Source organism: Bradyrhizobium sp. 33ap4, assembly GCF_032654765.1.
GTDB classification, from domain to species: domain Bacteria; phylum Pseudomonadota; class Alphaproteobacteria; order Rhizobiales; family Xanthobacteraceae; genus Bradyrhizobium; species Bradyrhizobium australafricanum.
Genome location: NZ_JAUMTJ010000009.1, coordinates 111103 through 166988, shown reverse-complemented (window position 1 = coordinate 166988; position 55886 = coordinate 111103). Strand labels below are relative to the sequence as shown.

General features: G+C 65.3%; 53 protein-coding genes, 3 tRNA genes and 1 pseudogene (2 of these 57 only partly in view). 28 read left to right on the top strand and 29 right to left on the bottom strand.

Features of this window, described 5'->3' with window-relative positions; genetic code table 11:
• Positions 1-747 carry the end of an alpha/beta fold hydrolase gene (locus Q2M23_RS09745; protein ID WP_316395422.1) on the top strand. It extends 1059 nt beyond the left edge of the window, so 747 of the gene's 1806 nt are visible here — the last part of the coding sequence; its start codon lies beyond the left edge, outside the window; the stop codon is at positions 745-747.
• A gap of 28 nt (positions 748-775) precedes the next feature.
• Here Q2M23_RS09745 and Q2M23_RS09740 read toward each other — a convergent pair whose 3' ends face one another.
• The 5 genes from Q2M23_RS09740 to Q2M23_RS09720 all read right to left on the bottom strand — a co-directional run bounded on the left by Q2M23_RS09740 (position 776) and on the right by Q2M23_RS09720 (position 4106).
• Positions 776-1402: an ATP-dependent Clp protease proteolytic subunit gene (locus tag Q2M23_RS09740; RefSeq protein WP_316395421.1), complete on the bottom strand. Its 627-nt coding sequence runs from the start codon at positions 1400-1402 to the stop codon at positions 776-778.
• A 52-nt stretch (positions 1403-1454) separates the two neighbouring features.
• Entirely contained in the window at positions 1455-1811 is a 357-nt protein-coding gene (locus tag Q2M23_RS09735; protein ID WP_316395420.1) for a hypothetical protein, read from the bottom strand.
• Positions 1808-2122 (bottom strand): ArsR/SmtB family transcription factor, encoded by a 315-nt coding sequence (locus Q2M23_RS09730; RefSeq protein ID WP_016841428.1) that lies wholly within the window; start codon positions 2120-2122, stop codon positions 1808-1810. Before Q2M23_RS09730 ends, Q2M23_RS09735 begins: the two co-directional genes overlap by 4 nt.
• A gap of 178 nt (positions 2123-2300) precedes the next feature.
• Positions 2301-3620: an ammonium transporter gene (locus tag Q2M23_RS09725; RefSeq protein WP_253626097.1), complete on the bottom strand. Its 1320-nt coding sequence runs from the start codon at positions 3618-3620 to the stop codon at positions 2301-2303.
• Between the two features lie 147 nt (positions 3621-3767).
• The gene (locus Q2M23_RS09720; RefSeq protein WP_028335836.1) at positions 3768-4106 is read right to left on the bottom strand and encodes a P-II family nitrogen regulator; all 339 of its coding nucleotides are present in this window, start codon (positions 4104-4106) and stop codon (positions 3768-3770) included.
• Positions 4107-4436: 330 nt separating this feature from the next.
• Here Q2M23_RS09720 and Q2M23_RS09715 point away from each other — a divergent pair, with 330 nt between their 5' ends.
• Positions 4437-5327 (top strand): DUF4339 domain-containing protein, encoded by an 891-nt coding sequence (locus tag Q2M23_RS09715; protein ID WP_316395419.1) that lies wholly within the window; start codon positions 4437-4439, stop codon positions 5325-5327.
• 87 nt (positions 5328-5414) lie between these two features.
• Here Q2M23_RS09715 and tesB read toward each other — a convergent pair whose 3' ends face one another.
• Entirely contained in the window at positions 5415-6278 is an 864-nt protein-coding gene (gene tesB, locus Q2M23_RS09710) for an acyl-CoA thioesterase II (RefSeq protein ID WP_016841424.1), read from the bottom strand.
• Between the two features lie 206 nt (positions 6279-6484).
• On the opposite strand from tesB, the gene Q2M23_RS09705 reads away from it, so the two are divergent.
• A complete protein-coding gene (locus Q2M23_RS09705) occupies positions 6485-7705 on the top strand; it encodes a ubiquinone biosynthesis hydroxylase (protein ID WP_076833641.1) in 1221 nt (406 codons plus the stop codon).
• Between the two features lie 101 nt (positions 7706-7806).
• On the opposite strand, the gene Q2M23_RS09700 is transcribed toward Q2M23_RS09705, so the two are convergent.
• Together Q2M23_RS09700 and Q2M23_RS09695 are read right to left on the bottom strand one after the other, a co-directional pair.
• Positions 7807-8004 (bottom strand): Trm112 family protein, encoded by a 198-nt coding sequence (locus Q2M23_RS09700; RefSeq protein WP_018269337.1) that lies wholly within the window; start codon positions 8002-8004, stop codon positions 7807-7809.
• A 46-nt stretch (positions 8005-8050) separates the two neighbouring features.
• Positions 8051-8587: a TetR/AcrR family transcriptional regulator gene (locus tag Q2M23_RS09695; protein WP_253588407.1), complete on the bottom strand. Its 537-nt coding sequence runs from the start codon at positions 8585-8587 to the stop codon at positions 8051-8053.
• Between the two features lie 95 nt (positions 8588-8682).
• Between Q2M23_RS09695 and Q2M23_RS09690 the strand changes: the two genes are divergently transcribed.
• From Q2M23_RS09690 to Q2M23_RS09665, 6 genes are all read left to right on the top strand, one after another.
• Complete coding sequence (locus tag Q2M23_RS09690; protein WP_253588408.1) at positions 8683-9033, top strand: hypothetical protein; 351 nt, start codon at positions 8683-8685, stop codon at positions 9031-9033.
• An 11-nt stretch (positions 9034-9044) separates the two neighbouring features.
• Complete coding sequence (locus Q2M23_RS09685; protein WP_057021350.1) at positions 9045-9851, top strand: crotonase/enoyl-CoA hydratase family protein; 807 nt, start codon at positions 9045-9047, stop codon at positions 9849-9851.
• Positions 9848-10270: a PaaI family thioesterase gene (locus Q2M23_RS09680; protein WP_253638239.1), complete on the top strand. Its 423-nt coding sequence runs from the start codon at positions 9848-9850 to the stop codon at positions 10268-10270. The genes Q2M23_RS09685 and Q2M23_RS09680 overlap by 4 nt, the downstream gene beginning before the upstream one ends.
• Before the next feature lie 161 nt (positions 10271-10431).
• The gene (locus Q2M23_RS09675; protein WP_316395418.1) at positions 10432-12966 is read left to right on the top strand and encodes an EAL domain-containing protein; all 2535 of its coding nucleotides are present in this window, start codon (positions 10432-10434) and stop codon (positions 12964-12966) included.
• A gap of 221 nt (positions 12967-13187) precedes the next feature.
• Positions 13188-13484: a PepSY domain-containing protein gene (locus Q2M23_RS09670; protein ID WP_092081268.1), complete on the top strand. Its 297-nt coding sequence runs from the start codon at positions 13188-13190 to the stop codon at positions 13482-13484.
• Between the two features lie 10 nt (positions 13485-13494).
• Positions 13495-14052 carry a cytochrome b/b6 domain-containing protein gene (locus Q2M23_RS09665; RefSeq protein WP_253588415.1) on the top strand — a complete coding sequence of 186 codons (558 nt, stop codon included), beginning with the start codon at positions 13495-13497 and terminating at the stop codon, positions 14050-14052.
• Between the two features lie 99 nt (positions 14053-14151).
• Here Q2M23_RS09665 and Q2M23_RS09660 read toward each other — a convergent pair whose 3' ends face one another.
• Together Q2M23_RS09660 and trxA are read right to left on the bottom strand one after the other, a co-directional pair.
• Entirely contained in the window at positions 14152-14826 is a 675-nt protein-coding gene (locus Q2M23_RS09660; protein WP_028335846.1) for an LON peptidase substrate-binding domain-containing protein, read from the bottom strand.
• Positions 14827-14856: 30 nt separating this feature from the next.
• Entirely contained in the window at positions 14857-15777 is a 921-nt protein-coding gene (gene trxA, locus Q2M23_RS09655) for a thioredoxin (RefSeq protein ID WP_026192069.1), read from the bottom strand.
• Positions 15778-15999: 222 nt separating this feature from the next.
• Here trxA and Q2M23_RS09650 point away from each other — a divergent pair, with 222 nt between their 5' ends.
• The 6 genes from Q2M23_RS09650 to Q2M23_RS09625 all read left to right on the top strand — a co-directional run bounded on the left by Q2M23_RS09650 (position 16000) and on the right by Q2M23_RS09625 (position 19982).
• The gene (locus Q2M23_RS09650; RefSeq protein WP_316395417.1) at positions 16000-16491 is read left to right on the top strand and encodes an SRPBCC family protein; all 492 of its coding nucleotides are present in this window, start codon (positions 16000-16002) and stop codon (positions 16489-16491) included.
• 160 nt (positions 16492-16651) lie between these two features.
• Positions 16652-16726: transfer RNA gene (locus Q2M23_RS09645), tRNA-Gly, on the top strand.
• Positions 16727-16930: 204 nt separating this feature from the next.
• Positions 16931-17173 (top strand): hypothetical protein, encoded by a 243-nt coding sequence (locus Q2M23_RS09640; protein WP_253588420.1) that lies wholly within the window; start codon positions 16931-16933, stop codon positions 17171-17173.
• Positions 17148-17660 (top strand): DUF2865 domain-containing protein, encoded by a 513-nt coding sequence (locus Q2M23_RS09635; protein WP_253588422.1) that lies wholly within the window; start codon positions 17148-17150, stop codon positions 17658-17660. The genes Q2M23_RS09640 and Q2M23_RS09635 overlap by 26 nt, the downstream gene beginning before the upstream one ends.
• Positions 17661-17928: 268 nt before the next feature.
• Positions 17929-19206, top strand: coding sequence for a PQQ-dependent sugar dehydrogenase (locus Q2M23_RS09630; protein WP_168856117.1), 1278 nt, complete (start codon positions 17929-17931; stop codon positions 19204-19206).
• A gap of 194 nt (positions 19207-19400) precedes the next feature.
• Complete coding sequence (locus tag Q2M23_RS09625) at positions 19401-19982, top strand: c-type cytochrome (protein ID WP_316395415.1); 582 nt, start codon at positions 19401-19403, stop codon at positions 19980-19982.
• A 106-nt stretch (positions 19983-20088) separates the two neighbouring features.
• Here the strand turns inward: Q2M23_RS09625 and panE are convergent, their stop codons facing one another.
• The 4 genes and pseudogenes from panE to Q2M23_RS09605 all read right to left on the bottom strand — a co-directional run bounded on the left by panE (position 20089) and on the right by Q2M23_RS09605 (position 23887).
• Complete coding sequence (panE, locus tag Q2M23_RS09620) at positions 20089-21009, bottom strand: 2-dehydropantoate 2-reductase (protein ID WP_057021343.1); 921 nt, start codon at positions 21007-21009, stop codon at positions 20089-20091.
• 111 nt (positions 21010-21120) lie between these two features.
• Positions 21121-21726 (bottom strand): 2-hydroxychromene-2-carboxylate isomerase, encoded by a 606-nt coding sequence (locus Q2M23_RS09615; RefSeq protein ID WP_057021342.1) that lies wholly within the window; start codon positions 21724-21726, stop codon positions 21121-21123.
• Positions 21727-21836: 110 nt separating this feature from the next.
• Positions 21837-23134, bottom strand: a pseudogene (locus Q2M23_RS09610) (MATE family efflux transporter).
• Positions 23135-23302: 168 nt separating this feature from the next.
• Positions 23303-23887 carry a DUF2239 family protein gene (locus Q2M23_RS09605; RefSeq protein ID WP_168856115.1) on the bottom strand — a complete coding sequence of 195 codons (585 nt, stop codon included), beginning with the start codon at positions 23885-23887 and terminating at the stop codon, positions 23303-23305.
• Positions 23888-24018: 131 nt separating this feature from the next.
• Between Q2M23_RS09605 and Q2M23_RS09600 the strand changes: the two genes are divergently transcribed.
• Positions 24019-24684, top strand: a complete 666-nt coding sequence (locus tag Q2M23_RS09600; RefSeq protein ID WP_316395414.1) for a glutathione S-transferase — start codon at positions 24019-24021, stop codon at positions 24682-24684.
• An 8-nt stretch (positions 24685-24692) separates the two neighbouring features.
• Here Q2M23_RS09600 and Q2M23_RS09595 read toward each other — a convergent pair whose 3' ends face one another.
• Positions 24693-25121, bottom strand: coding sequence for a DUF1330 domain-containing protein (locus Q2M23_RS09595; protein WP_316395413.1), 429 nt, complete (start codon positions 25119-25121; stop codon positions 24693-24695).
• 102 nt (positions 25122-25223) lie between these two features.
• On the opposite strand from Q2M23_RS09595, the gene Q2M23_RS09590 reads away from it, so the two are divergent.
• Positions 25224-25559 carry a GIY-YIG nuclease family protein gene (locus tag Q2M23_RS09590; protein ID WP_057021339.1) on the top strand — a complete coding sequence of 112 codons (336 nt, stop codon included), beginning with the start codon at positions 25224-25226 and terminating at the stop codon, positions 25557-25559.
• 1 nt (position 25560) lies between these two features.
• On the opposite strand, the gene Q2M23_RS09585 is transcribed toward Q2M23_RS09590, so the two are convergent.
• From Q2M23_RS09585 to ggt, 3 genes are all read right to left on the bottom strand, one after another.
• The gene (locus Q2M23_RS09585; RefSeq protein WP_316395412.1) at positions 25561-26436 is read right to left on the bottom strand and encodes an NAD(P)-dependent oxidoreductase; all 876 of its coding nucleotides are present in this window, start codon (positions 26434-26436) and stop codon (positions 25561-25563) included.
• A gap of 201 nt (positions 26437-26637) precedes the next feature.
• Positions 26638-27936: an MFS transporter gene (locus tag Q2M23_RS09580; protein WP_225161876.1), complete on the bottom strand. Its 1299-nt coding sequence runs from the start codon at positions 27934-27936 to the stop codon at positions 26638-26640.
• Between the two features lie 130 nt (positions 27937-28066).
• A complete protein-coding gene (gene ggt / locus Q2M23_RS09575) occupies positions 28067-29812 on the bottom strand; it encodes a gamma-glutamyltransferase (protein WP_316395411.1) in 1746 nt (581 codons plus the stop codon).
• 126 nt (positions 29813-29938) lie between these two features.
• Between ggt and Q2M23_RS09570 the strand changes: the two genes are divergently transcribed.
• A complete protein-coding gene (locus Q2M23_RS09570; RefSeq protein ID WP_316395410.1) occupies positions 29939-31318 on the top strand; it encodes an MFS transporter in 1380 nt (459 codons plus the stop codon).
• A 233-nt stretch (positions 31319-31551) separates the two neighbouring features.
• Here the strand turns inward: Q2M23_RS09570 and purH are convergent, their stop codons facing one another.
• The 3 genes from purH to Q2M23_RS09555 form a co-directional block, all read right to left on the bottom strand.
• On the bottom strand, positions 31552-33144 hold the full coding sequence (gene purH / locus Q2M23_RS09565) for a bifunctional phosphoribosylaminoimidazolecarboxamide formyltransferase/IMP cyclohydrolase (protein WP_316395409.1): 1593 nt from the start codon (positions 33142-33144) through the stop codon (positions 31552-31554).
• Between the two features lie 232 nt (positions 33145-33376).
• The gene (locus Q2M23_RS09560; RefSeq protein ID WP_316395408.1) at positions 33377-35128 is read right to left on the bottom strand and encodes a heparinase II/III family protein; all 1752 of its coding nucleotides are present in this window, start codon (positions 35126-35128) and stop codon (positions 33377-33379) included.
• A 153-nt stretch (positions 35129-35281) separates the two neighbouring features.
• Complete coding sequence (locus tag Q2M23_RS09555; RefSeq protein ID WP_316395407.1) at positions 35282-36628, bottom strand: RsmB/NOP family class I SAM-dependent RNA methyltransferase; 1347 nt, start codon at positions 36626-36628, stop codon at positions 35282-35284.
• A 175-nt stretch (positions 36629-36803) separates the two neighbouring features.
• Here Q2M23_RS09555 and Q2M23_RS09550 point away from each other — a divergent pair, with 175 nt between their 5' ends.
• Entirely contained in the window at positions 36804-37031 is a 228-nt protein-coding gene (locus tag Q2M23_RS09550) for a DUF1674 domain-containing protein (protein ID WP_057021331.1), read from the top strand.
• 329 nt (positions 37032-37360) lie between these two features.
• On the opposite strand, the gene Q2M23_RS09545 is transcribed toward Q2M23_RS09550, so the two are convergent.
• Positions 37361-37437: transfer RNA gene (locus tag Q2M23_RS09545), tRNA-Ser, on the bottom strand.
• 425 nt (positions 37438-37862) lie between these two features.
• Between Q2M23_RS09545 and Q2M23_RS09540 the strand changes: the two genes are divergently transcribed.
• On the top strand, positions 37863-38360 hold the full coding sequence (locus tag Q2M23_RS09540; protein WP_316395406.1) for a thermonuclease family protein: 498 nt from the start codon (positions 37863-37865) through the stop codon (positions 38358-38360).
• A 79-nt stretch (positions 38361-38439) separates the two neighbouring features.
• On the opposite strand, the gene Q2M23_RS09535 is transcribed toward Q2M23_RS09540, so the two are convergent.
• Entirely contained in the window at positions 38440-38955 is a 516-nt protein-coding gene (locus Q2M23_RS09535) for a L,D-transpeptidase (protein ID WP_168858081.1), read from the bottom strand.
• Between the two features lie 339 nt (positions 38956-39294).
• Positions 39295-41247: an acetate--CoA ligase gene (acs, locus tag Q2M23_RS09530; RefSeq protein ID WP_057021358.1), complete on the bottom strand. Its 1953-nt coding sequence runs from the start codon at positions 41245-41247 to the stop codon at positions 39295-39297.
• Between the two features lie 771 nt (positions 41248-42018).
• On the opposite strand from acs, the gene Q2M23_RS09525 reads away from it, so the two are divergent.
• Entirely contained in the window at positions 42019-43197 is a 1179-nt protein-coding gene (locus Q2M23_RS09525; protein WP_076835000.1) for a DNA topoisomerase IB, read from the top strand.
• 157 nt (positions 43198-43354) lie between these two features.
• On the opposite strand, the gene Q2M23_RS09520 is transcribed toward Q2M23_RS09525, so the two are convergent.
• From Q2M23_RS09520 to tsaD, 4 genes are all read right to left on the bottom strand, one after another.
• On the bottom strand, positions 43355-43768 hold the full coding sequence (locus tag Q2M23_RS09520; RefSeq protein ID WP_057021328.1) for an EVE domain-containing protein: 414 nt from the start codon (positions 43766-43768) through the stop codon (positions 43355-43357).
• Between the two features lie 167 nt (positions 43769-43935).
• Positions 43936-45048: an alpha/beta hydrolase gene (locus tag Q2M23_RS09515; RefSeq protein WP_316395405.1), complete on the bottom strand. Its 1113-nt coding sequence runs from the start codon at positions 45046-45048 to the stop codon at positions 43936-43938.
• Positions 45049-45165: 117 nt separating this feature from the next.
• Entirely contained in the window at positions 45166-46143 is a 978-nt protein-coding gene (locus tag Q2M23_RS09510; protein WP_316395404.1) for an NAD(P)H-dependent glycerol-3-phosphate dehydrogenase, read from the bottom strand.
• A gap of 188 nt (positions 46144-46331) precedes the next feature.
• Positions 46332-47405, bottom strand: a complete 1074-nt coding sequence (tsaD, locus tag Q2M23_RS09505) for a tRNA (adenosine(37)-N6)-threonylcarbamoyltransferase complex transferase subunit TsaD (RefSeq protein WP_316395427.1) — start codon at positions 47403-47405, stop codon at positions 46332-46334.
• Positions 47406-47579: 174 nt separating this feature from the next.
• Between tsaD and Q2M23_RS09500 the strand changes: the two genes are divergently transcribed.
• The 5 genes from Q2M23_RS09500 to Q2M23_RS09480 all read left to right on the top strand — a co-directional run bounded on the left by Q2M23_RS09500 (position 47580) and on the right by Q2M23_RS09480 (position 52310).
• Complete coding sequence (locus Q2M23_RS09500; protein WP_316395426.1) at positions 47580-48320, top strand: uroporphyrinogen-III synthase; 741 nt, start codon at positions 47580-47582, stop codon at positions 48318-48320.
• A 212-nt stretch (positions 48321-48532) separates the two neighbouring features.
• Complete coding sequence (locus Q2M23_RS09495) at positions 48533-49804, top strand: hypothetical protein (RefSeq protein ID WP_316395403.1); 1272 nt, start codon at positions 48533-48535, stop codon at positions 49802-49804.
• 20 nt (positions 49805-49824) lie between these two features.
• On the top strand, positions 49825-51606 hold the full coding sequence (locus Q2M23_RS09490) for a heme biosynthesis protein HemY (protein ID WP_316395402.1): 1782 nt from the start codon (positions 49825-49827) through the stop codon (positions 51604-51606).
• A gap of 109 nt (positions 51607-51715) precedes the next feature.
• A tRNA-Thr gene (locus Q2M23_RS09485) sits at positions 51716-51791 on the top strand.
• Between the two features lie 132 nt (positions 51792-51923).
• Positions 51924-52310 carry a hypothetical protein gene (locus Q2M23_RS09480; RefSeq protein WP_316395401.1) on the top strand — a complete coding sequence of 129 codons (387 nt, stop codon included), beginning with the start codon at positions 51924-51926 and terminating at the stop codon, positions 52308-52310.
• A 50-nt stretch (positions 52311-52360) separates the two neighbouring features.
• Here Q2M23_RS09480 and Q2M23_RS09475 read toward each other — a convergent pair whose 3' ends face one another.
• On the bottom strand, positions 52361-53431 hold the full coding sequence (locus Q2M23_RS09475) for a hypothetical protein (protein WP_316395400.1): 1071 nt from the start codon (positions 53429-53431) through the stop codon (positions 52361-52363).
• A 306-nt stretch (positions 53432-53737) separates the two neighbouring features.
• Between Q2M23_RS09475 and Q2M23_RS09470 the strand changes: the two genes are divergently transcribed.
• Complete coding sequence (locus tag Q2M23_RS09470; protein ID WP_076834991.1) at positions 53738-54757, top strand: helix-turn-helix transcriptional regulator; 1020 nt, start codon at positions 53738-53740, stop codon at positions 54755-54757.
• Between the two features lie 491 nt (positions 54758-55248).
• On the top strand, positions 55249-55886 hold the 5' portion of the coding sequence (locus Q2M23_RS09465; RefSeq protein WP_076834990.1) for an NADP-dependent oxidoreductase. The gene runs 280 nt beyond the window's last position; only the first 638 of its 918 coding nucleotides appear in the window; it begins with the start codon at positions 55249-55251; the stop codon falls past the right edge of the window.

Here is a 55886-nt window from a genome sequence, read left to right as displayed (position 1 = left end):
AGCAATCGTCTGTTCCTCTATGATTCCCGCACCCCCTTCGACGTCGGCGCGGCGATTGACTGGATGCAGCGGGCGGGCTTTGCCAAAGTCGAGCTTGTGGGCACATGCTCGGGCGCCTTCCAGGCCTTTCACACTGCGCGCGCGGACCGCCGCGTCCGCGCCCTCACCATGATCAACCCGCTCTGCTTTGCCTGGAACAGTTCCTACGCGCTGGAGCTTACGGCCTGGAAAGCATACGAAACCTCCAAGGCGAATCGCGGAAGCCAGCAGCAGATCGGTCCGGCGGACGGGCCTGCGATGACGACCAGGTCCGCCTGGAAGCTGTCAGTGTCAGATAGCGCCAGGCGGCTGGTGCGGCGCGGATTGGAAGCCGTCAAGTCGACGCTGTCGGCAATTCATCCGTCCGCCTTGCTTGGTCGTAACCGCGTCGAGCGCTGGATGCGCGAGCTTTGTAGCCGCGGCGTGCGCGTCCTCATGGTCACCTCGGACGGCGATCTCAGCCTGCAGGAGATCGCACGGCATTTCGGTCAGGACGGCAAACGGCTCACAAGTATACCTGGAGTGACGCGGTTGACGCTGCCGAACGCCGACCATTCGCTGACGCCTCGTCATGCGCGGCGCGCTGTCGTCGCGCGCCTGATCGACCACCGCGGCGGCGGCAGGCGCGGAGGATCGAGCCGTCCCGATGCCGTGCGGGTCACGGTGCAGCATGCCGAGGTGAAGCCTAAATCGATGGCGCTGTCATGAAACGGTTTGGCCGCTCCAGCGACGAAGATCAACGCGGCACCGGATCATGTTTTTCGGCGGCGTCGCGTGCCGCAAAGACCTTGTCGATCAATCCCCATTCGAGCGCCTGCTGCGCGGACATGAAGTGATCCCGATCCAGGGTCCGTTCCACGTCGGCTTCGGTGCGCCCGCAGTGCTGGGCATAGAGTCGGATGATGCGCCGCTTGGTCTCCTGCATCTCGGTGGCATGGATCAGGATGTCGGACGCCTGGCCCTGGAAGCCGCCGAGCGGCTGATGCACGTGGAGGCTCGCATTCGGCAGCGCGGCGCGATGACCGGGCTCGCCGGCCATCAAAAGGAACGACCCCATCGAGCGCGCCGTGCCCATGCACAGCGTGTGCACCGGCGCCTTGATGAACTGCATGGTGTCGTACATCGCAAGCCCGCTGGTGATCACGCCGCCATAGGAGTTGATGTAGAGGTTGATCGGCTTGTTGGGGTTGTCGGCTTCGAGGAACAGCAGCTGCGCGCAGACCAGGCCGGACATCGCATCATTGACCTCGCCGTTCAGGAAGATGATGCGCTCGCGCAGCAGCCTGGAATAGATGTCGAAGGAACGTTCGCCGCGGCTCGACTGTTCGACGACCATAGGGACGAGTTGCATCATGTCGCGCATCGGCGACCTCCATTGCTGCAGGTGATGAAGTCTCGGTAGGTGAGGTTGGGGATCAGGCCGCGCGCATCATTGTGCGGTTGTTGCTGTTGGCCGGTTGCGGCTGTTTTGCCCTGATGTCGCAGGCTTGCTGGATGATGCGAAACCTTGTGCCGCCGGCCTCGTTCGGCTCGATCCGGAAGGTGACATGGCTTTCGCGAAACGGCGGCTCGGACTCGCGCAGCCGGAAGCGCACCTCTTCGCCAGCGATCGATGACAGGGGTTCAGCGTCCGCGAGATCGCAATCCGGGAGCCAGCGTTCGCGCAGAGCCGGAATGGTCACCGCACGCCACACTTTTTCAGGCGGTGCATCGAGCTCGTATTCGAGCACCAGGTCGGCGTCGGCATGATCAGGCTCTACTGTGTCGCTCATTGATCCATGTCCTTCAGCAGATCGGACAGAGCTTCGATGCGCTTCGGCCAATAGGCGCGGTAGCGGGCGAGCCAGGTCCCGATGCTGGCGATGCCGTCCGGGTCGACCTCATAGTTCACGAAGCGGCCCTGTCGCTGCTCGCGCACCAGCCCTGCCGCGCGCAGCACCGCCAGATGCTGCGACATCGCCGGCTGGCTGATCTCAAGTCCGTCGCGCAAGGCGCTGGCGTTCAGGCTGCCGCCGGCCAGCTTCTCAAAGACCTTGCGGCGGGTCGGATCGGCCAGCGCCTTGAAGATGTCGGTGTCGACCATGACGACACATAAGCATACACTTATGTGTCGTGCAAGCCCGAACCTTGCTCGCGCCGTACTTCGTGACGTCGCGGCGCTCGGGTCCTTTGCATGGGGTTGTTTTACAAATTCGCCCTCGCGGTGGCCGGTGTCGTCGTCCTGGCCCCGTGAGTCCGGCTGCCACCGCCGCCTCGGCTACTTACTGCAGCGCCTCGCCATGCTGGGAGATGTCGAGACCTTCGAGCTCCTGCTGCATCGAGACGCGCAGCGGGACGAAGGCGCTGACCAGCTTGAGCAGCACGAAGGTGACGCCGCCGCACCAGACAAAGGTCACCGCGACGCCGTAGAGCTGGATCAGCAGCTGCTTCGGATTGCCCTCGAGCAGGCCGGACGTGCCGCCGATTGCGGAGGCCGCGAACACGCCGGCAAGCAGCGTGCCGGTCAGGCCGCCGATGCCGTGCACGCCGAACACGTCGAGCGAGTCGTCATACTTGAAGCGATGCTTCAGCCAGGTGCAGGCCCAGAAGCAGACCAGGCCGGCAATGATGCCGATGACGACGCCGTGCCACGGCGCGACGAAGCCGGATGCCGGGGTGATGGTGCCGAGTCCCGCGACCGCACCCGAGATCATGCCGAGCACCGACGGCTTGCGGCGCGTCGCCCATTCGATCGCGCCCCAGGTCAGCGCGCCGGCGCAGGCCGCAAGATGGGTGGCGGTGATCGCCATCACCGCGCGCGAATTGGCCGCGAGCGCCGAACCGCCGTTGAAGCCGAACCAGCCGACCCAGAGCAGGCCGGTGCCGACCACCGCGAGCGACAGATCGAACGGTGAAAGATTGTCATGGCCATAGCCGTGGCGGTTGCCCATCACCTTGGCCGCGACCAGGCCGCTGATGCCGGCGGAGAGATGCACCACAAGACCGCCGGCGAAATCCAGCACGCCCACTGATGCGAGGAAGCCGCCGCCCCACACCCAATGCGCCAGCGGCACATAGGCGAAGATGAACCAGCCGATCGAGAACAGCACATAGGCGGAGAACCGCATGCGGTCGGCGACCGAGCCTGCGACCAGCGCCACCGTGATGATCGCGAACGTCATCTGGTACAGCATGAACAGCGCTTCGGGGATGGTCTTCGCCGCCGGATTGATGCTGTCCATGGTGATGCCGGCCAGGAACCAGCGATCGAGCGAGCCGAGCCAAGGACCGTCACCGACGAAGCTCAGCGAATAGCCGAAGGTGACCCAGAGGATCGAGACGAGCGCAACGGCGGTGAGGCTCTGCGCCATCGTCGCCAGCACGTTCTTCTTGCGCACCATGCCGGAGTAGAACAGCGCCAGTCCGGGGATCGTCATCATCAGCACCAGCGCGGTGGCGACGATCATCCAGGCGGTGTCGGCGGCGTTGACGCCGGCGCTGGATGCCGAGTCTTGCGCGAAGGCCGGCGTGGCTTGCGCGAACAGGATTGCAGCAGTGATCGGCGCAGCTGATATCGCTGCACGAAGAGCTCGTGCCCCCATCATCATTCCCCGACGGTCGTCGTTTCTTGGTGTGCGGTTGTGGCGTGCGCCGGCGTCGTTGCCGGCGATGATCTCGATCGTTTTGTTTGGGCATGATCTCCGCGCAAACGCTTTCCGCGTTTGTCGCGAGGGATCAGGCTCCAGGGTTCAGAGCGCGTCGTTGTCGGTCTCGCCGGTGCGGATGCGCAGCGCATGATCGATCGGCGTCACGAAGATCTTGCCGTCGCCGATCTGGCCGGTGCGGGCGTGCTCGGTGATGACGCTGACCGCCTTGTCGGCGAGCTCGGTATCGACGGCGATCTCGATCCGAAGCTTGGGCAGGAAGTTCACGACATATTCGGCGCCGCGATAGATCTCGGTGTGGCCCTTCTGGCGGCCATAGCCCTTCACCTCGGTCACAGTCATGCCGTGGACGCCGATCGCGGTCAGCGCTTGGCGCACCTCATCGAGCTTGAACGGTTTGATGATCGCGACGACGAGTTTCATGGTTCAGGCCTTCATTCCCTTGAGGTTTTCCGTGTGCGCCCGTCCCGGAGCGGCACTTGCCGTCCCGCGAGCCGGCACCTGCTGCCTCCCGGAGCGGCAATTTGCCATCCCCGAGCGGCACTTCGCGTCCGCCAAATCTGGCAGCTTTCTGGGCAAATGGCATAAAAAACTTGCAGGTTGAAGCGGAAAACATGCGCAGCGCGTGTGCTCCCTCACTGTACGGAATGGAAACGCTCGGCCACAATGTGGCTTTCCCGCCCCGGCCAGCGCTTTTGCTGGTTCGTTTCGCCTATCGCGTGTCCCTGTGCGCGCGCCCCGAGGAAACAAGAAATGTCGAACCGAAACTGGTTTTATGCATCCGAAGGCCAGCAAAAGGGCCCCCTGCCTGAAACCCAGCTCCGCGACCTGATCACCCGGGGCACGGTGGGGGCCGACACCCTGGTGTGGACCGAGGGCATGGCCGGCTGGCAGAAGGCCGGGGAGATTCCGGGCCTCGTCCCGAGCGCCGGCGCGCCGCCGGTATTTCCGCAAGCCGGCGGACCGCCGCCGGTGGTGGCGTCCGGAAGCTATAGCGGCGGCACGCTGTCCGCCGACTTCCCGATCTGGGGCCTGTTCGGCCGCAGCCTCCTGATGTTCATCGGCCAGATTCTCGTCATCCCGGCGCCGTGGACCGCGACCGGCCTGTACCGCTTTGCGATCCCCTATATCCGCGTGCCGGGTCGCCCGCATTTCGCCTTCACCGGGCAGCCGCTCGACATCTGGTGGGTCTTCATCGTGCTCGGCCTTCTGACCTATGCCGGCGTGGCCGACAGCAACATCGTGACGCTGCTCTCGCTGCTGTTGCAGGGCTTCCTGAGCTGGATGATCGTGCGCTGGATCATCGGCCATCTCAGCTCGAGCGGCCAGGACCTGCCGATCTCGTTCAAGGGCAGCCCGGTCGCCTATGTCGGCTGGTACGTGGCGATGGTGGTCTCGGCCATCACCATCATCGGCTGGGCCTGGGTGCTGACCGCCTGGATGCGCTGGATCTGCCGCAACATCGACGGCACGCGCCGCGAGGTCAGCTTCAATGCGTCCGGCATCGAGGTGCTGTGGCGAACCATCGTGTTCACCATCGCCTGCGGCTTCCTGATCCCGATTCCGTGGGTGCTGCGCTGGTACGGCAACTGGTTCGTCTCCCAATTCGCGCTGACCGAGCGCGGCGCCTACGCCGGCCAGTAAGCGCGATCTCATCGTGCCGACCGGCTTTGTTCGAGCGTGAGGCCTCCGGAAACCGCTCCGCGCTTTTTCCGGATCGCGCTGTGAGCGCTACGCCTTTCGCTCGCGCACCGATCCTTCCTGCGCGACGGACGCCACCAGCGTGCCGTCGGGCTTGAAGATCAGGCCGCGTGTCAGGCCGCGGCCCGACTGCGCGCTCGGCGAATCCTGCGCGTAGAGCAGCCATTCGTCGGCGCGGAACGGGCGGTGAAACCACATCGCGTGATCGAGGCTCGCAGGCATCATGCGCTTGTCGAACAGCGTGCGGCCGTAGCGCGCCATCACGGCATCGAGCAGCGAGAAATCCGATGCATAGGCGAGCGCGCACAGATGCAGCGCGGGATCGTCGGGCAGCTTGGCGGCGGTGCGGATCCAGACATGGATGCGGCCGTCGTCGATCTTCTGGCCGAAATAACGGCCGAGCTCGACCGGGCGCAGCTCGATCGGCCGGTCGCTCTCGTAATAGCGGCGGATGAACTCCGGCATCTCCTTGAACATCGGCTGCTTCGACACTTCCTCCGCGGTCAGCTTCTCCGGCGGCGGCACGTCGGGCATCTTCTCCTGATGATTGAAGTTGCTCTCCTCCTCGGCATGGAACGACACCATGATGGAGAAGATCGCGTTGCCGTGCTGGATCGCGGTGACGCGGCGGGTGGTGTAGCTCTTGCCGTCGCGCAGCCGCTCGACCTGGTAGATGATCGGGATCTGCGGATCGCCGGGCAGAATGAAGTAGCAATGGATCGAGTGCGGCAGCCGGCCCTCGACGGTGCGGCAGGCCGCCACCATCGCCTGGCCGATCACCTGGCCGCCGAACACGCGCTGCCAGCTCGTTTTCGGGCTGTTGCCGCGAAACAAATTCACTTCGAGCTGCTCGAGATCGAGGATGGACAGCAGGTCGATCAGGCTCTTGGACATCGGCGGCTTTCGGTTTGACTTGAACGGTCATTCCGGGGCACGGGCAAGCGTGAACCCGGAATCTCGAGATTCCGGGTTCGATGCTGACGCATCGCCCCGGAATGACGTCCGTTAGGTTCGTGACCTTGTTTCTGGCCCCTGTTTCGCCCAGCTATTATCAGGTAGCAAGCATAGTCTGAGAGCGTGAGGCGCGTAAGGGAAGGGCAATGCCGGCACAGCGAAGTATTGTCATCTGCGGGGGCGCATTTGCAGGGTTGGCGCTGGCCGTGGCGCTGCGCCAGGGGCTTGGGCCCGACATCCCGGTCATCGTGGCCGATCCGGCGCTGAGCCAGCGCCCGAGCCGCGATCCGCGCGCGACCGCGATCGTGGCGGCCTGCCGGCGGCTGTTCGAGACCCTCGGCGTCTGGGGCCAGGTGGCGCCGACGGCGCAGCCGATCACGGATATGGTCGTGACCGACTCCAAGCTGGAGGACGCGACGCGCCCGGTATTCCTGACCTTCGCCGGCAATGTCGCGCCCGGCGAGCCGTTCGCCCATATGGTCGAGAACCGCTATTTGATCGATGCGCTCGCGAGCCGTGCCGAAGCCGAGGGCGTCGAGCTGCGCGCCGCCGCGGTGTCGAGCTTCGCGTCGCGGCCCGACGGCGTCAGCGTTACGCTGGCCGACGGCACCGTGATCGATGCGAGCCTGCTGGTTGCCGCCGACGGCGCCCGCTCGAAGCTGCGCGAGCGCGCCGGGATTGCGACCCATGGCTGGGACTACGACCAGTCCGGCATCGTGGTCACGGTCGGGCACGAGCGCGAACATCACGGCCGCGCCGAGGAGCATTTCCTGCCCGCCGGGCCGTTCGCGATCCTGCCGCTGACCGGTAATCGCTCGTCGCTGGTGTGGACCGAGACGCGCAACGATGCCGCGCGCATTGTCGCCTTGAACGAAGAGCAATTCCACGCCGAGCTCGAGCAGCGCTTCGGTCTGCATCTCGGCGAGATCAAGCCGCTCGACAAGCCGCGCGCCTTCCCGCTCGGCTATTTCGTCGCGCGCTCGTTCATCGCCGAACGGCTGGCGCTGATCGGCGACGCCGCGCATGTGATCCATCCGATCGCGGGGCAGGGGCTCAACATGGGCCTGAAGGATGTCGCTGCGCTCGCCGAGGTCGTGGTCGATGCGGCGCGGCTCGGCATGGACCTCGGCCAGGCCGACGTGCTCGAGCGCTACCAGCGCTGGCGCCGCTTCGATACGATGGCGATGGGCGTCGCCACCAACTCGCTGAACTTCCTGTTCTCCAACGAATCGACGCTGCTGCGCACCGTGCGCGACATTGGCCTCGGGCTCGTCGATCGCGCGCCGCCGCTGAAGGAGATGTTCATCCGCCAGGCGGCGGGACTGTCAGGCGAGGTGCCGCGGCTGCTGAAGGGCGAGGCGCTTTAGCCCTCGTAGCCCGGATGAAGCGAAGCGAAATCCGGGGCCGGCCTTTCAGCGGTGCGACTTCCCCGGATTTCGCTGCGCTCCATCCGGGCTACGCGCTGACATCAATCGATCTTCCTCGCCTCTTCCGGCAGCATGATCGGAATGCCGTCGCGGATCGGATAGGCGAGCTTGGCGGAGCGCGAGATCAGCTCCTGCCGCGCGGCGTCGAACTCCAGCGGCCCCTTGGTGATCGGGCACACCAGGATTTCCAGCAGTTTTGGGTCGGCGGTGCTCTCGAGATGGTCGGTCGTGGAATTCATGGGAGTCTCCGGCTCGCCGTGATGTAGCACATCCAAATAAGCGCTGTCAGCGTTTGGCAATCCGCAGCAATTCGTCGATCGCGGCCTGCTGACGCGGCTTCGGCAGCGCCTGCTCGAACAGCGCGTAGCCGATGAACGCCCAGTAGAAGATCTGCGCGCGGCCGCGCGCCACGTCGTCCGGGAATCCGGCCTGCCGCAGCAGGGTTTCGATATAGCCGATCCGGCGCTCGTCGACCTCGAGCACGGCGGCGCGCGCCACGGCATCGGCGGTGGCCCAGCTGCGCACCGCGCGTTCCAGCGCCAGCCGCGCCGAGAAGGCACGGCGCAGCAACAGCGCCAGCGCGTCGCCGCCTTCCGGAATGGTCTCGAGCTCGGCGATCACCTGCTCGGCCGCGACCTCGCGCCAATGGGTCAGGACCGCGGCGCGGTAGGCGCCGATGTCGGCGAAATGCCAGTAGAAGCTGCCGCGCGAGACGCCCATGGCCTTGGCCAGCGGCTCGGCCTTGAGCGCCGTGAAGCCGCGCCGCGCCAGCGTCTTCAGGCCCTGATCGAGCCAGTCCTTGACCGAGAGCTGTTCCGTCATGGTTCCCCGTCCGCGTCGCCCACCATACACAAGTGTATTGACAGACGCCAGCGGCCGGTATCATATCCCATACAGTAGTGTATGGAGGCATCGCGATGCGTGATCTTCTGCTGCAGGGCGCCGGCGTCGTCGCCATTCTGGTCAGCCTGATCCATGGCGTGCTCGGCGAGACCAGGATATTCGCGCGCGCCACCGTCGAGCCGCCGCGGCTGCGGCTCTTGCTTCGCCTGGTCTATCAGGCCGGCACCATTGCCTGGATCGGCGGCGGTGTGCTGCTGATCGCCGCGCCTGCGATGGCCTCCGATGCCGCGCGGCACTGGATCGTGGCGACGCTCGGCGTCGTGTTCGGCATCGCGGCGCTCGCCAACGCGGTGGCGACCCGCGGCCGCCACTTCGGCTGGATGGCGATGAGCGCCGTGGTGGCGCTCGCCGCCGCCGGCTATTAGCGAGGACGACCATGACGACTGATCGCATCAGCCTCAGCATCGCCAATGGCGTCGCGGACGTCAGGCTCAACCGCCCGGACAAGCTCAATGCGCTCGATCCGGCGATGTTCGCCGCGATCGCCGAGATCGGTGCGCAGCTTGCGGACAACCGCAAGCTCCGCGCCGTGGTGCTCTCGGGCGAAGGGCAGGCCTTCTGCGCAGGCCTCGACATGGAGCGGCTGGTCGCAACGACGGAGGGCGAGTCCATCCTGCCCTTTGCCGATCTCGGCCAGCGGACCCACGGCATTGCCAACTTTGCGCAGCATCTGGTGTGGCTCTGGCGCGAGTTGCCGGTGCCGGTCATCGCTGCCGTCCACGGCATCGCCTTCGGCGGCGGCTTTCAGCTGATGCTTGGTGCCGACATCAGATATCTCGCACCCGGCACGCGCCTTGCGATCATCGAAGCCAAATGGGGGTTGGTGCCCGACATGGCCGGCACGCAGCTGATGCGTCATCTCGCGCGCGAGGATGTGGTCCGTGAACTCACCTACACCGCGCGCATCTTCTCCGCGGAGGATGCGCTTGGTCATGGCTTCGCCACCCGCATCGTCGAACAGCCGCGCGAGGCCGCGCTGGAGACGGCGCGCGCGATCGCGGACCGCAGCCCGGATGCGATCCGCGCGGCCAAGCGGCTGCTCAATCTTGCAGCCGATCGCGATGCGGCGACCGGACTCGCGGCCGAAACGGCCGAACAGGCGCTTCTGCTCGGCTCGCCCAATCACATCGAGGCCGTCAGAGCGAATCTCGAACGGCGACCCCCGCAATGGAGTTTTACATGACGACTGGCCCGGGCTTCGATCTCGAACGTCTCGTTGCGACCAATGCGTCGGCGGCCTTCAATCGGCTTGCCGGCTTTGAGATCGTCTCCACCGGCACCGGCACGGTGGAACTGCGGATGCCCTGGCGCGACGATCTCACCCAATATGCGGGTCACCTCCATGCCGGCGTGATCGCGGCGCTACTCGACACCGCCTGCGGCTTTGCCGCGGCGTCGATCGCAGGTTCCGTCACCGCATCGCATTTCTCGATGAACTGCTTGAAGCCCGCGCTGGGCCGCTGCTTCATCGCCAAAGGAACCACATTGCGTGCCGGACGCAGGCAGGTCTTCGCGCGCGCGGAACTTTTTACGGAGAACGAGCAGGGTGAAGCCTCGTTGGTTGCAACCGGTGAAACCGTGCTCGTTCCGCTGGCAGGCTAAGCCGCGCGGATCGCGCATGACTGTGAAATTTATGGAGCCATCAATTTCGGTGCGGAATCGGCTTACGCGCGGATAACCATGCCACTGAAAGTTGCAGAATATTATCGAGAAGACAATTCAATCAGCCTAGCCTGTGCGTACGGACAACCATGGACCGACGCATGTTTCGTGTTCTTACGTGCCTTTCAGGTGAGCATGACTGGCGGCTCGTTCTGCTCGCCGGACTGGTCTGCTTCGTTGCCAGTATTGTGGCCGTCAATATTTTTCATCGTGCAATTGCATCGCAGGCGAGGACGCGGCTGATCTGGATTGCGATCGCGGGAGCCGCGATCGGCTACGGCATCTGGGCAACGCATTTCATCGCCATGCTGGCCTATGAGCCGGGAGTCCCCACCGGCTACGGCATCGTCCTCACCGCGCTGTCGCTCGCCGCGGCGATGATGCTGACATCCGGCGGCCTCGGCCTTGCCGCCAGCGACTCCAGCCGCTGGCGCGCGCCGGTCGGCGGCGCCGTGATCGGAGCCGGCATCGCCAGCATGCACTATCTCGGGATGTGGGCGCTGGAGGTGCCGGGCCACGTGGTCTGGTCGCTCGATCTCGTGGCGGCCTCCATCGTGCTCGGCATGCTGTTCGGCTACGCCGCGCTGGCGATCGCGGTCCGCCGTCAGGACCGCTGGATGTCGCTCGTCGCAGCGCTGCTGCTGACGCTTGCGATCGTGTCGCATCATTTCACCGCGATGGGCGCGGTCGAGATCGTTCCGGATCCGTTGCAGGCTCCGGCGGCCCTGTCGCTCTCGCCTGCCTTCCTCGCCATCGTGATCGCCGGTGTGGCGCTATCGGTGCTCGGGATGAGCCTGGTCGGCGTGCTCGCGGATCGCCGGCTGGCGCTTCGCACCCGCCGCTTCGAGGAGATCATCAGCCAGCTTTCGTCGGCGCGACAGCAGGTCGAGGCGTCGCAGAAGGCGCTGGAGGAGCAGAGGTTCCGGCTGGATACCGCGATCAACCATATGGGCGAGGGCCTCTGCATGTTCGATGCGGAGAAGCGCCTCGTCGTCTGCAACGATCGCTACGCCAAGATGTACCGGCTGCCGCCGGAACTGCTGCTGCCCGGCACGGCCCATCGCGAGATCATCAGGCATCGCATCGCCAACGGCATTCTCAAGGGCGAGACCAGCGACAGTGCCGCGACGCAGGTGCTCGCGACACTGAACGCGCTCCCGGCCGGCGAGATCAACAGCCGGGTCGACGAGCTCGCCGACGGCCGGCTGATCTGCGTGACGCGGCAGCCGATGCCCGGCGGCGGCTGGGTGGCGACGCATCGCGACGTCACCGAGCAGCGGCGCTCCGAGGCCAAGATCACCTATATGGCGCAGCACGACGCGCTGACCGATCTGCCGAATCGCGTGCTGCTCAAGGAATGGATGGAGCGCGCGCTCTCCGGTGCCCGGTGCGGCGGACCGAGTCTTGCGGTGCTGATGCTCGATCTCGACCGCTTCAAGGACGTCAACGACACGCTCGGGCATCCGGCGGGCGATGCGTTGCTGAAGTCGGTGGCCGCGCGCTTGCGCAGATCCGTCAGTGATACGACGCTGGTTGCGCGGCTCGGTGGCGACGAGTTCGCGGTGATCGACTATGTCAGCGATCCGGTCACGGAAGCGGGCCTGCTCGCCGAGAAGATCAGGAAGGCGCTCAGCGAGCCGATCGATCTCGGCGACCATCGGGTGACCACCACGACCAGCATCGGCATTGCGATCGCACCGCGCGACGGCACCGATTCGGACGAGGTGCTGCGCAGCGCCGATCTCGCGCTTTACTCGGCCAAGAGCGGCGGGCGCGGCTCGTTCCGCTTCTTCGAGCCGGAGCTCGATCGGCTGCTGCAGGCCCGCCGCAGCCTCGAGCGCGACATGCGCAGTGCGCTCGCCAATGGCGAGTTCGAGCTGCACTATCAGCCGTTCATCCACGTCGCGAGCGGGGAGACCTGCGGCTTCGAGGCGCTGCTCCGCTGGCACCATCCGCACCGCGGCATGGTATCGCCGGCGCAGTTCATTCCGCTGGCGGAAGAGACCGGCCTGATCGTGCCGCTCGGGGAATGGGTGCTGCGCACCGCGTGTGCGGAAGCCGCCAAATGGCCGGGCGACCTCAAGATCGCGATCAACCTGTCGCCTGTGCAGTTCAGGAGTCCGGAATTGGTCCCGGTGATCGTGCACGCGCTGGCGAGTGCCGGAATTTCGCCGGAGCGCCTCGAGCTCGAGGTTACCGAAACGGCCATCATTCAGGACAGCGAAGCGGTGTTTACCGCGCTTAGCCAATTGCACGATCTCGGGGTGCGGATCGCGCTCGACGACTTCGGCACCGGCTACTCGTCGCTGAGCTTTCTGCAGAAGTTTCCGTTCGACAAGGTCAAGATCGACCGCAGCTTCGTGTCCGAGCTCTCGGGCGCGACCGACGAGTCGCGCCGGATCGCGCGCGCGATCGTGCGCTTTGCCGTCAGCCTCGGCAAGACCACGACGGCCGAAGGCGTTGAAACCAGGGAGCAGCTCGACATTCTCCGCGCCGATGCTTGCGTGGAAGTGCAGGGCTTCCACTTCAGCCCGCCGGTGCAGAGCGAGAAGGTCGCACAGATGATCGGCGGGCGAACCCCGGCAGCGGCCGAACGGCCTACGGTCCGTCTTGCAATGGCGGGTGCTGCGTCCTGATCGATGGGCTGCGCCGGGCGGCCCGATACGCATGAGGCTTAAGGCCGCAGCACGCGGTCAAAACCGATCTGCGCGTGGAGCGCAAAGCGGTTTTGGCGACCGTTAGAATTCCTCTAAAGCCAGCCGTCGCGGCGCTTCCTTGACTTGGCAATCGCGTCAGCATTCGTCACGCATGTGCCCTGCGCGAAGGCGTTGTGGGTATGATTGTCAACGGAGGGGATATGCGCGTGAGAGTGATTTCGAGTGCTGCGCTTGCAGCATGCGTCCTTGGGAGCGTTCTTGGGCTGACCGGATCGGCGGCGTTCGCCGACGGCTACAAGAATTGCACCAAACTCGACAAGGCGTCGTGGAAGCCGGCAAGCGAGGCCGAAGCCAAGGCCAAGGCGCTCGGCTACGAGGTGCGCCGGTCGAAAATCGAGGGCTCCTGCTACGAGGTGTACGGCGTCAAGGAAGGCAAGCTCTACGAGCTGTTCTACAGCCCGGAAGACCTCAGCCTGAAGCACACGATCGCGAAGTGAAGCAGGCGCGATGACGGAGGCGGCGCGGGGCGCCCGCGGCGCGACCAGCGTGCAGGTCTGGGACCTGCCGCTGCGGCTGTGGCACTGGGCGCTCGCCATCCTCGTCCTGGTCGCCTGGGTGACGCCCAGCACCTATGACCGGCTGCACCGGCTGGCGGGTTATTCGGTGATCGCCCTGCTGGCGTTCCGGCTGATCTGGGGCTTTGCCGGCACGCGCTACGCGCGTTTCGGCAGGCTCGGCGTCCGCCTGCGCGCCGCGCCGCGCTACATCTGGAATCTCCGGCGCGGCATCACCGGGCGCTACATCGGACTCAATCCGGCGGGCACCGTGATGCTGGTGGCGCTGCTGTTCCTGCTTGCGATCTCGACAATCACGGGCGTGATGGAGGTCACCGTGACCTTCTTCGGAGTCTGGTGGGTCGAGGACACCCACGCCTATGCCTCGGATGCGGTCATGGTGCTGGTCGGGCTGCATGTGCTCGGCGTCGTCGTGGTCGGTTTGCTGCAGCGTCAGAACCTGGTGCGCGCGATGTTCACCGGTCGCAAGCAGCTGCGCAATCGTTCTTAAGCTGAAGCCGCAACGGAAGTTTACCTCTCCCCGACGGGGAGAGGTGGACGATCGCGGGCCGAGCGATCCAAACAACAAACGTCTGATCCCGGTCGGTAGCTACTGCACCGGCGGGTCGCCCGAGGTGCGCTTCTTGGCGAGGTCCATCTCGGTGACCGCGATCAGGATCTCGGCGCGGGTCTTCAGGTCCGGCGCCTCGAGCATCGCCTGCTTCTCGGCGGGACCATAGGGCGACATCATCGCCAGCGCATTGACCAGCGCCTCGTTGGGCGCAGACTCGATACCTTCCCAGTCGACCTTCAGATTGTTGGCTTCCAGGAAATCGGCCAGCACTTCGAGCAGCGCCTTGCGGTCGACGGCCTCCTCACCCTTGCGCGCGGTGAAGTCGCCGGCGAAGGAGAAGAAGTCGACCTTGCACTGCCGGTACGGCGTCTGCACGGTCAGCTCCTCGACCACCTTGAAGCGCGCGACGCCGGTCAGTTCGAGGATGTAGCGGCCGTCGCCGGATTCGGCGAGCTGGGTGATGCGGCCGACGCAGCCGATCCGGAACAGGACCGGCTTCGCCTCTTTCTGCGAATGCGTCACGTCGGGCTGGATCATGCCGATCAGGCGATGGCCGTCGCGCAACGCGTCGTCGATCATCGCGAGATATCGCGGCTCGAAGATGTTGAGCGGCATCTGGCCGCGCGGCAGCAGCAACGCGCCGGGCAGCGGGAACACCGGGATCACCTCCGGGAGCTCGCCGGGCCCGCGATATTCGGCATTGATCGGCATCTGCGGTCCCGCTGCTGTGACGGGCGTGCTTTACGAGAACAGGATGGTCGACAACCGCTTGCGCCCCTCGACGGTTGCCTCATCGGTGCCGCCCCACGCCTCGAAGAACTGCACCAGCTGCTTGCGCGCGCCGTCGTCGTTCCACTTGCGGTCACGCCTGACGATGGCGAGCAATTGCTCGGTCGCTTCCGTGCGCTTGCCCATCGCATTGAGCGCGGTGGCGAGATCGAATCGGGCCTGATGATCGAGCGGGTTTGCGGCGACTTTCTGTTCCAGCTCCGCGACCGGGCCGACCGCTTCCGCCTGTTCGGCGAGATCGATCGCCGCCTGCACCGCCTTCACCGCGGCGTCGTTGCGCTTGGATTCCGGAACCATCGCGAGCGTCTGCTTGGCCTGCTCCATTGCACCCGACGTAACGTAGCACTTGGCGAGGCCGGCGAGCGCCGCGATGTTGGTGGCGTCGTGCGCCAGCACCTCGGCATAGATCTGCGCGGCCTGGGCGGCGTCGCCCTCGGCAAGCACGGCGTCGGCCTCGGCCAGGATCTCGGTGAGATTGGGCTCGCCGGCGGCCGGCACGCCCTTGGTGATCTTCTCGATGAAGGCGTTGACCTGGCTCTCCGGCACCGCGCCCATGAAGCCGTCGGCGGGCTGGCCGCCCACGAAGGCGATCACGGCCGGGATCGACTGGATGCCCATCTGGCCGGGGATCTGCGGATGCTCGTCGATGTTCATCTTGACCAGCTTGACCCGGCCCTTGGCGTTACGAACCGCCTTTTCCAGGATCGGCGTGAGCTGGCGGCAGGGACCGCACCACGGCGCCCAGAAGTCGATCATGACCGGCTGACGGCGCGATTCCTCGATGACGTCCTTGACGAAGGTCTGGGTCGTCGTCTCCTTGATCAGATCGGGCGCTGCCTCGGGCGTGGGGCCGCCCTGCTCCATTATCGTCACGTTGTCCTCGCCTGCTTCTGAGGTCGGAAATCCGGTGGGCGTTCTAGCACGCCCGGAACGGCACGTTCAGCCGTTCTGTCAGCTAGAGCATGATCCCGGAAAAGTGGGAACCGGTTTCCGGGATCATGCTCCGTAAATGGCAGTCAGCCAGCAAAATTCAATCGCTTGGCCGCCCGTCCCGTTCCATCGGAGATCGGGTGGGTTGGTGCCGCGGAACGGCCGATGATAGCGATCATTCATGACAGCAGGGGAGCGCCCGTGGCAAAGGCCTATTACAGCACGGTGTTCGAGCAGCCGGCCGGCGAGGTCTGGAAAATCATCCGCGATTTCAACAATTACCCGGTCTGGGTCCATGGCCCGCGGACGAGCGAGATCGAGGACGGCAAATCCGGCGATACCGTCGGGGCCGTGCGCAATGTGCTGTACCGGGAGCGGCGGATCCGGCAGCGGCTGCTCGCGCAGTCCGACGTCGAGCGCTTCCAGACCTACGAATTCGTCGACACCCCGACCCTGCCGATGACGGATTTCAGTGCGACCCTGCGGGTAACCCCGGTGATCGACGGCGACCGGGCCTTTATCGAATGGTGGGCCGTGTTCGATTGCGACCCGACCCGCCGCGTCGAGCTGGCGCAGACGCTGGCCGGCTGGTTCGAGACCTGGCTCGAATCGCTCCGGGACGAGATGGCCCTGAGGCCGGTTCCGGCGGAAATCTAAAGAGAAATCGGCGGCGCAGCCGGTTTCGGCCGATTCGGGGTCAATTTTTAGAGAAACCGTGCGATTTCGTGAGGTTCGGACCGCGCTCTTGTGTTGCATTCACAGACAGCTTTTGGCATAGGTCTGCCGTTGCCGGCGAGCGATCGCCGCCATTTCGGATGCGGGTGTAGCTCAGTGGTAGAGCACGACCTTGCCAAGGTCGGGGTCGAGGGTTCGAGCCCCTTCGCCCGCTCCAAAACTTCTCGCTGACCGAGCTGACAGTCTGATGAAGGCCCGCTGATGAGGCCAGCCCACTGGCGCGGGCTTTTTGCTGTCCGGCCCAAGGTCGCATCTCCAGGCCGCGATCGCGAGGTCAAGATGCCGCGGCCCGCCGTGGCGGTTTCCGGCTTTTGTTAACCGGCAAACGTTGCATTCTCAAAACTGATAGAAATCTGTGGTTGTGTTGGAGCTGGACTGGTTGCCGCCGGTTTTGCCGGGCGGCAAGCGCGTGAACGATGTCGATCTGTTGGAAGCCGGCTCCCGGGTTAAATCGCCGCTTGGCTCGCGCAAACGTCGCTGCGCTGGTCGTGCTCGTCGGCGTCTGGACATGTTCGGGCGCATCAGCGCAGCAATTGCCGAGCGACTCGGCGTATGCCCCGGCGCCCAGCTTCTCTCCCATGCCTGGCTTTGGGCCGGCGCCTGACTTCGAGCCGGCCGAACGGCCGCGAGCGCGGGTCTACATCACGACGCGGTCGCACCGGGGCGGCCAGCAAAACTTCTGCGTCAGGACCTGCGACGGCCGCTTCTTTCCGTTGCCGCGCGTCAGCGAGACGGCGGACGTCAAGGCATGCGAGGCGGCCTGTCCCGCCGCCGAGGTGAAGCTGTACTCCAGCTCCGATATCGACAGCGCCAGAACCGAAGCCGGCGAGACCTACAAGGCGCTCGCCAATGCATTCCGCTTCCAGCGCGAGATGGTGCCGCAATGCTCGTGCAGCGCCGGCGCGTCCACCGGCCTTTCGCCGATTGCGATCGAGGACGACATGACGCTTCGGACCGGCGACATCATCGCCGCCGATGACGGCTTCAAGATCGCGGCGATCACGAGCGGGCAGCGGCGCAGCGTGTTGTTCAGGCCGCTGTCGAAGGCCAAGGCGCAAGCGCTCGGTCTGGCGCGCCTGTCGTCGCGATAGAGGCGATCACGAGCGTTAGCTTCATTCGAATATCACGCTGCGGTGCAGAATGCCTTGTTATCAGGCAGGCTGCTCAGGAAAACTTCGTCTCAAATATCGTCTCAACTAGTTTTGACGCAGCGCACACCGGCGGACGCGCTTTTCAGCGTCGATGGATGTGCTACCATTTTGCCGTCTGACCTACCTCACGGACCGCCACCATCATCTCTCAGGGCGTTCAAAATCAATAACAGGCAAGCTGCAACGGCTTGCGTAGGGGAGTGACGCGATGAAATCCGCTTTCAATCGATCAATACTTGCGTTCGCGGCGATCGCGCTGCTGGCGGGGACGACCTTCGCCAGTGCGCAGCAACAGACAGACAAGAATCGTGCGCTGAAGAAGTACGAATCGGGCACCAAGGAATTCTGGACCCATCCGCCGGATGACTGGTTCCTCGGCGACGAGACCGAAGCGCAGAAGGGCCTTGCCCCGCCGTCCGGTCCGCCGACCGGCGCGTCCGATTCCGAGCTCGCGACGATGATGAAGAAGATCAAGCTGCCACCGGGCTTCAAGATCGAGGTCTATGCCTCGAACGTGCTCGCGGCGCGGCAGATGGCCTGGGGTGACAAGGGCACGCTGTTCGTCGGCTCGTTCGGGCTCGGCAACGTCTATGCGATCAAGGACAACAACGGCAAGAAAGAGGTCAAGACCATCCTCAAGGGCCTCAACATGCCGACCGGCCTCGCCTTCCGCGACGGCGCGCTCTACGTTATCGCGGTCGACAAGCTGATCAAGTACGACAATGCCGAAGCCAATCTCGACAATCTCGGCAGCGGCAAGGTGGTGTATGACGACATGCCGTCCTACGCGGCGCATGGCTGGAAATACATCGCCGTCGACAAGGAAGGCTGGTTCTACATTCCGTTCGGACCGCCCTTCAACATCGGCATTCCGCCGACCTCGGTGTCGCAGATCCGCCGCGTCGATCCGAAGACCGGCAACGCGGAAATCTGGGCGCTCGGCGTGCGCAACTCGGTCGGCGGCGACGTCGATCCGCGCACCGGCAAGTACTGGTTCACCGAGAATGCCCGCGACTGGATCAGCGACGATCTGCCGAGCGACAAGCTCAACATGATCTCGAAGATCGGCGAGCACTTCGGCTATCCCTATTGCCACCAGGGCAACCTGCCGGACACCAAGTTCGCGATGGGTCACAAGTGCTCGGAGTTCACTCCGCCGGTGTACAATCTCGGTGCGCACGTCGCGCCGCTCGGCATGAAGTTCTATACCGGCAGCCAATTCCCGGCCGAGTACAAGAACAGCATCCTGATCGCCGAGCACGGCTCCTGGAACCGGCATAAGTACCAGGGCGGCCGCATCGTGAAGATCACCGCGAGCCCTGACGGCAAGAACGCCAAGCAGGAGATCTTCGCCGACGGCTGGATCGAGGGTGACCAGGGCTATCTCGGCCGTCCCGCCGACATCCTGCTCGACAAGGATGGCTCGATTCTCGTCGCCGACGACTGGGCCGGTGCGATCTATCGCATCAGCTACAGCAAGAAGTAACGGTTGAAACAATGCGGGGCTGCGGTGGCCGATCAGGCAGCCGCAGCCCCGTTTACGTGGTTCGGCAAGCCCAACGACGGAACAGACTCGTCATGCCCGGACTTGATCCGGGCATCCATCCAAACAACAACCCTTCTGCAAGCCAGATGGATTGCCGGGCCAGGCCCGGCAATGACCCGTGGAGAAAACTGGCAATGCGTGTTACGTCCTTTGCAATCCTGTTCGCGGCGGTGATCGCAGTTGCGTCGTCCGCCAATGCCGCCGATGTCGCCGCCGGCAAGGCGAAGGCCGAACTCTGCGCCGCTTGCCACGGCGACAACGGCATCTCGCAGACCGAGAACATTCCCTCGCTCGCCGGCCAGCTCGACCAGTACGTTCAATGGCAGCTGGTGTTCTTCCGCGCCGGCGCGCGCAAGAACGAGCAGATGCAGCCGATCGTCGAGCAGCTCAACAACGACGACATCCGCAGTCTCGGCGCCTATTTCGCGTCGCTGACGCCGTTCAAGGGCGGCAAGGACGACAATCCGGACCTGTCCGAAAAGGGCAAGCAAGCCGCCGCCGGCCGCCGCTGCGCCTCATGCCATGGCGATACGTTTGCCGGTACCAAGGCGGTGGCCCGCATCGCCGGCCAGCGCGAGGAATATCTCGTCAAGGCGCTGCACGATTACAAGTCGGGCCAGCGCTCCGGCGGCGCCCAGGCCGCGATGGCCGATGTTGCCTATCCGCTGAGCGACGAAGAGATCACCGCGCTCGCGCATTATCTGGCGCATTTGTAGGTACGAAAAATGTGCGTAGCCCGGATGGAGCGCAGCGCAATCCGGGGCGCTCTATCTGCCGCGAGATGATTCCCGGATTTCGTTCCGCTCCATCCGGGCTACAAGATCACCCAGCCCGCTGCTTCTCATACGCCTTGAGATGCGTGTAGGCCGTGCGCAGCTTCGGCACCGGGATCTTGGCGGCGTCGGCGCGCACGATCAGGTCGCCGATCACGTGATCGGCCTCGACCGGCAGCCCCGCCTTGATGTCGCGGAACATCGATGCGGTCATCGGCGAGCCCTCGGTGGTCAGGAGCCCGCGGGTGCGCTGGAAGAACGGTCCGCCCGGGCCATGGCCGGCGTCGGCGGCGATCGCGCTGCATTCGTCGAGGATGCCGAGCAGGAAATCCTTGCCGCCGGGCGCGGCCAGGATGTTGCCGACCGAGGTCCGCATCAGGCTGGTGGAGGCGGCGAGCGAGGCCAGGAACACCCACTTCTCCCACATGTCCTGCATCACATGCTCGCTGGCGTTGGCGCCGTTGATCGCCGAGAAAGTTTCAGCGATCGCGCGCACCCGGTCCGACAGGCCGCCGGCGCGCTCGCCGAAGCCGAGCGACTGCATCGGCTGCAGCTGCACCACCTCGCGCTTCTCGTTCAGCGTCGCCGCGATCGCGCACAGGCCGCCGAGCACATGCTGAGCTCCGAACGTCTTGTCGAGCGTATCGAGATGCAGCATGCCGTTGAGCAGCGGGATGATCGCGGTCTTGTTGCCGACGGCGGGCGCAAAGGACTTAATCGCATCCTCGAGATCGAACGCCTTGCAGCTCAACAGCACGACGTCGAACTTGTCCGACAGCTTGTCGGCCTGCACGGTCGGCGGGTTGTTCAGCGTGACATCGCCGTTCGGGCTCTTGATCACGAGCCCGGCGGAGGCGAGCTCGGAAGCGCGGCGAGGGCGCACCAGGAAAGTGACGTCGCGGCCGGCCTGAAGCATCCGGCCACCGAAATAACCGCCGATCGCACCGGCGCCGACCACGAGAACGCGCATGGGAATTTGTCCTTCTTTGTTGTTGCCCGAGGAGGCGAGCGAATAGGGAGTAGCGAATAGATAAGGATACTGTTCGACTATTCGCTACTCGCTATTGGCCATTCGCTCATCTCACTTTCCCGATACCATTTCCTCGACTTCGCGCAGCTGCTCCTTGCCGAAGAAGATCTCGTTGCCGACGAAAAAGGTCGGCGAGCCGAACGCGCCGCGCTCGACGGCGGATGAGGTATATTCGATCAGCTTGGCCTTCACATCCGCGTCCTGTGCGCGGGCGAACAGTTTCGCGGCGTCAAGGCCGGAGGAGGCGATGGCTTTACCGGCGACCTCAGGATCGTCCATCTTCTTGGGCTCGACCCACATGTGGTGGAAGGCGGCCTCGATATACTTCTCGAACACGCCCTCAAACTGGGCGGCGACCGCCGCGCGCATCAGGTTCAGCGTATTGACCGGGAAAAACGGGTTCCAGGTGTAGGGCTTGACGTTGAAGCGCTTGAGAAAGCGTTCGGTCTCGATCTTCTGAAACTCCGGCTTGTTCCTGACGCCCGCCAGCGTCTCGGCCGGCGACTTGTTGTTGGTGGCCTTGAAGATGCCGCCGAGCAGGATCGGGACATATTCGAACTTGACGCCGGTGCGCTTTTCGATTGCCGGGATTGCTTCATGGCTGAGGAAAGCGTTGGGGCTGCCGAAATCGAACAGGAATTGCGGATTTTGGCTCACGGCGGTCTCTCCCTCGGCCTGTCTCGTTTGGGCTTGTTTAGCATGGACCTGCTGTCGCAGGCGCCATCAGTAGAATATGATAGTCATCATGTGAGCCGCGGCGCGCGATGTCAAATCAGCCGCTTGATGGTCTGCTTGCGCCATACCAGGGCGTAATAGGCCATCTGCAGCACGAACATGGTTGCAAAAGTGACGGGATAGGCGATCCAGATGCCGCTGACGCCGATGGTGCGGCTGAGCAGGATCGCGACCGGCACCTCGACCACCGCGATCGCAGGGTCGAAAGCAACAGCGGCATCCACACCGTGCCGCCGGCGCGCATCGCGCCCGAAAACACCGTCGCCATGCCGAACAGCACCATGCTCCACAGCACGATGTACAACAGCTGCTGCGCCAGCCCGAGCACGGCATTGTCGACGATGAAGAAGCCCATCAGCGGCCGCGCGAAGAGATAGCCCAGCACGACCAGCCCGCCGGTCAGCGCGAGATTCATCTCGATCCCGGTCCGGACGATGGCGCCGACCCGGGCGGAATCGCCGCGGCCGATCGCCTGCGCGCCGAAGATCGACACCGATATCGCGATCGAGATCGCCGGAAACTGCACATAGCCGATCACCTGGTTAACCGCGCCATAGGCCGCGGTGGCGTCCGAGCCGAAGCCGTTGACGAGGCCGAGCAGCACCAGCTCGGCAAGCGAGACCACCACCATGCCGATCGCGGTCGGAATGCCGAGCCGCAGCACGATGCGCAGCAGCGCGCCGTTCGGCCGCATCGCGCGCAGAAACGCGGCGTCGAAGGCCAGCGCATGGCGGTGCCGCAGCATATGGACATGCAGCCACAGCAGCGTGACCACGCCCGAGACCGCGGAGGCAACCGCAGCGCTGGCGACGCCGAGCATCGGCAGGCCGAGCCAGCCGCGGATCAGCGCCGGCGTCACCACTAGGCCGACGATGGTCGAGACCGTCAGCGCAACCAGCGGCGTCACGGTGTCGCCGACGCCGCGCATCATCGCCGTCAGCAGCAGGAATGCGAAGGTGATGGGCATCGTGATCATCATGATCTGCGCATAAGCCGCCGCGGCGTCGAGGACGTCGGATGGCGTCGCGAGCGCGATCAAGAGCGGGCGCGCGAACAGGCCGCCTGATATCGCGATCGCCAGCGCGAGCAGCAGCGTCACGGTCATGGTGGTGCCGGCGACCGCTTTCACCCGGTCGGGCTCGCCGGCGCCCCAGGCCTGGCCGATCATGACCGAGGCGCCGGCGCTCAGGCCGATCACGAAGGAAATGAAGAAGAACATCACCGGAAAGAACACCGAGACGGCGGCGAGCGCGTCGACGCCGATCATCTGGCCGAGATAGACGCCGTTGATGGTGCCGAACAGCGACTGCAGCACGTTGCTGAGCAGCATCGGCGCGAGGAAGGCGAGGAAGGCTTTGCGCAGGGAGCGAGGGTTGGACACGTTCAACTTCCAAAAATTGCGACGTCAGGGACGGCGGCGGACCAGGGGCTGCGGTTCAGTTCGATCAGAACCGAATCGCCGGCAGGCCGGGCCGCCATCCATGTCACTCGAAACCAGTCAGTCCGCTTGATCGCTATAGGCGAGCCGGATCGCGTGATCGCGGATGTCGGCCGGCCAGTCCGCGATCAGCGTCGCAAAGCGGCGCCGGTCGTGGGCGAACAGCGCGCGGATCGCATCTTCATAGTTCGGCCGGTTGCCGGCCATGACAGTCATGAAGCGATAGGCGGCATCCTGCGCGCTGCGCGTGCGGTCCTTGTCGCCGCTTGAGCGCCGCGCCTCGTCGACCAGCTTGCGGATCGCAACCGACGCGCCGCCCTTCTGCTGCGCGAGCCAATCCCAATGCCGTGGCAACAGCGTGATCTCGCGCGCGACGACGCCAAGCTTCGGACGTCCCGGGCCGCGCGGCGCGGTCGGCGTCGGCTCCTCGTCGCGCGCAGGTGCGGGCTGCGGCAGCCGCGCCAGCACGTCGTCGACCGAGCCGCGGAAATCGATATCGACCAGCGCCGAGGTGCGGCCGTTGAACACCAGGATCGCGGCGTCCTTGCGTTGGTCGAGGTGTTGCTTGGCGGCGCGCGCAACCTCCGGGAGGTCGCCGGCCCCGATGCGGTGCTCGCCTTCGAACGCGACATAGGCAGGATTCATGGTAGACCTCTCAGATTGCGCGACATACTGCCCGGATAATTCTTGGCAATCGCAGCGCGTGGATCTCGACTTTCTGGTTTCCCGCTGGCACCAAACGCCGCCCGATTGCGCTGATCTTTCAGAGGATGCCCATGCTGACGGTTCATCACCTCAACAATTCCCGCTCGCAGCGCGTACTGTGGCTGCTCGAGGAATTGGGCGTGCCCTACGAGATCGTGCGCTACCAGCGGCAGCCCGACATGCGGGCGCCGAAGGAGCTGCGCGCGATCCATCCGCTCGGCAAGTCGCCCGTCGTCACCGACAACGGCCACACGATCGCGGAATCCGGCGCGATCCTCGAATACATCATCGCGACCTACGGCAACGGGCGCCTGATCCCGCCGGCCGATACGCCGGAGCGGCTGCGCTACACCTATTGGCTGCACTACGCCGAGGGTTCGGCGATGACGCCGCTGCTGCTGAAGCTCCTGTTCACGCTGATGCCGAAGCGCGCGCCGGCGCTGCTGCGGCCCTTGGTGCGCAAGGTATCCAACACGGCGCTGTCCACGCTGGTCAATCCGCAGCTCAGGCAGCACATGGCCTATTGGGAAGGCGAGCTCGGCAAGAGCGAATGGTTCGCCGGCAGCGAGTTTTCCGGCGCCGACATCCAGATGAGCTTTCCGCTCGAGGCCGCCGCGGCGCGCGGCGGGCTCGAGGACGGCCATCCCAAGTGTATCGCGTTCCTGGAGCGTATTCACGCCCGCCCGGCCTATGCGCGGGCGCTGGAGAAGGGCGGGCCGTACCAGGTCGGCCGGTAAATACGCGGTCATCGCGGCAGCTCGACCAGCGGCAGCAGCCGCGAATCCGCCAGCGCCGCGGTGCGGTGTCCGATGCCGGCGAGGTAGGCCTCCGCCACCGCGAAGGCGAGGAACGCGCCACGGCTCTTCAGCCGGATCAGCATCGCGCGATCCCAGCGCTCGCCCTCCGGCCTGATCAGGAACGGGCCGCCTTCACCCATGAACAGGATATCGCCGCCGCTCTTCCGCAGATGCGGCAGCGTGTGCGCGACATAGCAGTCGTAGGCCTCCGCCCCCGTGATCGGCTGCGGCGGGGCGAGCTCCGGGCTTTGCGAATAGTCGGCGATCGCGTGGAAGCGCAACAAATTGAGCATCACCAGCTCGCCCGCGATCTCGCGCTGGGCAAAGTCGCGCCCGGCGTTCCAGGTCGGCTCGAGATAGCAGGCGGCGGTGTCCATGTCGGTGTCCCATCGAAGGTTGATGGCACTTTTTACCCGGGCATAATTGCTTTGTCAATAATACCCGGATATAAATAGCCCGACAGAACGACAGGAGTCACCATGAAGACCGAGGACCGCAAGCAAGCCATCGCCGACTACAAGAAGCGCGCGAGCGTCGCCGGCGTGTTCGCGATCCGTTGCCGCGCGACCGGCGAGGTTTGGGTCGGGCAGGCGCTCGACCTCGACAAGATCGAGAACCGCATCTGGTTCACGCTGCGGATGGGCAGTCATCGCAACGCCGAGCTGCAGCGCGCCTGGTCGGGGCATGGCGCGGACAATCTCTCGCTCGAAACGCTGGAGCGGATCGAGGACGAGGAGCTCGCCTATGTGCGCGACACGCTGCTGAAGGAGCGCGTGCAGCATTGGCGCGCGGAGCTGAATGCGTTCGCGGTGTAGCCTAGTGTGACGGCAGCGGCTGCACGGTGACGCCGGGCGGCGGCACGTCGTCGTCGGGCACGAAGAAGTCCGACATCAGCGGCACCGAGGGATCGACGCGGTAGCGCTCGAAGTCGCGGACGCCATTGGCATAGAGCACCTTGTCGTCGATGCAGAAATGCCCGGTGAATTCGCGCGACGGCCGGGTGATGATCGCGTAGGCCGCATCGCCCATGATCTCGGGCGTGCGGCTCGCGCGCATCATGGCGTCGCCGCCGAGCAGATTGCCGACCGCGGCGGTCGCGATCGTGGTGCGCGGCCACAGCGCGTTGACGGCAATGCCGGCCGATTTCAATTCGCCCGCGAGCCCGAGCACGCACATGCTCATGCCGAACTTCGCCATCGTGTAGGCGGTCGAGTGCTCGAACCATTTCGTCTTCATGTCGAGCGGCGGCGACAGCATCAGGATGTGCGGATTCTCCGCCTTCTTCAGGTGCGGGATGCAGTATTTCGACACCATGAAGGTGCCGCGGGTGTTAATCCCGATCATCAGGTCGAACCGCTTCATGTCGGTCGCCTGCGAATTGGTCAGGCTGATGGCGCTGGCATTGTTGACGCAGACGTCGATGCCGCCGAACTCGGCGGCGGTCTGCTCGATCGCCGCCATCACCTGCGCCTCGTCCCTGATGTCGCAGAGCACCGGCAGCGCCTTGCCGCCGGCGGCGCGGACCTCGTCGGCGGCGGTGTAGATCGTGCCCTTCAGCTTCGGATGCGGCTCGGCGGTCTTCGCCGCGATCGCGACATTGGCGCCGTCACGCGCGGCGCGCAGCGCGATCGCCAGCCCGATGCCGCGGCTCGCGCCCGATATGAACAGCGTCTTGCCCTTGAGCGACGTCATGAGAGCCTCCTGTGAGGGACGCACGAGACGATGGCTCCCTCTCCCCTTGTGGGAGAGGGCTGGGGTGAGGGGTATCTCTCCACACGGTATACTGCATGGAGAGACCGCAACCCCTCACCGGATTGCATCTGTCGATGCAATCCGGCCTCTCCCACAGGGGGAGAGGCGAAGCGGCGCAAGTTGACAGGTCAGTGCTCAATTTCAGCCATCCGCATGCAGCACGCGGCCGCGGGTTTCCGGCAGCGCGTAGGCGGCAATGAAGAACACGCCGTACGCCGCCACCGCGAAGATCGCGATCGCGTTGGCGAGCGTGGTCGTGGTCGACAGCGCGCCGACCAGGAACGGGAACAGCGCGCCGATGCCGCGGCCGAAATTGTAGCAGAAGCCCTGGCCGGAGCCACGCAGCCGGGTCGGATACAGTTCGGTCAGGAACGCGCCCATGCCGGAGAAATAGCCCGAGGCAAAGAAGCCGAGCGGGAAGCCCAGCACCCACAGCACCTCGTTGGACAGCGGCAGCTGGGTGTAGAGCAGCACCACTGCGATCGCGCCGATCGAGAAGATCAGGAACAGGTTGCGCCGGCCGATCCGGTCGGCGAGCCAGGCGCCGACCAGATAACCGATGAAGGAGCCGATGATCAGCGTCGCGAGATAGCCGGTCGAGCCGACCACCGAGAGCTTGCGCTCGGTGGTGAGGAAGCGCGGTACCCAGAAGGTGATGGCGTAATAGCCGCCCTGCATGCCGGTGCCGACCAGGGAGGCCAGCAGCGTGGTCTTCAGGATCGGTCCGTGGAAGATCTCCCACAACGCGGCGGGGCCGCTGCCAGAGGCCTGCGCCTGCGCCATGGTCGCGGCGGAGATTTCCGGCTCGGTGACGTAGCGGCGCAGGTAGAACACGAGCAGCGCCGGCAGTGCGCCGATCACGAACATCCAGCGCCAGGCGTTCTCCGCTGGCAGCACCGAGAACAGGATCGCCTGCGCCAGCACCGCAAGGCCCCAGCCGACCGCCCAGCCCGACTGCACCGAGCCGACCGCGCGTCCGCGATACTGCGGCCGGATCGCCTCGCCGATCAGCACCGCGCCGGCGGCCCATTCACCGCCGAAGCCGAGCCCGAGCAGCGCGCGGGCGATCAGGAGCTGATCGAAATTCTGCACCAATGCGCAGACCAGCGAGAAGAACGAGAACCAGACGATGGTGAGCTGTAGCGTCTTCACCCGCCCGATGCGGTCGGACAGATAGCCGCCGAGCCAGCCGCCGACGGCGGAGGCCAGCAATGTCACGGTGCCCGCGAGGCCGGCGGTGCCGGGGTCAACCTTCCACAGCGTGATGATGGTGCCGATCACCAGCGGATAGATCATGAAATCCATGCCGTCGAGCGTCCAGCCCGACGCGCAGGCCCAGAACGTGCGCCGCTCCTGCAGGTTCATGTCGCGATAGAAGGCGAGGAGGCTGGTGTCCTCGATCTCTGCAACTTCCATCGGTTTGGATTCGGCCGTGCTCATGCGCGTTCCCCGGAGAAATCTTTCACCGGCTCTTTGCGATCCGCGGCCGGAGGTGCGCGGATCGCCAATCTATCGCGATGTCGCAGGCGGGGCAAAGCCGCGTTTGCACGCCTTAGGTGCGGATCATCCTTTAGTACCCCGCAGCCTCCGAGCCGCGCGTGCGCGGATCCGGCGCGCCGAGCAGACCGTTGGTCGTGACGAGGATCGAGTTCGCGGAGGAGTAGCCGAGCGGCTCGACCAGCTTGTGGCCCTTGGCCTTCAGCTCGGTCAGCACCCCGTCGGGAAAGCCGCGCTCGATCCGGACCTCGTCGGGCAGCCATTGATGGTGCATGCGGGGTGCGGCGACCGCGGCCGCGATGTCCATCTTGTAGTCGATCACGTCGACGATGATCTGCGTCACGGCGGAGATGATGCGGCTGCCGCCGGGCGAGCCCGTCACCAGCACCGGCTTGCCGTCCTTCAGCACGATGGTCGGCGACATCGACGACAGCGGACGCTTGCCGGGTCCCGGCAGATTGGCCTCGAAGCCGACCAGGCCGAAGGCGTTGGAGGCGCCGGGCGCTGCGGTGAAATCGTCGAGCTCGTTGTTGAGCAGCACGCCGGTGCCGTCGGCGACGAGGCCGACGCCGTACGGGAAGTTCAGCGTATAGGTGTTGCTGACGGCGTTGCCGCCGGCATCGACGACAGAGTAATGCGTGGTGTTGTCGCCTTCGTGAGGCTGCTTGGCGTTGCGCACATCGGTCCAGGGCGTGGCGCGGGCAAGATCGATGGTGGCGCGCTGTTTGGCGGCATAGTCCTTGTCGATCAGCAATTGCGTCGGCGCGTCGACGAAGGCGGGATCGCCGAGATAGCGCGCGCGATCGGCATAGGCCCGCTTCATCGCCTCGATCATCACATGCAGCGAGGCGGCCGAGCCCTGCTTCATGTCGGACATCGGAAAGCCTTCGAGGATGTTGAGGATCTCCAGCAGCACGACGCCGCCGGAGGAGGGCTGCGGCATCGAGACGATGTCGTAGCCGCGATAGCTGCCGCGGATCGGCGTGCGGATCACCGGCTGGTAGGAAGTCAGATCCTCGAGCGTAAAGATGCCGCCGGCATTCTTGATGCCGCTGACAAGCTTCTCGGCAACCGGACCTTCGTAGAAGCCGCGCGGGCCCTGTTCGGCAATATCAGTCAATACGCCGGCGAGATCGCCCTGGATCAGGCGGTTGCCCTCGCGCAGCGGCGTGCCGTCGGCGTGCGAGAATGTTTTGGCCGAATTCGGCCAGCGCGACATGCGGCGATACATGTCGTTCAGCGTGTCCGATGTGTCGTCGGTGACGATGAATCCGTCACGCGCGAGATCGATCGCGGGCTTGAGGATCTGCGCCAGCGTGAACTTGCCGGAGCCGTATTTCTCCAGTGCGAGCGCGAGACCCGCGACCGTACCGGGCACGCCGATCGCGAGCGCGGAGTTGCGCGACTTGTCGGGATCGGGCTTGCCGTCGGCGTTCAGGAACATGTCGCGGGTAGCGGCCTGCGGCGCAGTCTCGCGATAGTCGATCGCGACATCCTCATTGCGCCCGGCGAGATGGATCACCATGAAACCGCCGCCGCCGATATTGCCGGCGCGCGGATAGGTCACCGCCATCGCGAAGCCGGTGGCGACCGCGGCGTCGACCGCGTTGCCGCCCTGTCGCAGGATGTCGGCGCCAACTTGCGCAGCCAGCTTCTCCTGCGCCACCACCATGCCGTTTTCGGCGTGAATGCTGCGAATCGTGTCCGCGGCTGAAGGTTCATAGAAGCGGCGCTGGACCTGGCCGAGGGCAGGCGTCGCGATACCAATCACCAGGAGAGCGGCAAACAGCCGTCGCGACATCGTTGCCGTCAGCGCCATCGAAATGTCCTGCCCTGTTCATCGCCGTATCAGTCAAACCGGCCCATGCTATACGGGAGCGGATTGGAGCGGCAAAAGCCTGCCTGTGGTTCGAGTTGGGGAATATCTTTCGCGATGACGGCAACAATGCAGACGGGCGCCGGTGACGCGAAGGCCACCACCAAGGTTTATCCTGGCCGCGCTGCCGTCATCAGCTGGATCTTCTTCGACTGGGCTGCGCAGCCATATTTCACGCTGATCACGACCTTCGTGTTCGCGCCCTATTTCGCGAGCTTCGTCGCGCCTGATGCCGCGAGCGGGCAGGCGCTCTGGGGCTTTGCCACCGCAGCCGCGGGACTTGCGATCGCGCTGCTGTCCCCGGTGCTGGGGGCAATCGCCGATGCCAGCGGCCGGCGCAAGCCGTGGATCGCGGGCTTCGGTGCGCTGCTCGTGATTGGCGCCAGCGCGATGTGGATCGGCAAGCCCGGCAATCCCGACATCATCCCGGCGCTGCTGCTCGCCTATGCGATTGCGAGCGTCGGCGTGGAGTTCGCGACCGTGTTCAACAATGCGATGATGCCAACCCTGGTGCCGCCCGACAGGATCGGGCGACTGTCGGGCACCGGCTGGGCCACCGGCTATGTCGGGGGCATCCTGAGTCTTGTTCTCGTGCTCGGCTTTCTTGCCGCCAATGCCGAGACCGACCGCACGCTGTTCGGCTTCACGCCGCTGTTCGGTCTCGATCCCGCCATGCATGAAGGCGACCGCATCACCGGTCCGCTGACCGGGTTGTGGTTCATCATCTTCGTGACGCCGATGTTCCTGTTCACGCCGGACTATCCGACGAAGCGCCCGATGCGCGCGGCGCTCGGCGAAGGCCTGCGCGAGCTCAGGCAATCGTTGTCGAGCCTGCCGAAGCAGAAGTCACTGGCGCGCTTCCTGCTGGCGAACATGATCTACACCGACGGGCTGGTCTCGCTGTTTGCGTTCGGCGGCATCTATGCCGCAGGCACGTTCGGCTGGGACACGATCCGGATCGGTACCTTCGGCATCATCCTCGCGGTGGCCGGCACGTTCGGCGGCTGGATCGGTGGCAAGCTCGATGATGCATTCGGACCGAAGCGCGTGATCACCGCCAGCTTGCTGATCCTGCTGTTTGCGATCGTCGTGATCCTCACCGTGAACAAGGATTCCGTCCTGTTCATCCAGGTCGTGCCGCCGGTGCCTGGCGGTCCGTTGTTCGCGGGCGCCGCCGAGCGCGCCTACATCGTGCTGGGCTGCCTGATCGGCGCCACCGGTGCGCCGCTGCAGGCCGCCTCGCGCTCGCTCCTGATCCGCCTCGCGCCGAAGGATCGCATCGCGCAGTATTTTGGCTTGTTCGCGCTTACCGGCAAGGTGACGTCGTTCATCGGCCCGCTCCTGATCGGCGCGATCACCGCGGCGACCGCGAGCCAGAAGGCCGGCATGGCGGTGCTGGTGGCGTTCTTCGTCGCGGGACTGGCGCTATTGGCGAAGGTGCGGGAGTAAACCACCGCCGTCGTCCCGGCGCAGGCCGGGACCCATACCGCGTGATCCATCGAAGGCGCGCTGGGGCTAGTTGTCCCTCACCAAGCAACATGGGTGGTTATGGGTCCCTGCTTTCGCACTAGCGGGGACGACAGGTTTGTAGCCCGGATGGAGCGAAGCGCAATCCGGGGTCTTTGGTCCGCGGAGAAACCGCCCCGGATTTCGCTACGCTCCATCCGGGCTACAGGTCGTACTCAATGCCGGAAATGCCGCACGCCGGTGAACACCATGGCGATGCCGTGCTCGTCGGCGGCCTTGATCACCTCGTCGTCGCGCATCGAGCCGCCGGGCTGGATCACCGCGGTGGCGCCGGCCTCGATGCAGGCCAGCATGCCGTCGGCGAACGGGAAGAAGGCGTCGGAGGCGACCACCGAGCCCTTGGTCAGGGGCTCGGCGAGCTTCAGCTCGGCCGCCGCATCCAGCGCCTTGCGCGCGGCGATCCGCGCGGAATCGACTCGGCTCATCTGGCCGGCGCCGATGCCGACGGTCGCGAGGTCCTTGGCGTAGATGATGGTGTTCGACTTGACGTGCTTGGCGACGCGGAAGGCGAATTTGAGATCGCGCAGCTCGGCGTCGGTCGGCGCGCGCTTGGTCGCGACCTTCAGGTTCATGTCCTCGACCACGGCATTGTCGCGGCTCTGCACCAGGAGGCCGCCGGCGACGGTCTTGGCGGTGAGGCCGACCGCGCGCGCGTTCGGCAGGCCGCCGGCGAGCAGAAGGCGGAGATTGCGCCGGCCGGCGATGATCGAGATCGCCTCCTCGGTCGCGTCGGGCGCGATGATCACCTCGGTGAAGATGCCGATGATGGCGCGCGCGGCGTCCGCATCGAGCGGGCGATTGACCGCGATGATGCCGCCATAGGCCGAGGTGGAGTCGCAGGCCAGCGCGCGGGCATAGGCGGTGGCGAGATCGGGTCCCTCGGCAACGCCGCAGGGATTGGCGTGCTTGACGATGACGCACGCCGCGGTGCGCTGCGGATCGAACTCGCCGACGCATTCATAGGCCGCGTCGGTGTCGTTGATGTTGTTGTAGGACAGTTCCTTGCCTTGCAGCTGGCGTGCGGTCGCAACGCCCGGCCGCTTCTCCGGCGTGGCATAGAACGCCGCGGTCTGGTGCGGGTTCTCGCCATAGCGCAGCGACTGGATCAGCTTGCCGCCAAAGGCGCGGAAGTCCGGCGCCTTGGTGTCGAGCTGTACGGCAAACCAGTTCGAGATCGCGGCGTCATAGGCCGCGGTGCGCGCATAGGCCTTGGCGGCGAGCCGGCGGCGCAACTGAAGCGAGGTCGCGCCCTTGTGCGCGGCGAGCTCGTCGAGCACGGCAGAATAGTCGTTCGCCTCGACCACCACGGCGACGTCGTCATGGTTCTTGGCCGCGGCGCGGATCATCGCGGGCCCGCCGATGTCGATGTTCTCGATGCACTCCTCGAAGCCGGCGCCTTTGTCGACGGTGGCCTCGAACGGATAGAGGTTGACGACCAAGAGGTCGATCGGCGCGATGCCGTGCGAGGCCATCGCCGCGGCGTGTTCCTTGTTGTCGCGGATCGCGAGCAGGCCGCCATGCACCTTCGGATGCAGCGTCTTGACCCGGCCATCCATCATCTCCGGAAAACCGGTGAGCTCGGAGACGTCCTTGACCTTCAGCCCCGCCGCCGCGATCGCCTTGGCGGTGCCGCCGGTCGAGACCAGCTCGACGCCATGGTCGGCCAGCGCCTTGGCGAAATCGATCAGTCCGGTCTTGTCGGAAACGGACAACAGAGCGCGGGTCACGCGGCGAAGCTGCTCGGTCATATCGGAAAATCCCTGGCTGTTAAGGCAGCCGGGTAGCATGGTTTTGTGCCGTACGAAACCGGTACATGCGCCTGATTCCCCGCAAATTGAGGGTGGTTCGGTATTCTTTCCCCGTCACCCTGAGGAGCGCGCAGCGCGTCTCGAAGGGTCGACGGCCACCGGCAGGGCCGTGCATCCTTCGAGACGCCGCTTCGCGGCTCCTCAGGATGACGGGTCGGAGGACTCACCCGTCCTACAGCGGCAGTTCCGGCTCGCGGCGGGCGTTGCGGCGCGCGGTGGTGGCGGAGGCCGAGGTCGAGGAGCGCACGAAGCTCCAGCGGATGGTGCCGGCCTGCCTCGCGTCCTGCCGGATCACGATCTGGGAGGTGCGGCGCGGGCCGTCATTGCCGGCCAGGAACACGCTGTCCTCGAGATCGACCTTGTCGTCCATCGCCTCGAAGGTCCAGACGTCGCGGTTGGGCAGCACCAGCATCACGCCGCGGGCATCCGACAGCCGGCTCGCCTTCACCGAGGGATGCAAATGGAAGCGCAGCGCGAAATCGGCCTCGCTGCCCTTGATGCGGCCGCCCGGCGCCGGCGACAGCGAATCTTCGCCCTCCAGCCGCGTGCCGTCCTGCGAGACCATCAGCACACGGCGGTGGATCACGCCGAAGCGCGAGAGATAGCCGTCATGCGAGGCGGTGAGCACGTCGCCGTCGGGAACGGCTTCGCGGTAGCTCTCGACATTGCTCGGACCGCTGGTGATGGGCGCGCCGCGGAGCAGCCGCTTCATCGCCGACAGCTCGACGAACTGGCATGACGAGGTATCGCGATAGGTCAGCGTCGAATGCGCCGCGGTGGAGCGCGCGAACGGCCGCCAATTGTCGCGGCCGGTGCTCGGCATGCCGCAATTGACGACGATGCGGCTCACGCCGGAGGACAGCTCGAACGACAGGCAGCCGGCATGCGCGTCCTGGCTGACGCTGGCCGGCGGCGGCGGGCCGGTATCGATGATCAAGGCGGTGTTGCCGGCATCAAGCCGCTGAAAGCCGGTATGCGGCATGCTCGCCATCGGCACGCCGCGGGTGTCGTCATAGGCGAGCAGCGTCGCGACGAGATCGGACGGCGCGGTGCTCATGCCGTTGAACAGCGCGAAGCTGCCGTCGCCGTGCCGGAAGAAGCGCAGCATCGGCATCATGCGGTCGATGGCGTTGAGCAGCGCCGGCGGCGGCGCGATATTCCGTGCAGCAAAGGTCTGTCGCAGCGGCAGGAGATCGCTGAGCAGTTCGACCAGCGCGCCGGGATTGCGCGAGATGTGGCCGCCATCGGGCAGGATCTGGCGCTGCAATTCGTCGGACAGCTTGCGCGTCGCCGATTTGATGTTGCGCGCCTGGTTGGCGAGACAGAGCGAGGCGTAGCACAGCGCGATCAGCACCTGCAGGCGCGGAACGCCGTCATTGTCGAGCGTCGCGTGGCGCAGATAGCGGATCTCGCGCGCCAGCCCGCGCAGATATTTGCGGTAGAATTTTCCGTCGGTGTCGCCGAGCACCAGCGGTGCCTGCGACAGCAGCGAGATCACCCGCCGCGCGCGCACATCGGCGCGGCGCTCCAGCGGCCGCTTGCGGGCCTGGTTGGAGATCCAGTCGTCGACCAGCGAACGGGCGTTGGCGCGGGTCAGCGCGGTGTCGGCCGCGCGCAGGTGGCGCAGCCAGCCAAAGCCGAGCAGGGCGGCTTCCCAATCCTCCGACGGTGGCTCGAGATCGAAGATCGAGCGGCCGTGGCAGGTGACGATCTTGCCGGCGAAGACGAATCGTCCGGCATAGATCTCGGCCGCGCGGGTGGCGTCGGCGGTCCGCAGATCGTGCGGGGCGATGACCAGCCGGTCGGTGCGGCCGGGCCAGAGCCGCGACAGCGCAATCGTGCTCCCGCTGGCGCGTGCGAGCATGCTGCGGGCAAAGCGGCCAGCAATCAGCGTCGAGATGCGTCTGCTTTGAGCGACCGACACGCCTAACCTTGCGGGGAGGGAATTTTCAACGAATCCTTATTTAGTCCGGAAACGCGGCCAAGACACCTGCCAAGGCACCTGCCCAGACACCTGCCCAGGCACCCTCTTGATACCGCACGAATCACTTCGAGCTTAGAGGACTGAAGTTTAAAATCAGGATTTAACCAGCCGGGCCGCGTAAAATCCATCCAGCCCGCCGAGCCGCGGGTCGGCATTGGGCAAATGGCTCGGCAAAGTGCGCAGATCGCCGTCGGCGGTGATGATGTCGTCGAGGCCGGCGACCTCGCTTGTCTCGACCGGCGCACGGCGCAGGCCTGATTCGCTCGCCAGCAGCGCGGCGATCGCGTGCTCGCCTTCCTCCGGCTCCAGCGAGCAGGTGCAGTAGACCAGCGTGCCGCCGGGCTTCAGCAGATTGGCGGCTTTTTGCAACAGCCGCTTCTGCAGCGCCGACAGCGCGGCGATGTCGCCTTCCTGCCGCAGCCAGGCGACGTCGGGATGGCGGCGGATGGTTCCCGTCGAGCTGCAGGGCGCATCGACCAGGATACCGTCGAAGCTTGCGGCCTCGGCGGGCCATTCGGCGGCGTCGGCGACGACGGTCTCGGCCTGCAACGCCAGACGCGTGAGATTGTCGCGCAGCCGCGCCACACGCGCCGGCGAGCGGTCGACCGCGGTGACGTGCGCGCCGGCCAGCGCGAGCTGGGCGGTCTTGCCGCCGGGCGCGGCGCAGAGATCCGCGACCGCCTTGTCCTTGATGTCGCCGAACAGCCGCACCGGCAGCGCGGCGGCGGCGTCCTGCACCCACCACTGGCCTTCGGCAAAGCCGGGCAGCATCGTGATGGAACCCTGCAGCAGCGTGCGCACGGTTCCCGTCGGCAGCGTCTCGCCGTGCAGGCGGGCCGCCCATTGCGCCGCGTCCGACTTCACCGTCAGATCGAGCGACGGCTCGTGGCCGAGCGCAAGCGCCATGTCGCGCGCGGTAGCTTCGCCGTAATGCGCGTTCCAGCGCGCCAGCATCCATGGCGGCAGGTTCAGGGTCTGCATGCTGATCTCGTCAATCAGGCCCTGGCCCTCGCGCGCGCAGCGGCGCAGCACGGCGTTGACGAGCCCGGCATATTTCGCGGCGCGCCGGTCGGACTGCACCAGCCGCACCGAGAGATCGACCGCGGCATGGTCGGGCACGTCCATCCAGAGAATCTGTGCCGCGCCGATCAGGAGCGCGCTCTGCGCGCGCGGCGCATCAGTCGGGATGCCGCGATCGAGCAGGCGCGACAGCAGATGGCCGAGCGTGCCGAGCTTGCGCAAGATGGTCGACACCAGCCGGCGCATCAGCGCACGGTCGCGATCGGCGAGCGATTTCAGGCCGGGATGCGCGCCGGCGCCGTCGAGCTGGTCGTCGAGCGTGCGGTGCTTGTGCAGCACGCCATCGAGGATGTCGGCCGCGATGCGGCGAGCCGCGAGACCGGGGACTTCGGCAGGTACTGCAAATCTTGAAGGAGGCATGAAGCGGAGATATCTCAAAGGTGCTGAGTTACATTCGGCTCATGCCCATCAACTCCATACCACCTCTGGCATGCGAATATGCCAAATGTAAGAATCGCCTTGCGGGATTTCGTGATCGTGATGTCGTCACTGAGCCAGTACAGAGATACGGAATCCGCAGGCAGAAAGTTTTGCCATGTCTGATAAATCGCCGTTGTCATCGCCGCTGGAGGCCGCGCCGCGCAAGCCGCTGACGCCAGCCGCGCAACGCGCGCTCGCCGAGGCCGCCGCGCGGCGCAGGGCTGCCGAGGAGGCGGCCGCGCAGAACGCGGCTGCGCGGCCGAAGGAGTTCCAGGGTCCGAAGGGGCCGGAACCGACGCGTTACGGCGATTGGGAGACCAAGGGCATCGCTTCGGATTTTTGAGGCACTACCCGTTCGGCGTGCGTTTCGGAATCTGCAACTCGACCATTTGGGATATCCGCTCTTTCAGCAAGTAACTCGCTACTTCGCTGACCGATGATCCGATGTGTGTGTGCCGCGCGAGGTAGACCAAGCTCTCGTAGAGCGGCTTGGGTACCGTGACCTTAAAGGTTTCGCTTTCCCCTTCGTTTGGAGGGCGTCCAACCATTGCATGCTCACACTAATAAAGCGCTATTAAGTGCATTATTTGGATTGAGGAGTCGAATCGACTCAGGCAATATGGTCAGGTAAAGAAAAAGGCCTCCCCGCAAGAGGAGGCCCAGTCTCGCAAATGGCCCGGACGGCAGGACTCGGACCTACGACCTCGGGATTAGCAGTCCCGTGCTCTATCCAGCTGAGCTACGCCCGGTTACCAAATGAGCCGTGTCACCGGCTCATCAACGCCCCGCCCGGAAGGGTCGGGGCGCTTTGCGTTATGGCAGACGTTCGAGATTCGGGCAACGTCACAAGACCATCAAAGCACAACTCGTAGGAAGGCCCCGAAGCCACCTCGCTAGATATGGCGTACATTCCGGAGAGGGGTTCTAGACCAACCAGCGCTAGTCTAGGTGTAGAATCGAGACAAGGCGGCGCGGCCTTTGTCTGCTCTGTGGCAACTTCAGCTATGCCACACAACCTCACCGAGAGCACCGGCTTGCCCTGTCTTATCGGTCGACTTGGGCGCTCCTTAAGACAATGTATCCCTCTGACAGGATTCGTACTCACCGCAAAGCGTCGGGTCCGCCTTTCCGCCGGACCCCTTGGGGCCGCCGCGTCTCGGCGGCGCTGCCATGGGTGTTCGTGCTCGGCATTGCCGTCGGCAGCACGCTGCCGATCCGACAATGGGTGCATCTGCCGCCGCATTGGTCGCTCGGCAGGTCGCGCGACACCGACGTGATCTGGCAGCGGGCCGGCGCGCCCGACATCAGGCACAACGTTGATGTGATCAGGACGATCGACGGCGACACGTTCGAGGCGCGGGTGCATTTCTCGCCGGGCCCGGATCTGTACACGCGAGTCCGGCTGCGCGGCATCGATGCGCCGGAGCTGAAGGCGTCGTGTGCGCGCGAACTGCAGATGGCGCAAGCGGCGACGGTGGCGCTGCGTGACCTGCTCGGCCAGGGCGACGTCGCGATCTACAATGTCGGTCCCGACAAATATCAGGGCCGTGTCGTCGCCGACGTCGCGACCAGGAAGACCGACAACGTCTCGGCCGCGCTGCTCGCGGCCGGTCATGCGCGGGCCTACAATGGCGGGCACTGGTTCGGCTGGTGCGGATATTTCGCGCGCTAGGCGACAGCGTCAAACCAGGCTGGGCAAACAAAAGCCGCGCATCTGCGCGGCCTTGCTTTGGACGAGGCGCTGTGCCTGATCAGCGGGTGACGACGACCGTCGTGCCAATCTCGACGCGCGAATAGAGGTCGGTGATGTCGGTGTTGAGCATGCGGATGCAGCCGTAGGAGACGAAACCGCCGACCGAGCCCGGCACGTTGGTGCCGTGGATCGCATATTCACCGCCGGCCAGCGTCATCGCAGCGACGCCCATCGGGTTATGCGGCGAGCCGCCGGCGATCACGTTCGGGATGCTGGGCTTGTCGCGCTTGACCTCGGCGGGCGGCGACCAGGCTGGGTTGCGATATTTGCCGTCGATCTTCGTGGTGCCGGCCCACTGCTTGCCGGACTTGCCGACACCGACCGGGTAACGCATCGCGTGGCCGGAATCGAGAATGAGGTAGAGCCGCCGTTCGTTGGTCTTCACGACGATGGTGCCTGGCTCATAGTTGTCGGCGTGTATTCCCACCATTTCCGGCCGGGCTTCGGCCGCCTGCGACATCAAAGCAACCGCACCAAGGGTGGCAGCCAGCGCCACCGCAAACTTCCTCGACATCAACCTCTCCACTTCCCAACAGCTCCCGCAAGGAAGCCAAAAACGAAAATGCAGAGCCCTTGAAAAACCGGGCCTGCCGGTCTCACGCACGCAACATTAACTGCGTGTGTTAACCGGGTGGTTTCACACCGGCCGCAAGACACGTCCTGATGGCGGGAGAGAATGAAAAGTTCGGATTAAAGTAAATGACCTGGAAACAACACTTGGCCACAAACGCGCCTCAATCATGCCTTGCCTATGACAATCCCGTGAAGCGCCCGTTGCAGCAAACGGGGAAGGGCCGCGGCGGTGATCGCGCGCGGCCCTTGTTTGGTCTTCTGATCCTTGCTGCTGCTGGCCTTACGCCGGCGCGCCCTTCTTGTTCTGACGGTTCTGCACGAGGTCGTCGACCACGGCCGGATCGGCCAGGGTTGAGGTGTCGCCGAGGCTCGACGACTCGTCCTCGGCGATCTTGCGCAGGATGCGGCGCATGATCTTGCCGGAGCGCGTCTTGGGCAGGCCGGGCGCGAACTGGATCAGGTCCGGCGAGGCGATGGGGCCGATGTCCTTGCGGACCCAGGCGACCAGCTCCTTGCGCAGCGCTTCCGTCGGCTCGGTGCCCTTCATCAGCGTGACATAGGCGTAGATGCCCTGACCCTTGATGTCGTGCGGGTAGCCGACGACAGCGGCTTCCGACACCGCCTCATGCGCGACCAGCGAGCTCTCGACCTCGGCGGTGCCCATGCGGTGGCCGGAGACGTTGATGACGTCGTCGACGCGGCCGGTGATCCAGTAATAGCCGTCGGCATCGCGCCGGCAGCCGTCGCCGGTGAAATACTTGTTCTTGTAGGTCGAGAAATAGGTCTGCTCGAACCGCGCGTGGTCGCCATAGACCGTGCGCATCTGGCCTGGCCATGACCTGGTCAGGCAGAGATTGCCCGAGGTCTCGCCGTCGAGCGTCTTGCCGTCTGCATCGACGATCTCCGGCACCACGCCGAAGAACGGCCGTGTCGCCGAACCGGGCTTCAGCTTGGTCGCGCCGGGCAGCGGCGTGATCAGGATGCCGCCGGTCTCGGTCTGCCACCAGGTGTCGACGATCGGGCAGCGGTCGTCGCCGACCACGCGGTAATACCACTCCCAGGCTTCCGGATTGATCGGCTCGCCGACCGAGCCGAGCAGGCGCAGCGATTTGCGCGAGGTCTTCTTCACCGGTTCGTCGCCACCCTGCATCAGCGCGCGGATCGCGGTCGGCGCGGTGTAGAAGATGTTGACCTTGTGCTTGTCGACCACGTTCCAGAAGCGCGAATTGTCCGGATAGTTCGGCACGCCCTCGAACATCAGCGTGGTCGCACCGTTACAGAGCGGCCCGTAGAGAATGTAGCTGTGGCCGGTGACCCAGCCGACGTCGGCGGTGCACCAATAGATGTCGCCGTCGTGATAATCGAACACGTATTGATGCGTCATCGACGCAAACACGAGGTAGCCGGCCGAGGTGTGCAGCACGCCCTTCGGCGTTCCGGTCGAGCCCGAGGTGTAGAGGATGAACAGCGGATCCTCGGCGTGCATATGCTCGGCCGGGCATTCCGTCGTCACCATCGCAGCGGCCTCGTGATACCAGAGGTCGCGGGTCGGGTTCATGTCGATCTTGCCGCCGGTGCGCTTCACCACCACGACCCAATCGACGCCGCCGGTCTTGGCGATGGCGGCATCGACATTGGCCTTCAGCGGCACTTTCCTGCCGCCGCGCAGGCCCTCGTCGGCGGTAATCACCACCTTCGAGTCGCAGTCCTTGATGCGCTGGGCGAGGCTGTCCGGCGAGAAACCGCCGAACACCACCGAATGGATGGCGCCGATCCGCGCGCAGGCCAGCATAGCGTAGGCCGCTTCCGGAATCATCGGCAGGTAGATCGTGACGCGATCGCCCTTCTTGACGTTCCGCGTGCGCAGGATGTTGGCCATCTTGCAGACTTCGTCGTGCAGCTGGCGGTAGGTGATGTGTTTGGATTCGGAGGGATCGTCGCCCTCCCAGATGATCGCGGTCTGGTCGCCGCGCTTGTCGAGATGGCGGTCGATGCAGTTCCAGGCGACGTTCAGCACGCCATCCTCGAACCATTTGATCGAGATGTTGCCCGGTGCGAAGGAGACGTTCTCGACCTTGGTGAAGGGCTTGATCCAGTCGATCCGCTTGCCGTGCTCGGCCCAGAAGCCGTTCGGGTCCTTGACCGAGTGCGCATACATCTCGCGATATTTGGCGTCATCGATATAGGCGCGCTTGGCCCAGTCGGCCGACACGTCATAGATCTTCTCGGACATCATTTTCCTCCACTCATTGCCGATCGCGCACGACGCGACGGCAAGCCGTCTTGATCATTGCCGCGATTATGCGTTGCCGCATTCCGGCCCGGCAAGGAAAAAGGACTGTCACTTTCGTCGCGTTGAAGCCGCCGGATAGTCCGCCGGCTTCCGCTTGTGATAGGACGGCTTACCGCAACGCATCGACGAGAGAAACCTATGCGCCATCGCTTGCTCGGGGTCACTGGTCTCTTGGTCGTAGTGGTATCGTTCTCTGCGCGTTCGCCGTCGCTGCAGTGGTGCCGCGAGCGACGACGATGCGCTGACGCCGATTTTGATCGACGGCTTCGGGCACAATTGAACGAATTGTCGGACGCCGCCGCGATGAGCTGCGTCAACACGTTCGTGACCGAATAATCCTTGATTGCGGCCAGCGGTTGGACCGTCCCGTGGCTGCCGAGCTCGAGCCGCGCCCCGGCGAGAGCGGCGCGCGAAAGGGCAAGGTCGCTGACCTGATCTGGGGGACCGCGGTGGACCTCCGGGCGTTCAAAGGCCGGTTTCCGGCACCGCGCTCGCGTCATTTTGTCCGATCCCGGGCAGCCCAAAATCAACGTTAGCGGGCGAATGGCACCCATGAAAGGTAATTTAATACAGTCAATAACTGATTCGCGACTCGCAATGTCGGCCCCGACGCCCTAAATCGCGTTTCCGAGGCCAGACGGCCCACCGGAACGAAGCCCGAAGCAACGGCATTACCGGGAGAACAGCGGAACAAGGCGTCTTGCGAGAGTAATGATGGATCAGCAGAATATCGCGGCTGTGCGGCCCGTTTCCGCCGATCCCGCTGTCGCCTTGGCAAAGGCACTGGGCCAGTGGCCGTCCAAGCCGCCGCGGGCCAGGCTGCAGCCGCCGGCAAAACTCAAGCTCGACGCGCCCGCTGCCATCAGAACGACGGTTGAAGAACTGGCGCGCGATCTGGGCCTGCGGCTCGGCGACCAGAACGAATTGACCATCCGCCGCATCAAGCGCGGCAAGACCTATTCATTCGTCCGTGCCAATGGCTCGCGGGTCCGCGATGCGCGCACCATCCGCCGGCTGCACGCGATGGCGGTCCCGCCGGCCTATCGCCAGGTGCGCTATTCCAGCGATCCGAGCTCGCATCTGCAGGCGGTCGGCCGCGATGCCGCGGGCCGGCTGCAATATCGCTATCACGCTGACTGGGAGAAGGTTCGCGAGCAGCGCAAGGCGCATCGCCTCGCCAAGCTGGTGGCCGCGCTGCCGAAGATCCGGCGCAAGGTCTCGGCGTTTCTGTCCGGCGACGAGCCGACGCGCGAGTTCGCGCTGTCGGCGGTGATCGAACTAATCGCGCGCACCGCGATCCGGCCTGGCAACGAATCCTATGCGCGCCTCAACGGCACCCGCGGCGCCACCACGCTCTTGAAGTCCAACGTCACGCTGGAAGACGACTCCCTGGTGCTGACCTTCAAGGCCAAGGGCGGCAAGGCCGTGCGCAAGGAATGCGATGCGGCCAAGCTGGTGCGTGCGATCGGCATCCTGCGCGGCGTCCCGGGCAAGCGCATGTTTCAGTATTACGACCGCTCCGGCGTGGTACGGGCCGCCTCGACCACGGCGGTGAACGCGTTCCTGCGCGAGATCGCCGGCATCAAGATCTCGCTGAAGGATTTCCGCACCCTGATGGCGTCGGCGGTCGTCGTGGAATCGCTGTCGCGGATCACGCCGGCCACCAGCCAGCGCGGCCGCAAGCGCCAGGTGCTGGATGCGATCCGCGCCGCCGCCGACCAGCTGTCCAACACGCCGGCGATCTGCCGCAAGAGCTATGTCCACGACACCATCGTCACCGCGTTCGAGGACGGCATCCTCGAACGCTTCGCCGCGACGATGGGAGGCTACCGCACCCAAAGCAAGCGCGAGCAATTGCTGGCGCAGGTGGTGATGGCGGCCGGGGCGTAGGTCCGCATCCCCTATCGTCGTCCCGGCGAAAGCCGGGACCCATTACCACAGCCGCCTGTGACTAGAATTCGCTGTGGCCCCAGCTCGTTTCAGCAATCGACATTCGGGGTAATGGGTCCCGGCCTTCGCCGGGACGACAGTAGAGTTGGACGAGACATCACAGCCCGCCCATCTTGCAGACGTATTTCCACTCCTCCGCGGTCACCGGCTGCACCGAAAGCCGCGAATATTTGACCAGCGCCATGTCGGCGAGCTTCTTGTCCGCCTTGATCGCGGCCATCGTCACCGGCGTCTTCAGCGGCTTGTCGGCCTTGATGTCGACGCAGACGAACTTGCCGGTCTTGTCGGTCGGGTCGGGATAGGCTTCCTTGATGATTTCGGCGATGCCGACGATCTCCTTGCCCTCGTTGGAATGATAGAAGAACGCCTTGTCGCCCTTCTTCATGTTGACGAGATTCTGCCGTGCCGTGAAGTTGCGCACGCCGGTCCAGGCTTCGCCCTTCGCGCCCTTGGCGACCTGATGGTCCCACGACCAGACCGACGGTTCGGATTTCACCAGCCAGTAATTCATCGCAACTCACCCCGTTCGATTGCGCCGCAATCTACAGCGACGTCGATGCCCGCGACAAGCACGGGCACCCGATCCAGAGCGTTTTCAAGCGAAGCCTGTCCCGCACTTGATGCGGGATGGATGCCGGTTCGCGTGAAGAAAACGCGTCAAATCAAGAAGCGCGGCATTTACTGTTTCAAATAGCGATCGAAGAACTTGGCGATGTCGGTGAACGTCTCCTTCGTCTCGGGCGCGTCGACGTTGAACTGGTACTGCGCGTGCGACTGCCCCTCATAGACATTGAGATCGGCGATCACGCCGGCGCGGCGCAACTTGCGATGCGTGCGAACCGTGTTGCTGAGGAAGAGATCGCGCGTGCCCGATGTCAGGATGGTCGGTGGGAAGCCCTTGAAGTCACCATAGATCGGCGAAATGTAGGGGTTCTTCAGGCTGGTGCCGTTTGAATAAAGCCTGGCGGCGCGGCCGAGCCAGCCGTCCCAGGTCACCAGCACGTTGTCGACCCATTCATTGCTCGCGTAGCTGTCGCCGATCTTGTCGATATCGGACCATGGCGTGCCCGGCGCGATGGCGGCGGGCAGCGGCAGCTTCTCATCCTTCGCCCGCAACACCATCGCAAGCGTCATCGCCCCACCGGTTGAGGTGCCGAAGATGGCCAGCCGGCGGTGCTCGTGCGATTTCAGAACTTCCTTCCAGACCGCCATCGCGTCGTCCATCGCGGCCGGATAGGGGAAGTCCGGCGGCATCCGGTAGTCGACCGAGAGGACCTTGAAGCCGCCAAAGCCGGCCATCATGATGGCTTCCGGCAACGCGGCTTCGCCGGGGCCGAACACGTAACCACCGCCATGGACGTGGATCAGCAGGCGTCGCCTGTTCTCGAGCGCGATCTTGTTCGGGGTCACGATGTAGCAGTGCACGCCGGCAAGCCTGGTTTCCTCGACCTTGACGCCGAGCTTCGCCTTCAGCGCCGGAATACCCGCGATCAGAAGCTTGGCGCGGCGATCGATCAACTCCTTCCATTCCGCAGGGGTTTTGGGGTCGGCATTGAAATGCGGCGGATAGGGCGCGCCGATCATTGCCTGCATCTCGGCAGACACGTCGGCGGTTGGATTGCCGATCGATTTGAGCGGCGCGACCCGCTTGCCGTTGTCGGCATTGGCGGCGGCCTCGCTCTTGGCAAGGTCGTCGTAGGTGGCGGCCGTTTGGGCGTGGGCTATGGCGGATGAGGCGGTGAATGCGACGGCGAGGCTGATCGAAAGGATGGCGCGATGCGGTTGACGCATGGGTTTTCCCTTGGGATCCGTTTTTCGATTTGTTGGACCGGGATCCGACGGTTCGCCGCCACGCTAGTACGGCGCGCACGGATGGTGAAGCTCTGCCACGCGCGACCGTGACGTGCGCTACTCCGCCTTGAACGGCCGCGTCAGCAGGCCTTCGATCGCTGCGTCAATGGTCAGCCGGTCGCTCAGGATCGCGGCGACCGCGTTTGACACCGGCATGTCGACCTTCTGCGCAGCGGCGAGCTCGCACAGCACCGGCGCGGTGAACGCGCCTTCGGCGAGCTTGCCGATCGGCGCGGCTTCGCCGCGGCCGAGCGCGAGGCCGAGTGCGAAATTGCGCGATTGCGCGGTCGAGCAACTCAGCAGCAGATCGCCCAATCCCGACAGGCCGGAGAGTGTTTCGGCGCGGGCGCCGCAGGCGCGGCCCAATCTTGCGAGCTCGCTGAAGCCGCGCGTGGTCAGTGCGGCGAGCGCGGAGGCGCCGAGATTCTTGCCGACCACGATGCCGGCGGCGATCGCCAGCACGTTCTTGGCCGCGCCGCCGATCTCGACGCCGCGCACATCGGTGGTGTGATAGGGTCGGAAGGTCGCCGAGCCGAGCGCCTGGACGAGCGCGCGTGCCAGCGCTTCGTCCCTGGTGGCCAGCGTGACGGCGGTGGGCAGTCCGCGCGCGACGTCGTCGGCAAAGCTCGGCCCCGACAGGATCGCGGGGACCGCGCGCGGCGCGGCTTCCGCGATCACCTCGGTCATGAATTTATGCGTGCCGTGCTCGATGCCCTTGGCGCAGGCGATGACAGGCGTGTCGGGTTTGAGATGCGGCGCAAGATGCCCGACCGCCGCGCGCAGATGCTGCGCCGGTGTCACGGCCAGGATGATGTCGGCCTGTGCCGCGGCGGCGATGTCCGACGTCACGGCGATGCCGGGATGAAGCCGGACACCAGCCAGCCGCGGATTGACCCGCGTCGCCTGGATCTGCGCGGCATGCTCGGCATTGCGCGCATACAGCGTCACCTTGCGCCCGGCGCGCGCCGCGACATCGGCCAATGCCGTGCCCCAGGCGCCGGCACCGATCACGCTCACGGACATATGCGCCGGCATCAGGCGGGCCTGTCTTCGCTCCCTCTCCCCGCTCTTGCGGGGAGAGGGTTGGGGTGAGGGGCTTTATCCGCGAGCGAGCCGAGTGTTGAGACCTGTACCCCCTCACCCGGATTGCTGCGCAATCCGACCTCTCCCCGCAAGCGGGGCGAGGTGCGACGGTGCCTGATGCGCGCCCCGTCGTACATTGTTCAATATCCGGCGCGGCTGTTGGCGTGGCCGGCCGGCGCCTTGGCGTTGGCGTCGAGCAGCCAGCGCGCGCGCGGCGGCGCCTCCATCGTGTCGGTGAGGCCAAGCGCCATCCGCTCGGCGCCGGCCCAGGCGATCATCGCGCCATTGTCGGTGCAGAGCGCCGGCGGCGGGATGATCAGCGTGGTCTGCGCCTTCGCCGCGACCTCCTGCAGCGCGCTTCGAATCGCATGGTTGGCGGCGACGCCCCCGGCCGCGACCAGCGCGCGCGGCGTGCCGAACCGCTCCTGAAACAGCTTCAGGCCGACGCTCAGGCGGTCCGCGGTCGATTCCAGCACCGCGGCCTGGAAACTCGCGCAGAGATCGCTGACGTCCTGCGGCTCGAGCGGCTCCAGCCGGCTGGCTGCATTGCGCACCGCCGTCTTCAGTCCCGACAGCGAGAAATTCGCATCGGCGCGGCCGAGCATCGGACGTGGAAAGGCAAACCGCGTCGGGTCGCCGCCGGCGGCCGCGCGCTCGACCTCCGGTCCGCCGGGATAGGGCAGCGACAGCATCTTCGCCACCTTGTCGAACGCCTCGCCCATCGCGTCGTCGACCGTGGTGCCGAGCCGCACATATTCACCGACGCCGACCACGGCGACGATCTGGGTGTGTCCGCCCGAGGCCAGGAACAGGCAATAGGGAAACGCCAGCGCGCAGGTCAGCCGCGGCGTCAGCGCGTGCGCCTCGAGATGGTTCACCGCGATAAGCGGCGTATCGTGCACCATCGCGATCGCCTTCGCGGTGGTGAGACCGACGATCACGCCGCCGATCAGGCCGGGGCCCGCGGCTGCCGCGACCGCCGACAATTGTCCGTAGCCGACGCCGGCCTCCTTCATTGCAGTGGCGACGATGCCGTCGAGCAGGTCGACATGGGCGCGCGCCGCGATCTCCGGCACCACGCCGCCGAAGCGGGCGTGCTCGTCGGTCTGCGAGCGCACCACGTTGGAGAGGATTTTCGCCTGCCCGTCAGCCTGGCGCTCGACCACGGCGGCCGCGGTCTCATCGCAGGTGGTTTCGATCCCCAGCACCAGCATCGGTGGTTCGTGTCCCAATTTCGGTCCTTGTGCTACGAGCATAATCCGGACAGGCCGGAACCGGTGTCCGGCAAGATGATGCTCATCAAAACGTCCGCTCCGGGGTAGCATTGCGAGGTCTTAAAGTGCAATCGGTCGCCAACGTCCAATTTATACGGCTGGAGGCCTGAAACCCTGACAATCCTTGTCACACGACCGCATCCGGATAATGACGCGACGCTCGCGACGCTGCGCCAGCGCGGCTTTGACGCCCTGTCGGCGCCGGTGCTGCGCTTCGAGCCGGTGCCGTTCCGCGGCGACGACGATGCGGATTATGATGCTGTCATCCTGACCAGCGCCAATGCGCTGCGCGCGGTCGATCTCGCGACCAGCCCGCTGTTGCGGCTGCCGCTGTTCGCGGTCGGGGCACACACCGCCGATGCGGCGCGCGCCGCAGGCTTCGACAAGGTGATCGTGGCGAAGGGCGATGCAGTCTCGCTGCGCAAGCTCGTGCTCGCACGGGTCGACGCCGGCGAACTGCCGGCATCGGCGACGCTGCTCTATCTCGCCGGCGCCGACCTTTCGCGCGATCTTGCGGGCGAACTGGGCGAGCGCGGGCTCAGCGTCGTCACCCACACCACCTACCGGATGGCGCCGGTGGCCGGCTTCCCGAGGGAAGTCAGCGACGCCTTCATGGCGAACCGGATCACCGCGGTGCTGCACTATTCCCGCCGCAGCGCGCGGGCCTTTCTGGACACGGTGCGCGCCGACGGGATCGAGATTTCGGCGCTCGCTCTGCCGCAATGTTGCATCTCGGCGGCCGTCGCCGCGGTGCTCCATGACGCCGGCGCGACCAAGGTGGTGGTGGCGGCGCGGCCGGACGAAAATGCCCTGCTGGAGGCGCTCAGCCGCACCCTACGGCCTCGACCGGAATAATTCTTTCGTCTGACCATGATGTTAGGCAATGCTCGGTTATTCGGATCGTGCTCTAAGAACCTGGGCCGATTCTGGCGAGCGTTTTCAAGCGAAGTGGGGACCGGTTCGCGTTAAGAAAACGCGACCAAACAAAAGGACAAGAGCATGATCCAATTCAATCGGATCGCATCATGCTCTACAGTATGCGGCCAGTAGTTTTGAGGACCCCCGCGATGGCTGAAGAAAGGCCGGACGACCCAGGATCTTCGCCGGATTCCCGGCCCAAGCGCGCGCCGTCGACCATCGATCTTCAGGCGACCGAAATCTCCAGCGAACCGTCGAAGGCGGGGGGGACCGAGGAAGCCGCCAAGGAAGTCGCCAAGGAGGCCGACCAGGATGCCGGCAAGGCGTCCGCGGACGCGGCGACGCCTGAGGCCGAGCCCCAAGGCGACGCCGCAGCGCAAGCGGAGCCGCAGCCCGAGACCGCCTCCGCGGCGCCGGACGCCGAACCGGCGCGGCCGGTATCGCCCTGGGTGGTGGCTCCGATATCCGGCGCCGTCGCGGCGGCGCTGGTGATCGGGGTTGGCTGGCTGCTCGGCTGGCCCGTCGTGCAGCCGGTCCCGGCGCCGCTACCCAATGCCGCCATCGACCAGCTCGGCACGCGCCTGAGTGCGCTGGAATCGAAAGCCGGCAGGCCGGTCGCGGCGGCCGCCGATCCCGCGGCGACGGCGCGGCTGGAGGCGCTCGACAAATCGATCGCCGCACTGCGCACCGAACTCGCCGCGACGCGGGCGCAATCCGACAAGCTTGCGGCGGCGGTCAATGACGCGAAAGCCGCGCCGCGCGATGGCGCGGCTGCGGCTGATCTCTCCGGCATCACGGCGCGCATCGACAAGGTCGAAGGTGCGGTGAAGGCGCAGGGTGCTGCGATCGCGAGGCAGGACGGCAAGATCGCCGACACCAAGGCCGAGGCGAAGGCCGACGATGTGCCGCTGCGCCGCGTCGTCGCGGCATCGCTGCTCGACGTCGCGGTGCGTCACGGCGATCCCTATGCCTCCGCGCTCGAGGCCGCGAAGGCGCTGTCGGACGATGCCGAGGTGCTGAAGCCGCTCGAGACGTTTGCGAGGTCAGGCGTGCCGAGCCCGAACGCGCTGTGCCGCGAGCTGATCGAGATCGTGCCGAAACTTGCGCCGCCTCCGCCTGAGGCTGCGGCGGCCAGTGCCGGGCTGGTCGATCGTCTGAAGGCCGGTGCCTCCACGCTGATCCAGATCGAGCGGACCGACGGCACGGGGACCGATCGCGGCAGCATCGTCGCGCGCGTGACATCGGCTGCCTTGCATAATGACCTCGCATTGACCGAGCGTGAACTGAAGTCGCTGCCGCCGGCGGATCGCACGGCGGCACAAGCCTGGCTCGCCAAGGTGGACGCGCGTCGCGCCGCGCTCGACGCGTCGCGTAAATTTGCCGACAACGCCATGGCGGCGCTCGCCACGGTCAACCAGTAAGTCTTTGCAATAGGTCTTTGATGATCCGGATCATTCTGTTCCTGCTGCTGATCGCGCTCGCTGCAGCGGGTGCGGCCTGGTTGGCCGATCAGCCCGGCGATCTCGTGCTGAACTGGGGCGGCTTGCGCTTCACGTCCAAGCAGCCGATGTATCTGCTCGGCCTCGTCGTCGTCGTCGCGATGGTCGCCGGCGTGATCCTGCGCGGGCTCTGGAAGATTCCCTCGCACATCCGCCGTGGCCGGCGCGAGCGGCGTCACGCCCGCGGCCGCCACGCCATCACGCAAGGCCTGCTTGCGATCGGGCATGGCGATTCTTCGGCGGCGCGCGCGCATGCCGAAGTGGCGCGGCGCCACGCCGGAGGCGATCCGCTGGCACTGCTGCTGCACGCGCAATCGGCGCAGCTCGACGGCGACCGCGACGGCGCGCAGCGCGCCTTCCGTGCCATGGCCGAGCGCGAGGACACGCGGCTGCTTGGATTGCGCGGTCTGTTCATCGAGGCGCAGCGCGCCGACGATCCGGTGGCGGCCGTGATGATCGCCGAGGAAGCGCTGAAGATGTCGCCGTCGTCGTCATGGGCCTCGCATGCGGTGCTCGGCTTCTGCTGCGCCAAGGGCGATTGGGCCGGCGCGCTGTCGATCATCGACAACAACCAGAGTGCCGGATTGATCGACAAGGCGACCTATCGGCGGCAGCGCGGCGTGCTGCTGACGGCGCGTGCGCTGGAGTTCGAGACCGTCGATCGCGACCTGTCGCGCGCGAGCGCGATGGAGGCGGTCAAGCTGGCGCCGACGCTGATCCCGGCCGCCGTGCTCGCGGCGAAGTTCGAGAGCGAGGCGCATCAGGTGCGCCGCGCGATGCGCATCGTCGAGACCGCGTGGCTGGCGCAGCCGCATCCCGATCTCGCCGACGCCTATTCGCATGTGCGGCTCGGCGATTCCGCGCGCCAGCGCCTGGTGCGGGTCGAGACGCTGGCGGCGAAAAAACCTGGACATATCGAGGGCGCGCTGGCGATCGCGCGCGCCGCGATCGACGCGGCCGAGTTCGCCAAGGCGCGCGCGGCGCTGGAGCCGTTTGTCGCGGCGCCGACGCAACGCGTCGCGCTGTTGATGGCCGAGATCGAGCGCACCGAGCATGGCGACAGCGGCCGGGCGCGGGCCTGGACCCTGCGCGCCGTGCGCGCGCTGCACGATCCGGTCTGGACCGCCGACGGTTATGTGTCGGACCGCTGGCGTCCGGTCTCGCCGGTCACCGGCCGGCTCGACGCCTTCCAGTGGCAGACCCCGGTGGCGGCGCTGCCGTCCGACAAGGGCCATGCGATCGAGCCGTCGCCCTTCGAGGAGGCGATGCTGGCGCCGCGCCGGGTCGAGCCGCCAAAGGAAGTCGCCAGCGAGCCGGCGGACGCCAAGCCGGCCGAGCCGGTCGAGGTGAAGCAGGTCGAGGCGAAGCCAGTCGAGCTCAACCCCTTGGAGCCGGCCGCGCCGACGGTGCAGGATAACGCCCCGCTGCCGGCGGCCATCGAGGCCGGGCCCGCCCCGGCCTCGGCCGAACCCGCCGCGCCGGAACCGGCTCCCCCTCCAGCCGCCGAATCGGCGCCCCCGGCGCCGGCCCCCTTGTTCCGGTCCCGGACCGACCTGCCCAAGGCCGCACCGGCGCCCATTCCGGCCGTAATCCCGATCATCCGGGCCCCTGATGACCCCGGGGTCGACGAGGACGGTCCGGTCGACGAATTTGCGGAACAAATCGGCCCGCCCAAGGCCCAGGTGGGCGGTTGGCGCGGATTTCTGTCACGTTTGGGAAGCTAATTCGGGGTTAGGTTAACGGCTGTATGGTTCGATACCCGCGTTGTCCTTGCCAATCGGGGTCATGCCCGATATCAGGTGGCCGCGTGATCCGGCCGTTGCCGAACGGTTCGCCGCAATAGCTCAGTTGGTAGAGCACGTCATTCGTAATGACGGGGTCGGGGGTTCGAGTCCCTCTTGCGGCACCATTTCCCAGCCAGAAGTGAAGCTTGCTCCCAGCGCGCATCAAGGCGCCCGGATACGACTTGCTCAGAGCGTCGAACCCCTCGCTCGCGCCGGTAGACCAAGTTCTAGAGGCGCTATTTCAAGGGGTTGGGCAGATGCTTCCGAAAATCGCCCACGTGATCATCATAGGGCTCTCTGAAGAAGAGCGCGGCAAGCTCGATGAAAGCACCCGCAAGATACTTCACTTCAGCGATCCTTTCTGGGAATACAAATCGTACGGCTGCGACACCTTGCAGGAAGCCGCGGCGATCGCGAAAGACATGGCGCGAGTCGATATCGTTTATGTTGCGGGGGGAGCTGAGTCCGAATCCATACCGTACGAAAAGTTCGGTCTCGAACTTGACTACGAGATACTAGGGGAACTGATGGAAAATCATTCCAGCAAGCCGGTGGTCAGCTATGCGAGGCCTGATCGGCCGAACAAGCTCGCAACAGCGATCTTTGCGCTTTGGCGTGACCGCAGCAAGTCAACCTCAGCTTGACGGCATCGATGTTCTTCTCAACCGGGCTCGCTCGGGCCGCCCGCTGAAGCCTAGATCCGCACCCCACACAATCCGCTCATGATCGCGATCGCGACCAGCCCGCCTATCGCGAGCCCGGTTGCCCAGATCCGGTTGGCAACCGCCGTGGCAACGCCGTGCGCGATCAGGACGCCGCGTAATCCCGACGTGAGATGCGCGAGGACGAAGAAGACGCCGAGCGCGTAGTGCGGCACCAGGCGAATGCTCCAGGCGTCGTGGATCAGGCCGGTCGGTGCGCCCGACGCCCAGGCCCAGTTGGTGTCGATGTGGTGCACGGCGCGCGCCGAGACCAATGCGGAATTCAGATGGGTCACGATGAACGCCGCGAGGTAGACGCCGGAGCCGATCTGAAACACGCGGTATGCATCCGCAGGCGCCGAGCTCCAGCGCCAGGCGAGCCGCATCCCGACGGCGACCTGGAACAGCATCAATACGACGAGGATGGGCTCCACCACGGACGACCGATAGACGGTGCGCCCCGCCTTCATCACGGCGGCATGAACATCAGGTCCGAGCCAACCCAGCAGATGATTGGTGAGATGGAATGCGACGTAGAAAAGGATGATCGCTGCGGCGACGCCATGTGTCACGCGCCATTTGGCGATAGAGGGCGCAATCGCGGCTGATGGTGCCGCACGTTGCGCCTGCTCGCTGCCGAAAAGCACATAGAGGCACGCGACGAGCCAACCCGCGACCCAGACAATCTCGTCACTGACAGGGATGTGCAGCAAACCGAGGCCGACGCCGGTCAGCACGAACAAGGGCGGCGCAGCGATGCTGAGATAGGCGAGCCGCCGGGCGCGCAGCTCGAACGACGAAGGCTCGACCTTGGTCATCCGGTATGCGCAGGCAAGACCCAGCAAGGGCGCGGCGGTCGCGGCCAACAGGCAAAGCGCCGCCAGGGCCAGTCGCCCAAACGACATCGGACCAGCAGCGGGAGAGACCGCGAGATGAAATGCATCGAGCAGGAACGGATAGGCCATCGCTCCAGCCGCCGGGATCAGCCAGCGAAGCCTGTCGGCGGTCGTATTCGCCAAGCCATTGTCGGCGGGCCGCACGCGACCTTGTTCGAATGCACTCACTGGGTTTCTCCGGAGTTCGGGCGTCGTGAAGGAGAAGGCCAAACCGACGAGTCTATTCCCAAGGCATCATCGGAGCTGCGGCACGCAAGCTTGTGCTGGACGCTGGCGTGCACGGGCGACGGCGTTGCGCCGAGACCATGTCTCAAGGCCAGAACCTACAGCGATACGGTCCCACCGATAGGACCAAGTTCCAACCATCGGACTGAACCATGCCAAGGTTCCTTTTGGCGTGCCACAAAATCCAGTCCAAGGGTGAAGACAGATTCGCCTAGCGGATTCACGGGTTGATCTTGTAAGCAGGTTGCCATGCAAAACACGGCCAAATCGCGGGCCGGAAGCGGACAGGGCGAGCGGCCAGATTCGCGGATCGCCGTCTCTGCCTCGAAGCTCGCCACCGCCGATCTCAACAACCTCATGCGGGCACTTGAGATCGATGTCGTCGCGCTCACCGAAATGCTGATTCCCTCAGGCCATCGCGCCGAGATGGGGACGATCGATGCACCGGCGGTCCATTACACCATTAGTGGTAGGGGACGAATTTCGATCGGCGATGGGCCTTGGATGTCGCTCGAACCCCATCTCCTCATCATCAAGCCTCCGAGCACCCCGTTCGTAATCGAAGTCGACGGAACCAGCGGCCCGAAGAGGCTCATCTCCCGCGATTGCTGGAAGCAGCATGACAGCGTGTTGCGTATCGCAACACCGACCGAGCAGCCCGAGATCATCCAGATCTGCGGCTTCTTCAACGCATCCTTCGGACAATCCGTCGGGTTGTTTCGCGAATTGCGCGAGCCCGTGATCGAGAAGTTCGAGCCGACGGACAAGATCGACCTGAAGCTTCGCGAAGCGGTCGGGGAGCTTTGCGTGCAGGAAATCGGTATGGGCGCCATGACGGCGTCCCTGCTAAAGCAGGTCATCATCGCTCTGGTGAGGCGGTCGATGAAGTCCTCCCGCAGCTGGACTGATCGGTTTTCGATTCTCGCGGATCGGCAGATCACGCGTGCATTCGGCGATATGGTGGCGCGGCCGGGGGCCGCTCACACGGTTCAGAGCCTTGCGCATAGCGCGGGTCTGAGCCGGTCGGCATTCATGGCGAAGTTCTCGGAGATCTTTGGCCGTTCGCCGATGGCCATCCTTCGGGATCTCAGGATGCGGCAGGCGGCGCTCGATCTCACGACGACATCAGCCCCGGTCGATGTTGTGGCCTACAACGCCGGCTACGAAAGCCGGTCAAGTTTCGTGCGAGCATTCCGCAAAGCCTACAACGTTGATCCTAGCGAGTACCGGCTGCGCGTGAAGAACGCTGGGAGTGATAAGGGCACTTGAGCCAAGTACCGCCTCCGAGGCACCTCTCCCGTCAAGTGTGCGATCTGGATGGGCGTGCCAATAGCGACTCCGCTCATCGATTGAAACTGTTCGTCGGGCTATCAGCGTTGGCTGAACTCGCTGCCCGACCGAAGAAAAAACTGGAAACAGCAAAGGCCGAAAGCAAGCCGCGTGGGCTCGTGCATACCCGACGCTGCGACCCAACCGGGCTCTTTCCCGTTCCCTAGCCAGATTCGCGCACACTCGGCGCACTGATCCTCGGCGTTGGCGAGCTCTGGAGTCCAGAATGCGTGTCCGCGCGTCCAGGAACGCCCGTCGCGGGTTTCATCGCGCCGGGACCAGTGGCAACGTGGCTTTAGGAAATGCGCCGCGTCGATGGCATCGATTCAATATCCAAGGTCATTGGAGCCATCGAGTTTCGCCTTCCGGTTTTCGTTCGTCTGAAAAGGAGTTCGGAAGATGATGAGCTGCCACACTCAGGCAGGTGCACGATGAAGGCAATCGTTGTGACGGACCAAGCGGCGGGAACGGCCGGAATGAAGCTGGTGGAGCGGCCCGAGCCGCAGGCCGCGATAAACGACGTCGTCGTTGAGATTCATGCGGCGGGATTCACCCGGGATGAGCTGACGTGGCCCCCGACTTGGACCGATCGCCGCGAGCGTGACCGAACACCGTCGATCCCTGGCCACGAGTTGGCTGGAGTGGTCACCGCCCTCGGCTATGGCACGGCGGGGCTGTCGGTGGGACAGCGGGTATTCGGTCTCGCGGACTGGTATCGCGACGGCACCTTGGCGGAATATGTGGCCATCGAGGCGCGCAACCTCGCGCCGCTGCCGGGCGATGTCGATTTCACGGTGGGCGCGGCCCTCGTGATGCCAGGCCTTACCGCGTGGCAGGGGCTGTTCGATCACGGCCGGCTTCGGGCGGGGCAGAGCGTCCTCGTGCACGGTGCCGCCGGCGTCGTCGGTTCGATGGCAACCCAGCTCGCACGTGAGGCCGGTGCTTACGTCATCGGTACCGGACGCGCTGCCGGCCGTCAGACGGCTCTCGACTTCGGCGCACAGGAGTTCGTCGACCTCGACAACGACACTCTGGAAGATGTCGGCGGAGTCGATCTGGTGTTCGATGT

Excerpts from the sequence above, each read along its gene's own strand:
- Q2M23_RS09570 (WP_316395410.1), top strand. The coding sequence starts at position 29,939 with ATGCAGACGGGCGCCGGTGACGCGAAGGCCACCACCAAGGTTTATCCT.
- Q2M23_RS09675 (WP_316395418.1), top strand. The coding sequence starts at position 10,432 with ATGTTTCGTGTTCTTACGTGCCTTTCAGGTGAGCATGACTGGCGGCTC.
- Q2M23_RS09720 (WP_028335836.1), bottom strand. The coding sequence starts at position 4,106 with ATGAAACTCGTCGTCGCGATCATCAAACCGTTCAAGCTCGATGAGGTG.
- Q2M23_RS09490 (WP_316395402.1), top strand. The coding sequence starts at position 49,825 with ATGATCCGGATCATTCTGTTCCTGCTGCTGATCGCGCTCGCTGCAGCG.
- Q2M23_RS09585 (WP_316395412.1), bottom strand. The coding sequence starts at position 26,436 with ATGACGTCGCTCAAGGGCAAGACGCTGTTCATATCGGGCGCGAGCCGC.
- Q2M23_RS09635 (WP_253588422.1), top strand. The coding sequence starts at position 17,148 with ATGCCTGGCTTTGGGCCGGCGCCTGACTTCGAGCCGGCCGAACGGCCG.
- Q2M23_RS09725 (WP_253626097.1), bottom strand. The coding sequence starts at position 3,620 with ATGGGGGCACGAGCTCTTCGTGCAGCGATATCAGCTGCGCCGATCACT.
- Q2M23_RS09665 (WP_253588415.1), top strand. The coding sequence starts at position 13,495 with ATGACGGAGGCGGCGCGGGGCGCCCGCGGCGCGACCAGCGTGCAGGTC.
- Q2M23_RS09625 (WP_316395415.1), top strand. The coding sequence starts at position 19,401 with ATGCGTGTTACGTCCTTTGCAATCCTGTTCGCGGCGGTGATCGCAGTT.
- Q2M23_RS09680 (WP_253638239.1), top strand. The coding sequence starts at position 9,848 with ATGACGACTGGCCCGGGCTTCGATCTCGAACGTCTCGTTGCGACCAAT.
- Q2M23_RS09695 (WP_253588407.1), bottom strand. The coding sequence starts at position 8,587 with ATGACGGAACAGCTCTCGGTCAAGGACTGGCTCGATCAGGGCCTGAAG.
- Q2M23_RS09600 (WP_316395414.1), top strand. The coding sequence starts at position 24,019 with ATGCTGACGGTTCATCACCTCAACAATTCCCGCTCGCAGCGCGTACTG.
- Q2M23_RS09740 (WP_316395421.1), bottom strand. The coding sequence starts at position 1,402 with ATGCGCGACATGATGCAACTCGTCCCTATGGTCGTCGAACAGTCGAGC.
- purH (WP_316395409.1), bottom strand. The coding sequence starts at position 33,144 with ATGACCGAGCAGCTTCGCCGCGTGACCCGCGCTCTGTTGTCCGTTTCC.
- Q2M23_RS09580 (WP_225161876.1), bottom strand. The coding sequence starts at position 27,936 with ATGAGCACGGCCGAATCCAAACCGATGGAAGTTGCAGAGATCGAGGAC.
- tesB (WP_016841424.1), bottom strand. The coding sequence starts at position 6,278 with ATGTCCAAGAGCCTGATCGACCTGCTGTCCATCCTCGATCTCGAGCAG.
- Q2M23_RS09685 (WP_057021350.1), top strand. The coding sequence starts at position 9,045 with ATGACGACTGATCGCATCAGCCTCAGCATCGCCAATGGCGTCGCGGAC.
- Q2M23_RS09470 (WP_076834991.1), top strand. The coding sequence starts at position 53,738 with ATGCAAAACACGGCCAAATCGCGGGCCGGAAGCGGACAGGGCGAGCGG.
- ggt (WP_316395411.1), bottom strand. The coding sequence starts at position 29,812 with ATGGCGCTGACGGCAACGATGTCGCGACGGCTGTTTGCCGCTCTCCTG.
- Q2M23_RS09480 (WP_316395401.1), top strand. The coding sequence starts at position 51,924 with ATGCTTCCGAAAATCGCCCACGTGATCATCATAGGGCTCTCTGAAGAA.
- Q2M23_RS09650 (WP_316395417.1), top strand. The coding sequence starts at position 16,000 with ATGATAGCGATCATTCATGACAGCAGGGGAGCGCCCGTGGCAAAGGCC.
- Q2M23_RS09515 (WP_316395405.1), bottom strand. The coding sequence starts at position 45,048 with ATGCGTCAACCGCATCGCGCCATCCTTTCGATCAGCCTCGCCGTCGCA.
- Q2M23_RS09555 (WP_316395407.1), bottom strand. The coding sequence starts at position 36,628 with ATGCCTCCTTCAAGATTTGCAGTACCTGCCGAAGTCCCCGGTCTCGCG.
- acs (WP_057021358.1), bottom strand. The coding sequence starts at position 41,247 with ATGTCCGAGAAGATCTATGACGTGTCGGCCGACTGGGCCAAGCGCGCC.
- Q2M23_RS09630 (WP_168856117.1), top strand. The coding sequence starts at position 17,929 with ATGAAATCCGCTTTCAATCGATCAATACTTGCGTTCGCGGCGATCGCG.
- tsaD (WP_316395427.1), bottom strand. The coding sequence starts at position 47,405 with ATGCTGGTGCTGGGGATCGAAACCACCTGCGATGAGACCGCGGCCGCC.
- Q2M23_RS09605 (WP_168856115.1), bottom strand. The coding sequence starts at position 23,887 with ATGAATCCTGCCTATGTCGCGTTCGAAGGCGAGCACCGCATCGGGGCC.
- panE (WP_057021343.1), bottom strand. The coding sequence starts at position 21,009 with ATGCGCGTTCTCGTGGTCGGCGCCGGTGCGATCGGCGGTTATTTCGGT.
- Q2M23_RS09520 (WP_057021328.1), bottom strand. The coding sequence starts at position 43,768 with ATGAATTACTGGCTGGTGAAATCCGAACCGTCGGTCTGGTCGTGGGAC.
- Q2M23_RS09715 (WP_316395419.1), top strand. The coding sequence starts at position 4,437 with ATGTCGAACCGAAACTGGTTTTATGCATCCGAAGGCCAGCAAAAGGGC.
- Q2M23_RS09735 (WP_316395420.1), bottom strand. The coding sequence starts at position 1,811 with ATGAGCGACACAGTAGAGCCTGATCATGCCGACGCCGACCTGGTGCTC.
- Q2M23_RS09510 (WP_316395404.1), bottom strand. The coding sequence starts at position 46,143 with ATGCCGGCGCATATGTCCGTGAGCGTGATCGGTGCCGGCGCCTGGGGC.
- Q2M23_RS09525 (WP_076835000.1), top strand. The coding sequence starts at position 42,019 with ATGATGGATCAGCAGAATATCGCGGCTGTGCGGCCCGTTTCCGCCGAT.
- Q2M23_RS09670 (WP_092081268.1), top strand. The coding sequence starts at position 13,188 with ATGCGCGTGAGAGTGATTTCGAGTGCTGCGCTTGCAGCATGCGTCCTT.
- Q2M23_RS09550 (WP_057021331.1), top strand. The coding sequence starts at position 36,804 with ATGTCTGATAAATCGCCGTTGTCATCGCCGCTGGAGGCCGCGCCGCGC.
- Q2M23_RS09590 (WP_057021339.1), top strand. The coding sequence starts at position 25,224 with ATGAAGACCGAGGACCGCAAGCAAGCCATCGCCGACTACAAGAAGCGC.
- Q2M23_RS09495 (WP_316395403.1), top strand. The coding sequence starts at position 48,533 with ATGGCTGAAGAAAGGCCGGACGACCCAGGATCTTCGCCGGATTCCCGG.
- Q2M23_RS09660 (WP_028335846.1), bottom strand. The coding sequence starts at position 14,826 with ATGCCGATCAATGCCGAATATCGCGGGCCCGGCGAGCTCCCGGAGGTG.
- Q2M23_RS09690 (WP_253588408.1), top strand. The coding sequence starts at position 8,683 with ATGCGTGATCTTCTGCTGCAGGGCGCCGGCGTCGTCGCCATTCTGGTC.
- Q2M23_RS09730 (WP_016841428.1), bottom strand. The coding sequence starts at position 2,122 with ATGGTCGACACCGACATCTTCAAGGCGCTGGCCGATCCGACCCGCCGC.
- Q2M23_RS09700 (WP_018269337.1), bottom strand. The coding sequence starts at position 8,004 with ATGAATTCCACGACCGACCATCTCGAGAGCACCGCCGACCCAAAACTG.
- Q2M23_RS09535 (WP_168858081.1), bottom strand. The coding sequence starts at position 38,955 with ATGTCGAGGAAGTTTGCGGTGGCGCTGGCTGCCACCCTTGGTGCGGTT.
- Q2M23_RS09705 (WP_076833641.1), top strand. The coding sequence starts at position 6,485 with ATGCCGGCACAGCGAAGTATTGTCATCTGCGGGGGCGCATTTGCAGGG.
- Q2M23_RS09595 (WP_316395413.1), bottom strand. The coding sequence starts at position 25,121 with ATGGACACCGCCGCCTGCTATCTCGAGCCGACCTGGAACGCCGGGCGC.